This is a genomic window from Ruegeria sp. CDSC002 (assembly GCF_059610905.1).
On the sequence record NZ_JBXWOM010000011.1, the window covers coordinates 1 to 57,671 of the forward strand.

Annotated in this window: 52 protein-coding genes; 15 read left to right on the forward strand and 37 right to left on the reverse strand. The window is 58.7% G+C overall.

The features are described from left to right. Positions 1-223 precede the first annotated feature (223 nt). The 10 genes from AC2FJE_RS18395 to ybgC all read right to left on the reverse strand — a co-directional run bounded on the left by AC2FJE_RS18395 (position 224) and on the right by ybgC (position 9,700). Positions 224-799: an MOSC domain-containing protein gene (locus tag AC2FJE_RS18395; protein ID WP_282170797.1), complete on the reverse strand. Its 576-nt coding sequence runs from the start codon at positions 797-799 to the stop codon at positions 224-226. Between the two features lie 108 nt (positions 800-907). Continuing rightward, the gene (ftsH, locus tag AC2FJE_RS18400) at positions 908-2,824 is read right to left on the reverse strand and encodes an ATP-dependent zinc metalloprotease FtsH (RefSeq protein WP_496761274.1); all 1,917 of its coding nucleotides are present in this window, start codon (positions 2,822-2,824) and stop codon (positions 908-910) included. 76 nt (positions 2,825-2,900) lie between these two features. Next, complete coding sequence (gene tilS, locus AC2FJE_RS18405; RefSeq protein WP_496757517.1) at positions 2,901-4,154, reverse strand: tRNA lysidine(34) synthetase TilS; 1,254 nt, start codon at positions 4,152-4,154, stop codon at positions 2,901-2,903. Continuing rightward, positions 4,151-4,984, reverse strand: coding sequence for a tol-pal system protein YbgF (gene ybgF, locus AC2FJE_RS18410; protein WP_282170795.1), 834 nt, complete (start codon positions 4,982-4,984; stop codon positions 4,151-4,153). Before ybgF ends, tilS begins: the two co-directional genes overlap by 4 nt. Positions 4,985-4,988: 4 nt before the next feature. Further along, a complete protein-coding gene (gene pal, locus AC2FJE_RS18415) occupies positions 4,989-5,492 on the reverse strand; it encodes a peptidoglycan-associated lipoprotein Pal (protein ID WP_108861019.1) in 504 nt (167 codons plus the stop codon). A gap of 89 nt (positions 5,493-5,581) precedes the next feature. Continuing rightward, a complete protein-coding gene (tolB, locus tag AC2FJE_RS18420) occupies positions 5,582-6,901 on the reverse strand; it encodes a Tol-Pal system beta propeller repeat protein TolB (protein WP_282120665.1) in 1,320 nt (439 codons plus the stop codon). Then, complete coding sequence (gene tolA / locus AC2FJE_RS18425; protein WP_282152576.1) at positions 6,898-7,998, reverse strand: cell envelope integrity protein TolA; 1,101 nt, start codon at positions 7,996-7,998, stop codon at positions 6,898-6,900. The genes tolB and tolA overlap by 4 nt, the downstream gene beginning before the upstream one ends. A gap of 9 nt (positions 7,999-8,007) precedes the next feature. Beyond that, positions 8,008-8,484: a protein TolR gene (gene tolR, locus AC2FJE_RS18430; RefSeq protein ID WP_058273222.1), complete on the reverse strand. Its 477-nt coding sequence runs from the start codon at positions 8,482-8,484 to the stop codon at positions 8,008-8,010. Between the two features lies 1 nt (position 8,485). Beyond that, positions 8,486-9,181 carry a protein TolQ gene (gene tolQ / locus AC2FJE_RS18435; protein ID WP_058279518.1) on the reverse strand — a complete coding sequence of 232 codons (696 nt, stop codon included), beginning with the start codon at positions 9,179-9,181 and terminating at the stop codon, positions 8,486-8,488. 111 nt (positions 9,182-9,292) lie between these two features. Continuing rightward, positions 9,293-9,700 carry a tol-pal system-associated acyl-CoA thioesterase gene (gene ybgC, locus AC2FJE_RS18440; protein WP_058273220.1) on the reverse strand — a complete coding sequence of 136 codons (408 nt, stop codon included), beginning with the start codon at positions 9,698-9,700 and terminating at the stop codon, positions 9,293-9,295. A 190-nt stretch (positions 9,701-9,890) separates the two neighbouring features. Here ybgC and AC2FJE_RS18445 point away from each other — a divergent pair, with 190 nt between their 5' ends. Beyond that, positions 9,891-11,597 (forward strand): SulP family inorganic anion transporter, encoded by a 1,707-nt coding sequence (locus tag AC2FJE_RS18445; RefSeq protein WP_496757530.1) that lies wholly within the window; start codon positions 9,891-9,893, stop codon positions 11,595-11,597. A 22-nt stretch (positions 11,598-11,619) separates the two neighbouring features. Here the strand turns inward: AC2FJE_RS18445 and AC2FJE_RS18450 are convergent, their stop codons facing one another. From AC2FJE_RS18450 to ruvC, 4 genes are all read right to left on the reverse strand, one after another. Beyond that, the gene (locus AC2FJE_RS18450) at positions 11,620-12,237 is read right to left on the reverse strand and encodes a hypothetical protein (protein ID WP_472724244.1); all 618 of its coding nucleotides are present in this window, start codon (positions 12,235-12,237) and stop codon (positions 11,620-11,622) included. Between the two features lie 63 nt (positions 12,238-12,300). Continuing rightward, positions 12,301-13,320: a Holliday junction branch migration DNA helicase RuvB gene (ruvB, locus tag AC2FJE_RS18455; protein WP_109312604.1), complete on the reverse strand. Its 1,020-nt coding sequence runs from the start codon at positions 13,318-13,320 to the stop codon at positions 12,301-12,303. A gap of 4 nt (positions 13,321-13,324) precedes the next feature. Further along, on the reverse strand, positions 13,325-14,002 hold the full coding sequence (gene ruvA, locus AC2FJE_RS18460; protein ID WP_282170789.1) for a Holliday junction branch migration protein RuvA: 678 nt from the start codon (positions 14,000-14,002) through the stop codon (positions 13,325-13,327). Beyond that, a complete protein-coding gene (ruvC, locus tag AC2FJE_RS18465; RefSeq protein WP_058273216.1) occupies positions 13,999-14,496 on the reverse strand; it encodes a crossover junction endodeoxyribonuclease RuvC in 498 nt (165 codons plus the stop codon). Before ruvC ends, ruvA begins: the two co-directional genes overlap by 4 nt. 334 nt (positions 14,497-14,830) lie before the next feature. Between ruvC and AC2FJE_RS18470 the strand changes: the two genes are divergently transcribed. Beyond that, positions 14,831-15,043, forward strand: a complete 213-nt coding sequence (locus AC2FJE_RS18470) for a DUF1127 domain-containing protein (RefSeq protein ID WP_282152580.1) — start codon at positions 14,831-14,833, stop codon at positions 15,041-15,043. 100 nt (positions 15,044-15,143) lie between these two features. Here the strand turns inward: AC2FJE_RS18470 and AC2FJE_RS18475 are convergent, their stop codons facing one another. The 4 genes from AC2FJE_RS18475 to AC2FJE_RS18490 form a co-directional block, all read right to left on the reverse strand. Then, the gene (locus AC2FJE_RS18475; RefSeq protein ID WP_109312601.1) at positions 15,144-15,488 is read right to left on the reverse strand and encodes a hypothetical protein; all 345 of its coding nucleotides are present in this window, start codon (positions 15,486-15,488) and stop codon (positions 15,144-15,146) included. A 102-nt stretch (positions 15,489-15,590) separates the two neighbouring features. Beyond that, complete coding sequence (locus AC2FJE_RS18480) at positions 15,591-16,463, reverse strand: 50S ribosomal protein L11 methyltransferase (RefSeq protein ID WP_496761276.1); 873 nt, start codon at positions 16,461-16,463, stop codon at positions 15,591-15,593. A 66-nt stretch (positions 16,464-16,529) separates the two neighbouring features. Continuing rightward, positions 16,530-17,762 (reverse strand): MFS transporter, encoded by a 1,233-nt coding sequence (locus AC2FJE_RS18485; RefSeq protein ID WP_496706787.1) that lies wholly within the window; start codon positions 17,760-17,762, stop codon positions 16,530-16,532. A gap of 79 nt (positions 17,763-17,841) precedes the next feature. After that, positions 17,842-20,037 carry a primosomal protein N' gene (locus AC2FJE_RS18490; RefSeq protein WP_496761278.1) on the reverse strand — a complete coding sequence of 732 codons (2,196 nt, stop codon included), beginning with the start codon at positions 20,035-20,037 and terminating at the stop codon, positions 17,842-17,844. Between the two features lie 90 nt (positions 20,038-20,127). Between AC2FJE_RS18490 and fsa the strand changes: the two genes are divergently transcribed. The 4 genes from fsa (at position 20,128) to AC2FJE_RS18510 (ending at position 23,381) form a co-directional block, all read left to right on the forward strand. After that, a complete protein-coding gene (fsa, locus tag AC2FJE_RS18495) occupies positions 20,128-20,781 on the forward strand; it encodes a fructose-6-phosphate aldolase (RefSeq protein ID WP_496726862.1) in 654 nt (217 codons plus the stop codon). A 194-nt stretch (positions 20,782-20,975) separates the two neighbouring features. Continuing rightward, the gene (locus AC2FJE_RS18500; RefSeq protein WP_058273210.1) at positions 20,976-21,683 is read left to right on the forward strand and encodes a DUF484 family protein; all 708 of its coding nucleotides are present in this window, start codon (positions 20,976-20,978) and stop codon (positions 21,681-21,683) included. Next, positions 21,680-22,600, forward strand: a complete 921-nt coding sequence (locus AC2FJE_RS18505) for a tyrosine recombinase XerC (RefSeq protein WP_496757535.1) — start codon at positions 21,680-21,682, stop codon at positions 22,598-22,600. Before AC2FJE_RS18500 ends, AC2FJE_RS18505 begins: the two co-directional genes overlap by 4 nt. 85 nt (positions 22,601-22,685) lie before the next feature. Next, entirely contained in the window at positions 22,686-23,381 is a 696-nt protein-coding gene (locus AC2FJE_RS18510) for a CDP-alcohol phosphatidyltransferase family protein (RefSeq protein WP_058273208.1), read from the forward strand. Positions 23,382-23,384: 3 nt separating this feature from the next. On the opposite strand, the gene AC2FJE_RS18515 is transcribed toward AC2FJE_RS18510, so the two are convergent. The 8 genes from AC2FJE_RS18515 to AC2FJE_RS18550 all read right to left on the reverse strand — a co-directional run bounded on the left by AC2FJE_RS18515 (position 23,385) and on the right by AC2FJE_RS18550 (position 34,138). Next, entirely contained in the window at positions 23,385-23,852 is a 468-nt protein-coding gene (locus AC2FJE_RS18515) for a hypothetical protein (protein ID WP_058273207.1), read from the reverse strand. A gap of 76 nt (positions 23,853-23,928) precedes the next feature. After that, positions 23,929-24,384, reverse strand: coding sequence for a methylated-DNA--[protein]-cysteine S-methyltransferase (locus tag AC2FJE_RS18520; RefSeq protein ID WP_282120675.1), 456 nt, complete (start codon positions 24,382-24,384; stop codon positions 23,929-23,931). A gap of 82 nt (positions 24,385-24,466) precedes the next feature. Beyond that, positions 24,467-27,379, reverse strand: coding sequence for an isoleucine--tRNA ligase (gene ileS, locus AC2FJE_RS18525; RefSeq protein WP_496757540.1), 2,913 nt, complete (start codon positions 27,377-27,379; stop codon positions 24,467-24,469). A 163-nt stretch (positions 27,380-27,542) separates the two neighbouring features. Continuing rightward, entirely contained in the window at positions 27,543-30,242 is a 2,700-nt protein-coding gene (locus tag AC2FJE_RS18530) for a DUF2339 domain-containing protein (RefSeq protein WP_496761280.1), read from the reverse strand. Positions 30,243-30,523: 281 nt separating this feature from the next. Then, positions 30,524-31,234 carry a VIT1/CCC1 transporter family protein gene (locus tag AC2FJE_RS18535; protein WP_496761282.1) on the reverse strand — a complete coding sequence of 237 codons (711 nt, stop codon included), beginning with the start codon at positions 31,232-31,234 and terminating at the stop codon, positions 30,524-30,526. Between the two features lie 54 nt (positions 31,235-31,288). Further along, entirely contained in the window at positions 31,289-32,278 is a 990-nt protein-coding gene (locus AC2FJE_RS18540; RefSeq protein WP_496761283.1) for a YcjF family protein, read from the reverse strand. Beyond that, positions 32,271-32,726: a GNAT family N-acetyltransferase gene (locus AC2FJE_RS18545; RefSeq protein ID WP_496757545.1), complete on the reverse strand. Its 456-nt coding sequence runs from the start codon at positions 32,724-32,726 to the stop codon at positions 32,271-32,273. The genes AC2FJE_RS18540 and AC2FJE_RS18545 overlap by 8 nt, the downstream gene beginning before the upstream one ends. After that, positions 32,723-34,138 carry a YcjX family GTP-binding protein gene (locus AC2FJE_RS18550; RefSeq protein WP_058273244.1) on the reverse strand — a complete coding sequence of 472 codons (1,416 nt, stop codon included), beginning with the start codon at positions 34,136-34,138 and terminating at the stop codon, positions 32,723-32,725. Before AC2FJE_RS18550 ends, AC2FJE_RS18545 begins: the two co-directional genes overlap by 4 nt. Before the next feature lie 107 nt (positions 34,139-34,245). Between AC2FJE_RS18550 and truA the strand changes: the two genes are divergently transcribed. Further along, entirely contained in the window at positions 34,246-35,013 is a 768-nt protein-coding gene (gene truA / locus AC2FJE_RS18555; protein ID WP_472724255.1) for a tRNA pseudouridine(38-40) synthase TruA, read from the forward strand. Here truA and AC2FJE_RS18560 read toward each other — a convergent pair. From AC2FJE_RS18560 to AC2FJE_RS18575, 4 genes are all read right to left on the reverse strand, one after another. Continuing rightward, positions 35,010-35,963, reverse strand: a complete 954-nt coding sequence (locus AC2FJE_RS18560) for a nickel/cobalt transporter (RefSeq protein WP_496757548.1) — start codon at positions 35,961-35,963, stop codon at positions 35,010-35,012. The genes truA and AC2FJE_RS18560 overlap by 4 nt on opposite strands. Then, on the reverse strand, positions 35,948-36,547 hold the full coding sequence (locus tag AC2FJE_RS18565; protein ID WP_496706803.1) for a DUF1007 family protein: 600 nt from the start codon (positions 36,545-36,547) through the stop codon (positions 35,948-35,950). Before AC2FJE_RS18565 ends, AC2FJE_RS18560 begins: the two co-directional genes overlap by 16 nt. Before the next feature lie 122 nt (positions 36,548-36,669). Beyond that, positions 36,670-37,473, reverse strand: coding sequence for a thioesterase family protein (locus AC2FJE_RS18570; protein ID WP_496757552.1), 804 nt, complete (start codon positions 37,471-37,473; stop codon positions 36,670-36,672). Positions 37,474-37,484: 11 nt separating this feature from the next. Continuing rightward, positions 37,485-38,720: an acyl-CoA dehydrogenase family protein gene (locus tag AC2FJE_RS18575; RefSeq protein ID WP_282170775.1), complete on the reverse strand. Its 1,236-nt coding sequence runs from the start codon at positions 38,718-38,720 to the stop codon at positions 37,485-37,487. 127 nt (positions 38,721-38,847) lie between these two features. On the opposite strand from AC2FJE_RS18575, the gene AC2FJE_RS18580 reads away from it, so the two are divergent. After that, a complete protein-coding gene (locus tag AC2FJE_RS18580) occupies positions 38,848-39,783 on the forward strand; it encodes a 2-hydroxyacid dehydrogenase (RefSeq protein WP_496757554.1) in 936 nt (311 codons plus the stop codon). Positions 39,784-39,790: 7 nt separating this feature from the next. Here the strand turns inward: AC2FJE_RS18580 and AC2FJE_RS18585 are convergent, their stop codons facing one another. After that, positions 39,791-40,147, reverse strand: a complete 357-nt coding sequence (locus AC2FJE_RS18585) for a hypothetical protein (protein ID WP_496699689.1) — start codon at positions 40,145-40,147, stop codon at positions 39,791-39,793. A 175-nt stretch (positions 40,148-40,322) separates the two neighbouring features. Between AC2FJE_RS18585 and AC2FJE_RS18590 the strand changes: the two genes are divergently transcribed. The 3 genes from AC2FJE_RS18590 to AC2FJE_RS18600 all read left to right on the forward strand — a co-directional run bounded on the left by AC2FJE_RS18590 (position 40,323) and on the right by AC2FJE_RS18600 (position 42,610). After that, the gene (locus AC2FJE_RS18590; protein ID WP_496757557.1) at positions 40,323-41,156 is read left to right on the forward strand and encodes a bifunctional allantoicase/(S)-ureidoglycine aminohydrolase; all 834 of its coding nucleotides are present in this window, start codon (positions 40,323-40,325) and stop codon (positions 41,154-41,156) included. An 89-nt stretch (positions 41,157-41,245) separates the two neighbouring features. Further along, a complete protein-coding gene (locus tag AC2FJE_RS18595) occupies positions 41,246-41,569 on the forward strand; it encodes a hypothetical protein (protein ID WP_058273193.1) in 324 nt (107 codons plus the stop codon). A 54-nt stretch (positions 41,570-41,623) separates the two neighbouring features. Next, entirely contained in the window at positions 41,624-42,610 is a 987-nt protein-coding gene (locus AC2FJE_RS18600) for a type I glyceraldehyde-3-phosphate dehydrogenase (protein ID WP_496757560.1), read from the forward strand. Between the two features lie 94 nt (positions 42,611-42,704). On the opposite strand, the gene AC2FJE_RS18605 is transcribed toward AC2FJE_RS18600, so the two are convergent. Both AC2FJE_RS18605 and puuE read right to left on the reverse strand, forming a co-directional pair. Then, complete coding sequence (locus tag AC2FJE_RS18605) at positions 42,705-43,193, reverse strand: ureidoglycolate lyase (protein WP_496757562.1); 489 nt, start codon at positions 43,191-43,193, stop codon at positions 42,705-42,707. Further along, on the reverse strand, positions 43,190-44,608 hold the full coding sequence (gene puuE, locus AC2FJE_RS18610) for an allantoinase PuuE (RefSeq protein ID WP_496757564.1): 1,419 nt from the start codon (positions 44,606-44,608) through the stop codon (positions 43,190-43,192). The genes AC2FJE_RS18605 and puuE overlap by 4 nt, the downstream gene beginning before the upstream one ends. A 161-nt stretch (positions 44,609-44,769) precedes the next feature. Here puuE and uraH point away from each other — a divergent pair, with 161 nt between their 5' ends. Continuing rightward, entirely contained in the window at positions 44,770-45,126 is a 357-nt protein-coding gene (gene uraH / locus AC2FJE_RS18615; protein ID WP_058273190.1) for a hydroxyisourate hydrolase, read from the forward strand. Positions 45,127-45,159: 33 nt separating this feature from the next. Here the strand turns inward: uraH and AC2FJE_RS18620 are convergent, their stop codons facing one another. Continuing rightward, positions 45,160-46,083: a LysR family transcriptional regulator gene (locus tag AC2FJE_RS18620; RefSeq protein WP_058273241.1), complete on the reverse strand. Its 924-nt coding sequence runs from the start codon at positions 46,081-46,083 to the stop codon at positions 45,160-45,162. Positions 46,084-46,179: 96 nt separating this feature from the next. On the opposite strand from AC2FJE_RS18620, the gene AC2FJE_RS18625 reads away from it, so the two are divergent. The 3 genes from AC2FJE_RS18625 (at position 46,180) to AC2FJE_RS18635 (ending at position 53,443) form a co-directional block, all read left to right on the forward strand. Beyond that, positions 46,180-47,403 (forward strand): urate hydroxylase PuuD, encoded by a 1,224-nt coding sequence (locus tag AC2FJE_RS18625; RefSeq protein ID WP_113791601.1) that lies wholly within the window; start codon positions 46,180-46,182, stop codon positions 47,401-47,403. Positions 47,404-47,618: 215 nt separating this feature from the next. Then, the gene (locus AC2FJE_RS18630) at positions 47,619-49,367 is read left to right on the forward strand and encodes an autotransporter assembly complex protein TamA (protein WP_496761284.1); all 1,749 of its coding nucleotides are present in this window, start codon (positions 47,619-47,621) and stop codon (positions 49,365-49,367) included. Beyond that, positions 49,364-53,443 (forward strand): translocation/assembly module TamB domain-containing protein, encoded by a 4,080-nt coding sequence (locus AC2FJE_RS18635; protein ID WP_496761285.1) that lies wholly within the window; start codon positions 49,364-49,366, stop codon positions 53,441-53,443. The genes AC2FJE_RS18630 and AC2FJE_RS18635 overlap by 4 nt, the downstream gene beginning before the upstream one ends. Positions 53,444-53,455: 12 nt before the next feature. Here AC2FJE_RS18635 and AC2FJE_RS18640 read toward each other — a convergent pair whose 3' ends face one another. From AC2FJE_RS18640 to fdhF, 3 genes are all read right to left on the reverse strand, one after another. Further along, positions 53,456-53,977 (reverse strand): thioesterase family protein, encoded by a 522-nt coding sequence (locus AC2FJE_RS18640; RefSeq protein ID WP_496706820.1) that lies wholly within the window; start codon positions 53,975-53,977, stop codon positions 53,456-53,458. Beyond that, on the reverse strand, positions 53,961-54,767 hold the full coding sequence (locus AC2FJE_RS18645) for a cyclase family protein (RefSeq protein ID WP_472724266.1): 807 nt from the start codon (positions 54,765-54,767) through the stop codon (positions 53,961-53,963). Before AC2FJE_RS18645 ends, AC2FJE_RS18640 begins: the two co-directional genes overlap by 17 nt. A gap of 111 nt (positions 54,768-54,878) precedes the next feature. Next, complete coding sequence (gene fdhF / locus AC2FJE_RS18650; RefSeq protein ID WP_496757572.1) at positions 54,879-57,662, reverse strand: formate dehydrogenase subunit alpha; 2,784 nt, start codon at positions 57,660-57,662, stop codon at positions 54,879-54,881. Between the last annotated feature and the right edge of the window lie 9 nt (positions 57,663-57,671).

The following is a 57,671-nucleotide window of genomic DNA, read 5'->3' on the forward strand; positions in this document are numbered from 1 at the left end:
CCTGAATAGGCTTCTTCTGCGCCTCGCGCGCAATTTCAATGTCCGATTTATAGCTCATTGGGCAAAACCCCCGGTTGAATTCCCTGCAAACCGGCGCAGCTGGGCCGGTGCTGGTCAATCCATACCGTTGTGTACAATCCCGATGGATAGAGATTCCGACATATTCAAGCCATGAAACGGCGTAGCGTCATTTCACCGGTTTCAAATCGAAAACGCTTGACGTTTAGGGCGCCCACGCCCGCTGATCTGGCACGAACAGGCTCATCTGGTCCCCCAACCGCAGCTGTCCGGGTCGTTCCACCCACGCAGTCACACCCCTTCGGCCCTGTGCTGCGGGCTTGAAGGACGCCCCGTACCCGGGTTGATCGGCTTCGATCTCACGACCGGGAATGACGCAGGGGCGGTTTTCCATATCCACGGTTATCGTGACACCGTCGCGGCCTTGCAAACGCGAGGATGGCGGAAGATGTGTAAAGTCCGGAATGCCGCGCAACAAGATGCTGACGCCCAGAAACGAAGGATCCAGCCGATCCAGCCCCATCTCTTTGGCTGTGGCGTCCATTTCCTCGGCGGATAGAACAGACAATTGGCGCACGTTCCGGATTTCGGTGCCTTGCGGATACAGATTCTTGACCCTGACACAAGAGGCCCGGTTGAGACCCTCGTGCCGTTCGCCTTTGTCCCCTGAGAATTCCAGCTTCAAAGCATCGACCGCTTTGGCCCGGATCGAGCCACCCGCGGGCACGTGACCCAGCCAAACAACTTCACCCGTGAACTCTGTTTCTCGCAATACCGGCATTTGAAATCCCCTTCGGCTGCGGGCCGTCAAAATCGTACTAAAAGTCAAACCAGTCCATTTGAAAAGCTGAAAAGAAAAGACCCGGGACTTGGCCCGGGTCTGATTTCTTTATGCCGATGGTTCTGGCTCCATCCCACCGTCGGGCGGGGTCTTTTTGACCTTGGTCTTGGGAATGGCGGTAACGCTGGGCGCGCTGCCTTCATCCGGTTTGTCACCCTCGTCATCACCATCGGTCGGCGATTCGCCATTCATGACGCGCTTGATCTCATCCCCGGTCAGGGTTTCGTATTCCAGCAAGCCTTGCGCCAGACGTTCCCATTCCTCGTTCTTGTCGGACAGGATCTTGCGCGCGCGCTCATAACCCTGCTGGATCAGGCGTTTCACCTCTTCCTCGATCAGCTCTTTGGTATGCGCTGAAACCGAGAAGCCAGCAGTGTTGCCCGAATAGCCGTCATGCGCCTCGGCATAATCAATGTTGCCGACCTTGTCAGACATACCCCAGCGCATCACCATGGCACGCGCCAACTGGCTGGCCTGCATGATGTCTCCGGCGGGGCCATTCGAGACGTGATCTTCACCGTATTTGATCACCTCGGCGGCTTTGCCTGCCATGGTCATGGCCAGCTTTTGCTCACATTCGTCGCGGTGATAGTTCAGACGGTCCATTTCCGGCAACGACACCACCATACCCAACGCGCCACCGCGCGGAATGATGGTCGCCTTGTAGACCGGATCGCACAGCGGCAGCGACAGTCCGACGACCGCGTGACCAGATTCGTGATAGGCGGTCTTTTCCTTCTGGTCTTGCGTCAGCACCATCGAACGGCGCTCGGCACCCATCATCACCTTGTCCTTGGCGTTCTCGAAGTCTTCCATTGTGACAAAGCGACGGCCAACGCGCGCCGCCATCAATGCGGCCTCGTTCACGAGGTTCGCCAGATCAGCGCCCGAGAAGCCCGGAGTACCACGCGCGATGATGCGCAGGTCGACATCGGGACCCAGAGGTGTCTTGCGCGCGTGCACGCCCAGGATCTTCTCACGGCCTTTGATGTCGGGGTTGCCGACGGTCACGTTGCGGTCAAAACGACCGGGGCGCAGCAGCGCAGGGTCCAGAACGTCCTTACGGTTGGTGGCCGCCAGAATGATCACACCCTCATTGGCTTCGAACCCGTCCATCTCAACCAGCAACTGGTTGAGGGTTTGTTCGCGTTCATCATTCCCGCCGCCGTAACCGGCACCACGATGGCGACCGACGGCGTCGATTTCGTCGATGAAGACAATACAGGGCGCATTCTTTTTAGCCTGTTCGAACATGTCACGCACACGGGATGCACCGACACCAACAAACATCTCAACAAAGTCAGAACCTGAGATGGTGAAGAACGGCACACCTGCCTCACCCGCAATCGCACGCGCCAGCAGCGTCTTACCGGTGCCCGGAGGGCCAACCAGCAGCGCGCCTTTCGGGATCTTACCGCCAAGGCGGCTGAACTTCTGCGGGTTACGCAGGAATTCCACGATCTCTTCCAGCTCTTCCTTGGCTTCATCGATGCCTGCGACATCGTCAAATGTCACGCGGCCATGCTTTTCGGTCAGCATCTTGGCCTTGGACTTGCCAAAGCCCATCGCGCCGCCTTTTCCACCGCCTTGCATCCGGTTCATGAAATAGACCCAGACACCAATAAGCAGCAGGAACGGCAGCAGCGTGATCAGGAACGACTGGAAACCGGATTGCTGCTGTTTCTCGGCGCGAACCGGAATGTTCTCGTCGATCAGCAGTTTGGTGACCTCGGCATCGCCGGGTTTGATGGTGACATAGTTGGCACCGCTTTGCGTGGTATAGCGAATCTGTTCGCCATCCAAGGTCACATTCTTGACTTCGTCGGCTTGAACGGCGGTTACGAAATCAGAATAAGTTCTTTCATTGCTCTGAAGTGTCCCGCCTGGTCCGCTGAACAAATTGAACAGTGCAAGGATCAGCAAAAACAGAACGACCCAGAAGGCGATGTTACGAGCGTTGCCCAAGGAAAGTCTCCCAAAAGATTTCGGCAGATGGGGGTCTGCCGGGTTGCTCTATAAAATAGAGATGATTCAAGGAGGTTCAATGCGATAAAAAAGAAGAATGAAACTCGGGCGTTCCGGGGGCCAATTCAGCCGTCCATCCATTCAACAATCTGGCGGTTGGAGCTGACACCAGTTCATCCCCCAGCCAAACAGCGGGTGAAGCCAACAAGACCTGACGTGGTTTACCCAAGTCCCGCCAATCTGGAACCCTAGGCAGGCCTTGCTCGCCTAATGGTCGGATTTGTACACCAGCGGTCGAAGGTCCTGACAGAATCCAGCGTTTGTCCCACGGCTCGCCGGGGCGCGCGATTTCGCCCTGAACGGCGTTTAGCTCTCTGCAAATCCACGTTTTATTGACCTTTGGGACAAACAAACAGCCATTGACCGACGTAGCGATACCCTCTTTAACAGCCTTCACAGCCTGATCCACCGACGTTTGGCGTGGTGGATACCCCGCTCCGGCAATCCATGCGATGCAGCCGATCACAAGCCGGCGCTGGATTTCCTGAGGCAAAGACTGAAAGGCGGTGCGATCCAAGCAAACATCACCGGTTTCCACCACGGCGATTTTTCGGGCGGATTCCTGCGTAAAACGCTCCAACGCCTCACGCGCCTGCGCAAGGTTTTCTGCGACTCGGGTCAAAGAACTGGCCGTGATCCCCAAATCCTTGAGGTCAGACAAGGCCTGCCGTGCCTTGATCCGGTCAAACCGGAGGTCCTGATTCGAGGGATCTTCGATCCAGCCAACTCCCTCACCAGACAGATAGCCACGCAATGCTTGCCTTGTTATACCAAGCATCGGCCGCAACATCGTCACGCCATCCAAAATCCGTTCAACCGGCATGCCCGACAGACCCGTAACACCAGCTGCGCGGCCCAGTCGCATCAGGAAGGTTTCGGCCTGATCATCCGCGGTGTGGCCTAACGCAATCGCGCTGATCGCATTGCGTGTGGCCCATTCGGTCAACATCCGATAACGCGCTTGTCTGGCCTGATCCTGAAGGTTCCCCTGACCGGCCCACTCTGTCCATTTCAACGTTTGATGCGTGATACCCATACGCGCGGCAAGCTCGCTTACTTCCTGCGCTTCGACTGCGGACTCGGGGCGCAAACAGTGGTCAACGGTCGCTGCGAACAGCTTAACCTGCTCGTTTTGGGCAATATCATTCAACAGCAAAAGCAGAGCGACAGAATCGCCCCCGCCAGAGACAGCCACACCCAGACGCGAAGGAAGGGTCTTGGGTAAACGCGCCCGAATCTCGGCCCGCAGTTCTTCAGCGTTTTCGGTCAAGAACAGCCCAGGCTTGCCATTTCCTGTGTGGCATTGGTGGCCGAGGCCGAAGACGGGAAGCGCACGCCCACCTCGCCCAGAGTGATGCAAGCCTGATCGGTCTGACCCAGACGCCCCAGCGCCGAACCCAACTCAAACAGCGCCTCGGGTGCGAATGCACCTTCGGAATCGCCGGTAAAGCTGGCCAGAAAGGCCCGCGCGGCCTCACGCGTGTCACCCATTCCAACAAGCGCGCGCCCCCGCTTCAGGTTGGCTTCGGGGGCCAGCGGACTGCCGGGATACGAGGTTTCGAATGTGGCGAACTGATCCGCTGCGGCCTGATAGTTGCCATCCGCCAGCGCCTGTGATGCCGCATCAAAGTCCGCGCGCTCACCCACTGCAAGTTCACCTTGATCGGTCGGTGCCGGTGCCGTCGGGTTTGCTGGTGTTGCGGGTGCAGCAGCGGTGATTTCGGTTTCGCCACCCAGGGTCGAGGTCTCGCCAAGCGTGCTGAGATCGCCACCTTCCAACTCAACCAAGCGGAATTCCAGATCGCCGATCCGGTTGGTTCCGTCGGTGACGATGTTTTGCACACGCTGGTTCAACTGCTCGGTCTGACGGGTAAGGCGCTGCAATTCAGCCTCAATGGCGTCAACACGTTCCAGAACGGAACTGCCAGCCAGATTGGGTGCCGGAGATCCGGTGGTTGAAAACTCGCGCTTGAGGCGCTGAACCTCGACGTGCAGCACCGTAAGCTCCTGACGGATATCCGCCAGGGTTTGCTGATCCTGTGCACTTGCCACGCCCGCAGTCGCCACGACCGCAGCCAGAACCCATCCTGCAATTCGCATCATCTTACCCCAAAGTTGAACCGGTCAGGACCGTCACCGAACGACGGTTTTTGGAATAGCATTCCTCGGTGCTGCAAATCTCGATCGGGCGTTCCTTGCCGAAACTGACGGTCGTCAATCGGTTGCCTGCAACCCCACGTGAAATCAGGTATTCACGCGCCGCATTCGCGCGACGTGCGCCCAGGGCCAAGTTATACTCGCGAGTACCCTGTTCGTCCGCGTGACCCTCGATCGTGGCGACGAAATCCGTATTGGCCAGTAGCCAGTCTGCCTGTCCTTGCAATATCGTCTGTGCCTGCCCGGTCAGGGTCGACTGATCGACTTCAAACAACACGCGGTCACCAACAGTTTGCTGGAAATAGGCCGGTGACTGGGGGTCGCTGGGCGAACCCGGCAGGATCGAACCGTTACCGCCCGCGCCACCGCCCAGTGCTGAAGGATCGTTATTGGTACAGGCGGCCAGTACACTTAGCACGCCCAATGCTATGACTTTGCTCAATACATTCATTTCAGGTGCCTCGTCGTTTTATTGCTTTATTGCTGTCTCTGTTATCACAGTGCAGGAATTTTGTGAACTTTTCCAACCCCCTGCCCCGATCACTTCTGTAGTGGCCCCCAAGATGGATCGCTGCCGCCATCCGGTGTACGCACCGGGCGCAGATTCCGACCCGAGATATCCACCGAATACAGTGTCGCCCGTCCGCTTGCGCCCTGCGATTCACGGGTGAACATGATGACACGCCCGTTCGGCGACCATGTTGGCCCCTCATCCAGAAAGGACGAGGTCAGCAGGCGTTCCTCGCTGCCGTCTGTCCGCATGACGCCGATATGGAACCGACCCTTGTTCTGTTTGGTAAAGGCGATCAGGTCACCACGCGGCGACCAGACCGGTGTACCATAACGCCCCTGTTTAAAGCTGATGCGGGTCGCCTCTCCGCCATTTGCGGGCATGATGTACAGTTGAGGTGTGCCAGAGCGGTCGCTTTCGAACACGATCTGCGACCCGTCCGGGGAATAGCTGGGCGCGGTCTCAATGGCAGGTGTGTTCGTTAGGCGCACGCTTTGGCCCGAGGCCAGATCCATTTTCCAAAGGTCCGTGTTGCCGCCCTGAATCAGCGAATAGACGATGGAGCGGCCATCCGGCGAAAAGCGCGGCGAAAAGCTCATGGTGCCGTCTTGTGTCTTCAGTTCGGTCCGTTTGACGCGATCAACGTCCAAAACATAAATGCGCGGCTGACCGGTTTCATAGCTGGTGTACAACAGCCGATCGCCCGAGGGCGAAAAGCGTGGCGCCAGAACAATCGCAGCGCTGTCGGTGAGGTACTGAACGTTCGCGCCGTCGTAGTCCATGATTGCCAGACGCTTCAGACGCTGGTTCTTTGGGCCGCTTTCGGACACAAACGCGACGCGGCTGTCAAAGTAACCGCTCTCGCCGGTCACTCGGGTATAAACCTGATCGGCCACTTTGTGTGCCATGCGCCGCCAGCCATCTGTGGTGCCGGAAAACTGCAGACCATTGCCCAATTCCTGACCCGAGAACACGTCCCAAACGCGAAATCGCACAGTCAGGCGCTTGCCAGAGACGTTGACTGCACCTGTCACCAAGGCCTCGGCATTGATGGCCTTCCAATCGGCAAATTGCACAGGGGCTTCGAAACTGCTGACCCGGCTGATGAATGCGTCTGAAGAAATTTCACGGAACAGCCCGGTTCCGGTCAGATCCGCCGCTACGACGCGCGATAAGTCGTTTGCGTATTGTGTGGCTGCTGGCCCGTCGGGCACGAAATTTGGCACCGCAAAAGGCAAGGGTTCAATAATCCCCTGATCCAGCTCAAGACGCAGGGGTCCGCTTTGCGCATACACTGGCGCTGCCAAAACTGTCAGGCCAAGCAAAAGGCTGGTCAGAAATCTCATCATTTGATCCGCATCCTCTCGGGATTGAATGTAATCTCAATATCCCGCCATTGATCGTATTTGTCAGTAGGCAGGGTGTATCCTTTGGCCCCGCAGCGCAAAATCGCTCGCCGGGCGGCCTCGTAGGCTTGTCTTGCAGACGCGTCAGTCCCGCCGGAACTGTCGATCATTTGCAGTGTACCGCCGAGCACCTTGCCATCCGGTGTCAGCGAGAACCCGACCACAACGACCGTTTGCAGTGCGTCCGTGGACAGAGAACCAACGTTCCAGCACTTCGACACAGCCAGTCGCATAGCATCCTTCTCACCCGCAGTCAGGGGTGGGCCAGACGGTTCGCTGCTCTGCCCCAGCGCCTCGGCCAGTGCGTCGTTGATCGCGGTTTCATCACTTGGCGCGGGCTCTGGTTCGGTCGGTTCTTCGGTCTCGGCCACTTCAGGCTCTGCCGGGGGCGTCGGTCGGTTCGGTCGCACCAGCGGACGCGGAGAGCTGCGCGGCGCATATTCCTTGGCTTCTTCCGCCTCGGTCACGATTTCATCCGTGGCCTCTTCGGGTGCCGTTTGATCCTGCTGTTCTTGCTGAGTTTCAGCTCCCTCGTCCAGCGATACAGCCGGGGATTCAATATCATCTGGTGCGGCTTCAGGCGGCGGCGGCGCGACAGGTTCAGGCGCTACTTTATCCGCAGGCCGCGGCTGTGCCTCGGGCCCTGGCGGGGTGGGCAAAACGACGGCCTCGGGTTCTGGGGGGGCCAATTCGGGGGGCTGTTCGATCACGACCGGTTCGGGTGGGGGGGCCAGTGGTTCTGGTTCCAGCTCTGGCTCTGGTTCATTTGGCTCAGACACTTCAGGTGTCGGAGGTTCCTGCTCCACCGGTTCAGGGGTGGGGATTTCCTCTTCGGGCGCATCGGGCTGTTGCAGGGCAGTTGGCGTAGGCAGCTCAGGCGCCTCACTCTGAGCCGTCATTGCTGCGAACTGTTCAGCCGAGATCACCGAGATATCCTGAACAGGCATAGGCAATGGTTCGGACCGAAAGGTGCCGCCAAACAAAGCCCACGAAATCAAACTGACATGGGCAATTGCCGAGATCTTGGTGCCGGTATCCACCGCGCGGCCTCACTCTCCACCTTCGTCCAGCGCGGGGCCGCCGGTGTCGGTCACCAGCCCCACATTGGAAAACCCACCTGCATTCAGCGCACCCATAACCTGCATAACCTGCGCATAAGGGATCGCACCATCCGCGCGCAGGAACACCCGGTCACTGCTGCGTTCTGCCGCAATGGCGCGCAGCTTGCCAATCAACTCTTCGCGGGCAACATCGGTGGTTTGAATCTGAATGCGCCCTTCTGCAGTCATCGTGACTGTCAGCGGTTCTTCGTTATCGCCCGGCAATGCGCTTGCCGCCGTCTTGGGTAAGTCCACCGGCACGCCAACGGTTAGCAGCGGTGCCGCAACCATAAAGATAATCAGCAACACCAACATAACGTCTACAAAAGGCGTCACGTTGATCTCGGCCATCGGCTGCGCCCGCCCGCGACGACGGCCGCGTCTGCGCCCGTTCCCGCCTCCGTTCTGCTGAACCGCCGCACCCATCTTAGCTGTCCAACTGACGCGACAGAATGGTGGCGAACTCGTCGGCAAAAGCCTCGTAGCCAGCCACGATCCGATCACTGTCTGAACTGAGCTTGTTGTAGAAAATTACCGCCGGGATCGCAGCCAACAGACCCAGGCCCGTGGCCAAAAGCGCTTCGGCAATGCCGGGTGCCACAACGGCCAGGTTGGTGTTTTGCTGCTCGGCAATCTCAATAAACGCGTTCATGATGCCCCAAACGGTCCCGAACAGGCCAATGAACGGCGCGGTCGAGCCCACCGTCGCCAAAATGGGCAAACCTTTTTGCAGTGTCTCGGACTCTTTGGCGATTGCCACGTCCATCGAGCGGTCAATCCGCGCAGTGGCCCCCGCGATCAGCCCGCCATCCGTTCGGTGCGACCTGCGCCATTCGATCATGCCAGCGGCAAAAATCTTCTCGGAACTGCCGTCGGGCTGCGATCCGATATGCTCGAACAGCTCGTCCAGCGGGTTGCCGGACCAGAAGGCCTCGTCAAACACCTGCGCCTCGCGGCGGGCCGCGCGATAGTTGATCAATTTCTGAATGATAATCGCCCAAGACCAGATGGATGCAGCGATCAGCATCAACATCACCAGTTTGACGACAAAGGTCGCGCGGGCATACAGCCCCCACATGGAGAAATCGATCTCCTGCGCCAGCGCCAGCGTTTCAGCTTCCATGAACCTGCTCTTTGTTTTCTGCCTGACGGCCGTTCGTTTGGCCTTGTTTTTCCAAACGCTATCGCAGTTGGTTACGAAAAGCCAACATAACCACCCCAGACCGACAAATTGTTACATCAATGCGCGAATCTCTGCCGGAAGGCGGACCGGCTTGCCCTGCGCATTCATGCAAACAGCAGTCACCGAGGCGCGGAAGATCTCGGTCTCCCCCCTCTTGACCAACTGGCCCATGGTCAGCCGCACACCAGAGATTGACGACAGCCAAGTTTCAACGATCAGCTCATCATCGAACTTCGCGGGCGCGACGTAATCGGCTTCGATCCGGCGCACGACCCAGACGATTCCGCCATCGCGCATCGCGTTCTGATCATTGCCTAGACGGCGCACATAGTCTGACCGCGCGCGTTCAATAAACTTGAGGTAATTCGCGTGGTATACGACCCCGCCCATATCGGTGTCTTCATAGTAAACCCGGATCGGAAAGATATGCTTGTGGGGCGCATCAGCTTCATTGGCCATGATATCAGGTCCGGTCTCTCAAATATGTAACGCGCGGGGCAAATCCTGCTTTGAAACAGATGCATGGTTGCCGCGGTTCCTGCAATCCCTTGTGGGAACAAAGTTCCCACCTTCCCAAGTCCGCTATCGAAATTCGAAGATTTGCCCTCTAGGCTTTCATACATACCAAGTGAATCCGACAGGAGTTTCAATGGCTAAAGGACCAAAAGAAGAGAGGATGTTCTTTCTTCCAGTCCTTCAGGGCATCTTGCCGTTCGACCGCGCGAACTTGCCTGCGGAAGTTTTGGCAGGCCTGACCTTTGCCTGCCTCGCGATCCCCGAGGTCATGGGCTATACCAAAATCGCAGGCACGCCGGTTGTGACTGGGTTGTACACCATCCTTGTCCCAATGGCGCTTTTCGCGCTGTTCGGTTCGTCCCGCCATCTTGTGGTGGGTGCGGATTCTGCCACGGCGGCGATTACGGCCTCAGCCCTGGCTGGCATGGCAGTGTCGGGTTCGTCCGAGTATCTGGCGCTGGCGTCCCTGTTGGCGCTGATGGCAGCTGTTCTTCTGATTGCCGCACGCCTCATCAGCTTGGGGTTTTTGGCTGATTTCCTATCCCGGACAGTTCTTGTCGGGTTCCTGACAGGCGTGGGCATTCAGGTCGCAACCGGTGAAATCCCGGGGCTTTTGGGGATCGAAAGCGACGGTCACGGGACCATTGCCAAGCTACAGGCAGTCTTTCAGAGCATTGGTCAGACAAGCTGGCCCACATTGGCGGTTTCAGCAGCAGTTCTGCTGATCGTTGTCGGATGCCGTCGTCTATCCCCAAAACTGCCCGGCCCGCTGTTTGCCATACTCGGGGTGATACTATGCAGCTGGGCCTTTCAATTTTCGGCGTCCGGCATCGCAGTACTGGGCTCGGTTCCCAGCGGCCTGCCAGCGCTGTCGATCCCAAACGTGGATTGGAGCTGGACGCTGTTCAAACAACTGCTGCCAACCGCGCTGTCCATTTTCGTTGTGATACTGGCCCAAAGCGCCGCGACCTCGCGGGCCTACGCGGCACGTTACGAAGAAAATTTCAGCGAGAACACGGACCTTGTTGGGCTGGGTCTAGCCAATCTTGGGGCAGCCTTCACGGGCACATTCGTTGTAAATGGCAGCCCGACAAAAACCGAGATGGTGGCTAGCGCCGGTGGCCGCAGTCAGGTGGCACAACTGACGACCGTCTTGATCGTCTTGGTGGTCATCCTCTTCTTGACGGGCCCACTTGCCTACTTGCCCAATGCGGCGCTGTCTGCCGTCGTGTTTCTGATCGGTGTGAAACTTATCGACCTGAAAGGCCTGATTGCAATCTACAGGCAAGCCCGGTCCGAATTCTGGATTACTGTCGCCACGGCTGCAGTTGTCGTTATCGTTGGGGTCGAACAAGGCATCATCTTTGCAATGGTGCTGTCATTGATCGACCATACCCGCCGTGGGTACCGCCCCAAAAATTCAGTGATCGTCAAAACCAAAGACGGTGGTTGGCATTCGAAACCCATTACTGCACCGAACCAATTCGAACCCGGGCTTGTAATCTATCGCTTCTCTCACAGCCTGTATTACGCGAATGCACAGCGGCTTTCGGATGAGATTGCGACAATCACCCGTGATTCAGATAACAAAGTACGTTGGTTCTGTATCGAGGCTTCGGCCATTGATGACGTGGATTTCACGGCAGGCTATACGCTGCGCAATGTTCTAAAGATCCTGCAGGCAAAGAACATCAAGATGGTTTTCCTACTGGTCGACCCCCACGTGCGGTCAGAGCTGGACAGATACGGGGTTACGGATTTGGTGGGTAGTGATGCCTTTTACGACGCGGGAAGCGACCTATTGACTGCCTTTCAACACCGAAACGACTCCAAATCGTAGATAGCCTCTATCGGTCTTAAGACTACGCCTGCAACCGCGCGAACAGTCGCAAAGCGTGCGCCGGATCCTGCGAAGCTCCCGGCAATACCGGATCGTATGCTGCGCGGATCAACCCGGCGATCTCCGGGCGCAAGATCGTCGCCTCGCCCGCGACCGCCAGCGGCGACTGCGTTCGAAAAGCGGTGTCGGACCACAACAGGATGGTCTGTACTACCTGACTAAGTGCCAGAGTCTCAGCCGGAACCTTGGACAGCTCTTCGTCCATTCGCAGAAAAACAAACGCGGCCCGGATCGCACCGTCTTCCTCAAAGCGGAACACCCGGTATTGATTTGCATCCGCCGCGATCAGTCGGTCGACTAACGGCGCAAGATCGGGAACCAGCCGATCCAGATCGGGAACTTCCAGCAGTTCCTTCCAGTCGCGGAAAAAGAACACCATGCAATTCGCACCAAGTTCTGGATCCGTTTCGGCCATCTTATGATCGGCCAAGCTGACTACGGCCTCGAATGCGCCCTTGATGGTGGTCAGAGTTTCCTCCTCGACCCCAAAGACGATAGGCACGATGGGCCGACCCCAACGCGCGAACAGAAACTCTCCGTTTTCACGGGTGAACAACGACTGAATGTCTTCGGGGGTCACGCCCAATCCTTCATCTTTTCGAAAGTACTCTTGCCGAAGGCATAAAATCTAAAGGCCTCAGCTTCAACCAAACAGATCGCTCTGGCCCTTTGGTGCCGCCATTCCCAGATGCGTCCAAGCCTTCTGCGCCAACATCCGACCGCGTGGCGTGCGCTGGATCAGACCTTGCTGCAACAAATAGGGCTCGATCACGTCCTCCAGCGAATCGCGACTTTCCGACAACGCAGCCGACAGGGTCTCAATCCCGACCGGACCACCGGCATAGTTCTCAGCGATCAGCTTGAGGTATCGCCGGTCGGCACCATCCAAGCCCAGATTATCCACACCCAACCGCGTCAGCGCGCCATCCGCCAGATCCAGGGTGATACGTCCATCGCCCTCGACGATGGCGAAATCCACCACCCGTCGCAGCAATCGCCCCGCGATCCGCGGGGTCCCGCGCGATCGGCGCGCAATCTCTCGGGCACCAGCATCATCAGCAGGCGCGCCCAGTTTGCGGGCGTTGCGCGTAACGATCTCGTGCAACTCGTCCACCGTGTAGAACTGCAACCGCGTCGGAATGCCAAATCGGTCACGCAATGGGGTGGTTAGCAAGCCCATCCGCGTCGTTGCTCCGACCAAAGTAAACGGCTGCAGCTCAATCCGCACAGTCCGCGCTGCCGGGCCTTCGCCGATCACCAGATCCAGCTCGAAATCCTCCATCGCCGGATACAGAACCTCTTCGACGGCCGGGTTCAGACGGTGGATTTCGTCGATGAACAACACATCGCGGGATTCCAGATTGGTCAGGATTGCCGCCAGATCACCGGCTTTGGCCAGAACCGGCCCCGATGTCATGCGGAAATTCACCCCCAGCTCGCGCGCCATGATTTGCGCCAGCGTTGTTTTACCCAGACCCGGAGGGCCATGAAACAGCGTGTGATCCATCGCCTCGCTCCGCATACGCGCGGATTGGATAAAGATGCGCAGATTGGCCCGCGCCTCGGCCTGACCGATGAATTCGTCCAGCCCCTGCGGGCGCAGGGCGCGGTCGTTATCCTCGGGCAAGGGATCGGGGCGCAATGTGGGATCGGCGTCTACCATTCAGTTACCCTTTCGGAGCCAGCAACTTGAGCGCCGCCCGGATCAATTCAGCCTCGCCTGCATCCGGCAGGCTGGCGGCCGCTTCGGCCACGGCCGAGGCCGCCTCGGATGGTCCGTACCCTAAATTGCCAAGGGCTGACAGTGCCCCCGCCGAAGCTGCGGCAGACCCCGAGGCAGGTTTGGTCGCCCGCTTGGTCGCAGGTGCCGGTTCAGACAGCTCTACGACTTCCAATCCGGGGCCGTCCATCGCTTCGGTCACGGTCCCGCCCATCGCCATCACACCCGGCGCTTTGTCTTTTAGATCCAGCACGATCCGCTGCGCCGTCTTTGGGCCCACGCCTTTCGCCGCTTTGACGGCACCCCAATCCCCAAGCGCAATGGCCCGGCTGACCCCATCCGGACCCAACGCGGACAGAATGGCGAGCGAGACCTTGGCCCCAACGCCCTGAACCGAACACAGCAGGCGATGCCATTCCTTTTCGACAAGGGACAAAAACCCAAAAAGCTGCATCAGGTCCTCGCGCACCACCATATCGGTATAAATCGAGACAGCCTCGCCAACACCAGGCAGCGCGGCCATAGTCCGGTCCGAGCAGTAAACGAGGTATCCGACCCCACGCACGTCAATCAACACGTGATCCGCTGCGCGATAGTCCAATCGTCCGGTTAGTTTCCCGATCATGCCCGCACCTCTTTCACGCGCGCCTGCGGCGCTGCGCCGTAATATGAATGACAGATGGCAATCGCCAGCGCATCCGCGGCATCCGCCCCTTTGGGCTTACAGCCCGGCAGTTGCAATTTGACCATATGAAGAACCTGCTCTTTCTCGGCATGCCCAACGCCCACAACCGTTTTCTTAACCCGGTTGGGCGCGTATTCACCCACGGGCAGCCCTGCTTGCGCCAGCGTCAACAACGCCACACCACGCGCCTGACCCAGCTTCAGCGTACCAGCCCCATCCTTGTTGACGAAGGTCTGTTCGATGGCCGCCTGATCGGGCTGATGTTCTGCAATGACTTCGACGATTTGATTGTAGAGAGACAGCAAACGCTCGCCCAAATCGTCCCCGTCAGACTTGCACAGTCCATTGGCGACGTGGCTCAGGCGGCTGCCATGCGATTCGATGACGCCCCATCCCAGGGTCCTAAGCCCCGGATCAATGCCCAAAATCCGCATATTTCGCCTCGGCCTGCTCGAGTTTTTGTGATCTTTTTTACGGATTAGCACGAAGCGTGAACATTTTCCAAGCGAATTGACAGAGAGTACAAAAACGACAGACCTGCTTCACACGCGACAAAACGGCCAATTTGCGACAGGCAAAAGTCTGAAATCGACACGTTTCATGAAGCAAAAATGGCCAATAAATTAAGGGGTTCTAATGAATCTTGAGCTCTGCAAAAAACGCATAGGACAGTTGCAATTTCCGCACTTGCACAGCCGATTTGGCGGCACTAGATGCCGCTCAGATCGAACGATCAAAACGTAAACTTAAACCAGAAGGAAACAGGATATGGCTGCACTGGACACCACCCGCACCACCACCGGCTCATTCGGCCTCGTCGGCCGTATCGGCGCATATTTCGCATCGGTCGTGAACGCCGTTGTCGAATGGAATGACGCCCGCGTGACGCGTAACACGCTGAGCGGTCTGACAGATCGCGAGCTGGAAGATATCGGACTGTGCCGTGGCGATATTGACGTCGTGGCCGATGGTCGTAGTTAAGATTTAACACACCCACTCATGTGCCCCTTCCCTCCCTCGGGGGCAAAGCAGAACGCCGCGCATGCAGAATGCGCGGCGTTTCTGATTCTTTGGCCGGATGTCAGGGCAGCAGCCGTGCCAGCTGTTCCGAAAGCATCAGCGATACCGGGTCGATTTGCATCACCCAGGCACCGGCTTGTTCAACCGAGGTGCCCTCGTTCAATGCGTCAACCCTGTATTGATAGCCCGAAGGCCCAAGGCTGGTGAGCAAGAACGTCTTGAATGCAAACAACCCAAGCAGACACATCAGAAGAACCTTAAGGGGTAAAGCCGACTTCACCCTCTGCGGTTTCATCACAACCAACCCGTCCTTGCGCATCGTCGCGCGATAGCCACGGCTTAGTTTTGCGTGCTTCTTACTCAGGCGATTCACGCGCTGATCAAATTCCAGTTGTTTTCCCGTCATGGCAGCCTCCAAACCGCCCCCCGATTCCAGGTTAAGACGGTAGAAACAGAATGCGACAAAATCGAGGCAAAACTCCAGAAAGCTCCAGCAAATGGCCCAGATTTAGCCCTGTTTGCTTAATATTAGCGTCGCCCACTCACCAATTTGGTCATTTTCCTCTAAATTGAACCCGTTTTGTAGATAAACGGAGACCACGTCATCGGCTTGTTCGTTAAGGATTCCGGACAGAATTGCGTACCCACCGACGCGCAGATTCGCTGCGATTTCGGGGGCCAGAGCAACCAGTGGCCCCTTAAGGATATTTGCGAAAATCAGATCGTAGGGTGCGAATGCGCCCAAATCGGGATGGTCAAAGCCCGCCGCTTCCACGCAGCGGACCTTGCCTGCCATGCCATTGGCCTTCAGGTTGGCTTCGGCGACATCAACAGCCACTTCGTCGATATCACTGGCGATGATCTCACCTTCCCAGACCCGCGCGGCCGCCATGGCCAGCACGGCAGTGCCGCAGCCGATATCGGCCACTTTGGTCGCCGTGAACCCTTGGCTCAGAAGATGGTCCAGCGCCTTTAGGCATCCCAACGTGGTGCCGTGGTGACCGGTGCCAAAGGCCATTGCAGCCTCGATCAGCAGTGGGATACGTCCCTCGGGCAGTTTGTCAGCGTCATGGCTGCCATAGACGAAGAAGCGTCCAGCATCGACCGGTGCCAGTTCCCGGCGCACATGGGCCACCCAATCCGTATCGGGCAGTTCTGACACAACAAAAGGCTTGGCCTCAAACGCGGCGGCTAGAACGGCCAGAGCGGTTTCGTCCGGAGTTTCCGTGAAATACCCACCAACTTCCCAAAGGCCCGAGCCATCCTCGACCTCGAATACACCAACGCCGGTTGGTTCCGGATCCAGACGCTCCATCGCTTCGCCCAGCCCTTCGGCAGCTTTTTTACCGGTCAGTGTAGTCAGCGCAGTGAATGTGGGCATGGGGGCCTCCTGTATCGATTGACACAGCGCCTATGGCGATGGCCCGCCAAGGTCAAGTATTGGCGCTTATTCGGCAGGTGCAGGCGCGTATTTCGACAAGATCGTTTCATTTCCCGGTTCCGGGTGCCGCGGGATCAGCAAGGACAAACCCAACGAGATCATCGCCATCGCAGCGGCCAGTGCAAAGACTGCACCGGGCGAGATGACCCACAGCAGGCCCAGAAGCGCAGGAAGGAACACGGCGGCGATATGGTTGATCGTGAACGCAACGGCCGCAGTCGGTGCAATATCCGCAGGATCGGCGATTTTCTGAAAGTAGGTCTTCAGGGCAAGCGCCAAAGCGAACAGAACATGGTCGATCACATAAAGAGTTGCAGCCAGCACCACGCCCCACCCGAACCAGTAGATACCGCCATAGGCCGCAAAAACGATCGCCAAGCCGGTGTATTCAAAGATTAGCGTGCGGCGCTCACCGAACAACGATACAGCCTTACCCAACATCGGAGCCGCCGCCATGTTGATCATCAGATTGATCAGATAGAGGCTGGTCAGCTCGTGTACTTCAAACCCAAACTTCTCGACCATCATGAAGCCCGCGAAGACAACAAAAATCTGCCGCCGCGCGCCGGCCATGAACTGTAGTGCGTAATACAGCCAGTAGCGACGACGCAGGACCAGTTTTTTGGTCTGTGGAGTTGGCGAGTCAAATTGCGGAAAGGCGAAAAGACAGAACAGCGCCAGCAGGGCGGTCACACCACCAGCGGCCATGAATACAATGTTGTAGGACAGATCAAACCGGTCCCAGGTCAGAACGATCAGGCCATAGACTACTGCCGTCGCGGCTGACCCCATGGCAACAAGCCAGCCCAATACCTGTGGCGCGCGGTCCTTGGGCAGCCATTGCAACTGCAGCGACTGATTTACTGTCTCGTAATAGTGAAACCCGATCGAACTGAAGAGGGTGACAAACAGCAACCCACCAAGGCTGGGAAACCATGCTGTCAACGCAGTTGCCACGCCCAGCATCATCAGCGAGATCATCGCCAATACCTGCTCGCGCACGAAAATGATCACCGCGATCACGCCAACAGCAAGAAATCCAGGGATCTCCCGCACAGTGTGCAGTAACCCAATGTCGGCCCCGTCAAAATTCGCCACTTCGATGACGAAATTGTTCAACAGCGCGCTCCACGCGTTGAAGGCAATCGGCATCGTCAACGCCATGACGAACAAGAGCGTCACAGGGCGGCGCCAGAACGGAAGGCTCTGCGCCTCGGACAGGGGCATCGGTTTCAACATGGGACTCCTCTACGCCCATTTTCAGATTTTGGCGAGGGCGAAGCAGCGGGCGCACAATCGGTCTGCGCTGATGCAGAGGTCAGTAGAAACTCTGCGGGTCGATATCTACGGTCAAACGCAGGTCGCCCTTAAGGCGCAAGGGCGCGATCCAGCGGGCAATCGCGTCCTGAATCGGTGCGCCCTTGGGTGCCTTGACCAGCAATCGCACGCGGTGTCTGCCGCGAATCCGCGCAATAGGCGCCGGAGTCGGGCCAAAGACTTGTGCCCCGATATCGCGCAGCGGCGCATCGTTGCGGGCCATTGCATTTCCGATATCAAAAACTGATCCAACCTCAGGTCCGGACAGGACGATCCCTGCCATACGGCCGTATGGAGGCACACCCGCCGCCTGTCGTCCTGCAGCCTCGGCCTTCCAAAATCCTTCTTCATCACCTGAAAGAATGGCACGGATTACAGGATGCTCGGGCTGGAATGTCTGCAACAGGGCCTGCCCTGGCTTGTCCGCCCGGCCTGCCCGACCCGCGACTTGCCGCATCAACTGGAATGTCCGCTCAGCGGCGCGCAGGTCCGCCCCGTGCAGACTGAGGTCGGCATCAATTACCCCGACCAAAGTCAAATTGGGAAAGTTGTGCCCTTTGGCAACCAACTGCGTACCGATGACGATATCGGCATCGCCCTCGGCAATCTCTTCGATCTTAGCCTTCAGAGCGCGGGCCGAGCCGAACAAATCGGAACTCAGCATCGCGATCTTGGCATCGGGAAACGTCGCCTCAGCCTCTTCGGCCAGCCGCTCGATCCCCGGGCCGACCGGGGCCAACTTGCCCTCGACGCCGCATGAGGGACATTCCTCAGGCATCGGCTTGGTCTCACCGCATTGGTGACACATCAGCCGTTTCAGAAACCGGTGCTCGACCATCCGCGCGTCGCAATGATCGCAGGCAATCTGCTCCCCGCAAGCGCGGCACAGGGTCACCGGCGCATACCCACGGCGGTTGATGAACAGCAGCGATTGCTCACCCTTCTCGATCCGCTGCATCACCGCCTGCCGCAAAGACGGAGAAATCCACGTCCCCGGTTGCATCTGTTCGGCGCGCATGTCGATGGGCTTCATCTCCGGCAACACCGCCGCCCCGAACCGCGAGGTCAGATCGACCCGGTCGTATTTTCCCGCCTCGGCGTTGGCCCAGCTTTCCAGCGAAGGTGTTGCGCTGGCCAGAATCACCCGCCCGCCACAAATTGCAGACCGCAGAACAGCCATGTCCCGCGCGCTGTAATGCACGCCGTCCTCTTGTTTGTACGAGGTGTCGTGTTCCTCATCGACCACCACCAAGCCAAGGTTGCGAAACGGCAGGAACAAAGCTGACCGCGCACCAATCACCATTTGCGCATCTCCCTGCCCGACCATCCGCCAGACCCGGCGGCGTTCCGTCATGGTCGCACCGGAATGCCATTCGGCTGGGCGTGCACCGAACCGCGCCTCAACCCGCGTCAGGAATTCCGCTGTCAGAGCGATCTCGGGCAGCAGAACCAAGGCTTGCCGGCCCATCCGCAGCGCCTCGGCTACAGCCTCCAAATACACTTCGGTCTTGCCCGAACCCGTCACGCCCTTAAGCAGCGTGGTTCCATATTCCCCGGACCGCTGGCCCTGCTGCAACTTCTCAACCGCCGCAGCCTGATCGTCGGTTAGCGCCTTGCCCGGCAAATCCGGATCCAGATGCGGATAGGGCAAATCGCGCGGGCTGTCTTCTTCCCGTACAGCGCCCTGCTTGACCAACCCTTTGACGACCGAAGACGTCACGCCCGCCTGTTCGGCGAGTTCTTTCAGGGTGAATGCAAGCCCGCCATAGTCGCGCAGAACCTCCAGCACACGGGTGCGTGCGTCGGTCATCCGGTCCGGCTCGCCATTACCCAGCCGATAAACCTTACGCATCGACGGCGGATCACCCAAACCCGGCGCTCGGGTTGCCAGCCGCAACATCGCGGACATCGGTGTCAGGGTGTAATCGGCAACCTTCCCCAGAAACAGCCGCATTTCTTCGCGCATTGGCGCGACCTCAAGCACCCGGATCACGGATCGCGCCTTGTTCAGGTCGAACCCGCCCTGTCCCGGCCCCCAGACGACACCCAGAACTTTACGAGGCCCCAGCGGGACCTCTACGAACGCCCCCAGAAAACAGCCCCCCTCGGGCGCCTTGTAATCCAGCGTCCGGTCCAGCGGCTGTGCGGTCAGAACCGCAACCAGCTCTCCGTGGTCGAAATACTCCTGAGTGCTCAACGCATATCCTTGGGCTCGGGGGTTCCAGCATGGGTCTCTTTGAGGTAAAGCCATCCGCGACCAAGGCCAACCCATCAAAGGACTGCCCGCATGAAATTCTTCGTAGACACAGCCGAAATCGACGCCATTGCCGAACTGAACGATCTGGGCATGGTGGACGGCGTGACCACCAACCCCTCGCTGATCCTGAAATCAGGTCGTGACATTCTGGAAGTGACCAAGGAAATCTGTGATCTGGTGGACGGACCGGTTTCAGCCGAAGTTGTCGCAACCGAAGCTGACGACATGATCGCCGAGGGCCGCAAGCTGGCCAAGATCGCTCCGAATATCGCCGTGAAAGTTCCGCTGACATGGGCCGGTCTGAAAACCTGCAAGACGCTCAGCGACGAAGGCCAGATGGTCAACGTCACACTCTGCTTCTCGACCAACCAGGCGCTTCTGGCCGCAAAGGCGGGTGCAACCTTCATCTCGCCCTTCATTGGTCGTCTGGATGACATCAACCTCGATGGCATGGATCTGATCGGGGATATCCGTCAGGTCTATGACAATTACGGTTTTGAAACCGAAATTCTGGCCGCTTCAATCCGCACCGTGAATCACGTGACCGACAGCGCCCGCATCGGTGCTGACGTGATCACCGCACCGCCTGCCGTGATCAAGAAACTGGCCGATCACCCGTTGACAGACAAAGGTCTGGAAACCTTCCTGGCCGACTGGGCCAAGACCGGTCAGAAAATCCTCTGACCCTTTGCGCGACCGCGTGGCACCGTCAGGTGCCGCGCCCGGCCCAACTGCCAAGCCTTGATCTTTGATCAAGGTTTCGCAGGCGGGAGCCGTAGGTCACAGTGGGAATGAAATGCACCGCCAATGCATTTTTTCCAAGGAAACCGCCATAACTCATGTTATAAGCCCCTCAACAAAAAAAGACCGAGCGGGACATGAGCAGTAACACCAAACTCCAGGACAACTTGCGCGCCGCGATTCTGGCCAAACCAGACGCTGTGCTGGACGACAAGGACCTGATGCAGGCACTTGTGACGGCCAACGAACAGGCGCGCGGCGACAACGTCATCGACCTGCGCGGCATCGCCATGCAACGGCTCGAGGAACGGCTGGACAGGCTGGAAGACACCCACCGGTCCGTCATCGCCGCAGCATATGAAAACCTTGCGGGCACAAATCAGGTGCATCGTGCTGTTATCCGCATGCTGGAACCGGCCGAGTTCGAAGATTTCCTGCGCACGCTCGGCTCGGATGTGGTCGAAATCCTGCGCGTTGATCGCATCAAGCTGATTCTGGAATCTACAGCCACACAGGAAGACCCCGCCATCGACACTCTGGGCGGCGTTCTGTCTGTGGTCGAACCCGGTTTCGTGGACAATTACCTGACCTTCGACCGCGGCGGCCCCGCCCGCGACGTGGTTCTGCGCGAGATCCTCCACCCGACGCACAGAATTTTTGGGCCCAACGCAGATCACCTGCGGTCCGAGGCTTGCCTGCGGTTGGATCTGGGTGAGGGCCGGTTGCCGGGCATGATCGTGATGAGCGCAAGGGACCGCAATCATTTTTCGCCGCAGCTCGGCACTGATCTTCTGTCGTTCTTTGCTGGCGTCTTCGAACGCTCGATGCGCCACTGGTTGTCGTGAGCCTGATCTCACCCGCCTGCCGCGACGCGTTACAGTATTGGCTGGACAGCCTGAGCGCGCTGGCGGGGCGATCGGAAAACACCCAGGCCGCCTATCGCGGTGATGTCACCGAGTTCCTGTCTTTCATGACACTACATCACAGTGAACAGCAGGGATTGGCAGCGCTGGCCCGGATCACCGTGTCCGACATGCGCGCCTGGATGGCGGATCAGCGCAGCGCAGGTGTTGGTGCGCGATCTCTGGCGCGCAAGCTGTCGGCGGTCAAAAGCTTTTATCGATGGCTGGCTGAACGTGAAGGGTTCGAACCCACTGCCGTTCTGTCCACACGCGCGCCAAAGTTTACCCAAAAACTCCCGCGCCCGCTGGCCGAAGACGCGGCCCGCGCGATGATCGACACGGTCGAACTTCAGTCGTCAAACGACTGGATCTCGGCGCGGGACGTTGCTGTCGTTACATTGCTCTATGGCTGCGGTTTGCGCATATCTGAGGCGCTGTCCCTGACAGGAAGCGACGCGCCCTTGCCGAATAACTTGCGTATTGTGGGAAAGGGCGGAAAGGAACGCATCGTTCCAGTGATCCCGGCCGCCTGCACCGCCGTTGACCGTTACCTGCAGCTTTGTCCGCATCCACAATCCCAGGAAAAGGCTTTGTTCCGCGGGGTGCGTGGTGGTGCGCTCAATCCGCGCGCAATTCAGGGCGTGATGGCCAAGGCGCGCATGCAGCTTGGCCTGCCCGCAACCGCCACACCGCACGCTTTAAGGCACAGTTTTGCCACCCATCTATTGTCCGCTGGGGGTGATCTGCGCGCCATTCAGGAATTGCTGGGCCATGCCTCACTGTCCACCACGCAGGCCTATACGGCCGTAGATACGGCCCGACTGATGGAAGTCTACAACCGCGCCCACCCCAAGGCCTGATCCCGAGTCCCTCGATGACGTCTGGGCTGTATCCTTACCCGGCTTTTAGTTTGCATCTGCAGCGCGCATCGTCCAAGAGACACAAATGACAATAAAACTCAAAGCCCTTTCCGTACATCTGTTCACTGCGACCGGTGCCGTCTTTGCAATGTTAGCCATGCTGGCCGCGGTCGAGGAAAAGTGGAGCCTTATGTATCTGTGGCTAGTGATCTCGTTCATCGTGGACGGAATCGACGGCCCGCTTGCGCGCCACTACCATGTCAAAAAGAACGCACCGGAATTTGACGGTGTTCTTCTGGACCTGATCATCGACTATCTGACCTACGTGTTCATCCCGGCCTTTGCGCTGTTCAAATCGGGGCTGATGGACGGTTGGACAGGCTGGTTTGCGATCATCGTGATCACCTTTGCCAGCGCCATGTATTTCGCGGACACGCGGATGAAGACCAAGGACAATTCGTTCTCTGGGTTTCCGGGTTGCTGGAATATGTTTGTCATCGTGATCTTCGCGCTGGAGCCCAATTTCTGGGTGATCCTGCTGCTGGTTTCACTGTTGTCGCTGGCGATGTTCCTACCGTTGAAGTTCATTCACCCGGTGCGGACGGAACGCTGGCGTAATGTATCACTGCCGATCGCGTTCGCCTGGACATTTTTCGCCGGTTGGGCAGCTTGGGTCGACTTCCACCCCGAAAGCTGGGCGCATTGGGGGTTGGTAATTACAAGCCTCTACCTGGTTTCAGCTGGCATTGCGCAGCAACTTGTCCCGCTGCGCAACAACTGAACGTTACAGGATTTCCTCAACCTCGAACTCGGTGCCGTTATGGGTGAACACATCACCCTCTTGCAGACCGGTCATGGTCAGGTAGATCGGGCTTTGGGTTGAGATGCCCATATAGGTCTTACCGTCGACCTCAAAGCGGGTCGTTGAGACACAGACCACGAAACGGCGGTTGTTGAACTTGACAACAGCGCCCGGTTGAACCCGGTCCGTCAGGCTGAAATCCGTGTTCTCGATCACATCAATCTTGGCGTGGTGCGCATGAACGGGTGCATCGAACGCCGCCGCCAGATCCGCATTTTCGCGCGAGGCGGCGATGTCATCCTTGTCATGCCCTTCGCGGTCGTCCAGCTGCGAGTCCTTGAGAAATGCGTCGTAATGCGCCTGCGCAGTTGCCAGTTCCTGCTCTTCCAGCGACATCAGGCGGTCTATGATGGCCTTTTTGCGAGCGGCCGGGTCTGTATGGGCGGTCATGCAATACGGTCCTTCAAATTCAGTAACTGATATAGGTTGGGCCGCGAACTCTGGGATTGCAACTGATTTTCGCGCCTCAGATCAGCAGGCCCGCCGCGCGTTCATGGCGCAGAAGGGCCACTTTGGTCTCGACCCCACCATCGCCCGAGAACCCGCCCAGACCATTGGCGGACAGCACCCGATGGCAAGGTATAATCACCGGTATGGGGTTCGCACCGCAGGCCTGCCCCACCGGTTGGGGTGGCTGCCCAAGCTCTTTCGCGATGTCCCCGTACGTTCGGGTCTCGCCCAGCGGAATGGCATACATCAGGTCGCAGACATTGCGCTGAAAGTCTGACCCGGCAACACGATACGGCAAATCGAACCGCTCGAGACGCCCCTCGTTATACGCGGTTAACTGTGCGGCGGCTTCCTGCAACAGGGGTGTGTCCGGCCCGTCGTCCTGCCCATCCCACACAAGGCGTGTGATGGCGCCATCTGTTTCTTCAATGCCAAGGCGGCCAAACTGCGTATCAACGGAAATCATCGGCATGAACACAGCGTTTCAGATCGCCGGGGCCGGCGCAAGCGATGAAAGAAAAACCCCCGACGGGTGACGCCGGGGGTTCAATTGTTCAGCCCAGCGCTTCGTCGCACCGCCCACACACACCCGCGTGGGAATGCCGACCGACGTCCGGCAGGATTTTCCAGCATCGTTGGCATTTCTCGCCATCTGCTTTTTCGAAGACAACACCTACCCCTTCGATTTCGGGCACGCGGAATGCCTCGGCAGGGGCCGGGTCGCCCGAAACGGTCAGGCCAGACGTGATGCACATGTCGTCCACGTCAAAGGTTGCAAGCAGGTCGCGGGTGTCACTGTCTTCGACATGCACGATCGGCGCGGCCTCAAGGCTGGACCCGATGACCTTGTCCTGACGCTGGATTTCCAACGCAGCGGTCACGGCACGACGCACGCGACGGATTTTAGACATACCGGCCTCTAGTTCAGCGTTGCGCCAATCGGCGGGTGTATCCGGGAAATCCACCAGATGGACCGAGCTGTCATCGCCTGGGAAACGCTCCAACCAGACCTCTTCCATGGTGAAGACCAGAACCGGGGCCAGCCAAGTGGTGAGGCGGTGGAACAGGATATCCAGAACGGTTCTGGCCGAGCGGCGGCGCAGGGTGTCGCCGTCACAGTATAGCGCATCCTTACGGACGTCGAAATAGAACGATGACAGGTCGACGGTGGCAAAGGTAAATACGGCACTGAACACGCCCTGGAAGTCGAAAGACGCGTAGCCTTTGCGCACCTGCTCATCCAGATCGGCCAGACGGCTGAGAACCCAGCGTTCCAGACGCGGCATATCTTCAGGCGCGACGCGATCCGCTTCGGTGAAGTCGGCCAGCGAGCCCAGCATGAACCGCATGGTGTTGCGCAGGCGGCGATAGCTGTCGGCGGTGCCTTTCAGAATCTCCGGCCCGATCCGCTGGTCGGCGGTGTAGTCGGTCTGAGCCACCCACAGGCGCAGGATATCGGCACCATATTGCTCGATCACCTTTTCCGGCACGATGGTGTTGCCCAGCGATTTGGACATCTTGTTGCCCTTGGCATCCAGCGTGAAGCCATGGGTTACAACGTTGCGATACGGCGCACGCCCCTTGGTGCCGCAAGCCTGCAGCATCGACGAATGGAACCATCCGCGGTGCTGGTCGGTGCCCTCCATGTAAACGTCCGCGATACCGTCCTCGGTTCCGTCTTCACGGTCACGCAGGACAAAGGCATGTGTCGAACCAGAGTCGAACCACACGTCCAGAACGTCAAATACCTGATCGTAGTCATCCGGGTTGGCGATACCGTCGAGGATCTTCTCTTTAAAGCCGTCCGTGTACCAGACATCCGCGCCGTCCTTCTCGAACGCCGCCTTGATGCGGGCGTTGAGCTCTTCATTGCGCAGCAGGTAATCCGCGTCGGTGGGCAAGGCCCCTTTCTTGGTGAAACAGGTGAGCGGCACACCCCAGGCGCGCTGGCGCGACAGAACCCAGTCCGGGCGCGCTTCGATCATCGAATACAGACGGTTGCGGCCGGTCTGCGGCGTCCATTTTACCAACTCGTCGATCGAGCGCAGGGCCCGTTCGCGGATGGAGTCGCCCATCTCGCCCATGCCATCGTCCAGCTTGCGGTCAACGGACGCAAACCACTGCGGCGTGTTGCGATAGATGATCGGAGCCTTCGAGCGCCACGAATGCGGATAGCTGTGTTTGATCTTGCCCCGCGCCAGCAGCCCTCCAACCTCGACCAGCTTGTCGATGACCGCCTTGTTCGCGTCACCCTCGCCACCCTTGCGGGACAGGATGTACTTGCCGCCAAAGAACGGCAGATCGGCGCGGAACGAGCCATCGTCCATCACGTTATAGGTGATGACCTGCTCTAGCATGCCCAGATCGCGGTAGAGCTCAAATTCTTCCATACCGTGCGAAGGCGCACAGTGGACGAAACCGGTGCCTTCGGTATCGGTCACGAACTCAGCCGCGCGGAAGTCGCGGATGTCGTCCCATTCGCCATTGCCACCTTCGGCTCCAGCTAGCGGGTGGGTCAGTTGGACACCTACCAGTTCATCGGCTGTCACATCGCGGACACGAGTCCACTGGTCGTCGTTCAGACGGGCGCGGCCTAGCACGTCGGCGGCCAGATTGTCCGCCAGCAGGAACTTGTCTCCGACGCTGGCCCAGCATTCCTCAGGTGCGCCGGTGACTTCGTAGAGGCCGTAAGAGATGTCCTTACCGTAGACGACCGCCTTGTTCGACGGCATGGTCCATGGCGTCGTTGTCCAGATCACAACAAACGCGTCATCCAGATCGCCCGCGTTCACGACTTTGAACTTCACCCAGATGGTGAAGCTTTCCTTGTCGTGGTACTCGACCTCGGCCTCGGCCAGAGCGGTTTTTTCGATGGGCGACCACATCACGGGCTTGGAACCCTGATACAGCGTGCCGTTCATCAGGAACTTCATGAACTCGTCCGCGATCACGGCCTCGGCGTGATAGTCCATTGTGATGTAGGGATCGGGCCAGTTGCCGGTGATACCAAGGCGCTTGAATTCTTCGCGCTGGACGTCGATCCAGCCTTCGGCGAATTTGCGGCATTCCTGACGGAAGTCGACGATGTTCACCTCGTCCTTGTTCTTGCCCTTCTTGCGGTACTGTTCCTCGATCTTCCATTCGATCGGCAGGCCGTGGCAGTCCCATCCCGGCACATAACGCGCGTCATGACCCATCATCTGATGGCTGCGTACAATCATGTCCTTGATGGTCTTGTTCAGCGCGTGGCCGATATGCAGGTGACCGTTGGCGTAGGGGGGGCCGTCATGCAGGGTAAAGGGCGTGCGGCCTTCTTTTTCGCGCAGGCGATCATACACGCCGATCTCTTCCCAGCGATCCAGCCATGCGGGTTCGCGCTTGGGCAGACCAGCGCGCATGGGGAAATCGGTTTTTGGCAGGTTCAGCGTGTCTTTGTAGTCAGGTGTTTGGGTCGTGTCGGCGCACATTTGGGGCGTCCTCAGGATGATCTTGTCGTGTGTGGATCGAAGCGGTCAGTGCGAATTCTCAAGCACCTTTGCCCGGCGTCTCGCGATATCAGAGCGCCGGGGATATAATTCGAATAATGATGGCCATCCGGTCATACATGCCGGGCTTATAGGACGCCCACGCCTAATGGTCCAGAGGTTCCGCCCCATGCGGCGAATGGCGCAGCATGGCCCACCGGTTCAGCCACGCCAAACCGGCCAGCGCGAGGCCCAGCGCCAGCAGTGAGAACACCCGGATAAGCCCCCCCAAACCAGCGATATCGACCAGGAACACCTTGGCCACGGCAAGCCCAATAACGACCAACCCCGCCTTGCGCATCATGTCCGACCGGCGGGCGAGTGACTGATAAAACAGCCCCGCACCGATCAGCAGTAGGGCCATGGTGTAAGAATAAAGTTCAGGTTGGGTCACGCCGTTGCCTTCATACATACCGCTGGCCCCCTGCCAGACATGGCGAACGGCCAGGCCCAGCCAGATCGCACCTAATGCCGCCGCCAGACCGAAGCACCCCTGCTTCCATCGCGGATGCAGTGCTGGAAGCCAAGCAGCCGACAGGGCCAAAACAATGGCGGGCAACAGGTAAGCCACGGCGAGAGTATTCAATATTGGCACCCCAAGAACCGGATCAGCTTGGGCATTCAGCAATGGGTTCGCCTCAGTCAGCGCCTGCGCCAAGCGAACAACACCATGTGCCGCAAAGAACAACGCCAGCCCGTAGCGCGCATAATTCAGTTTTCCGCCCAGTTCGAACCGCCGCACCTGCGCGCAGGCCAGCAGCAGCCAGATCAAGGACAAAAGCCCCAGCCCCCAGTGGCTGTCATGGGCACCGCCGTTGCCAAACCCTTCGAGCCAGCGCAGCAACAGCAAGGACAGCAAGATACCAGCGGTCGCCCAGGCGGCGCTTTCCAGAAGCAGCGCGATGACCGGACGGTTCAATGGGCGCAGGATGGCCCAGGCCGCCAGAAACCCAACAGCAGCTGTGGCATAGACAAGCGCCATTTCTGCGACCGGTGCCGAGTTTGCCCAATCCAGACCGGGATTCAGTACAAGTCTGAGCGTGACAGTGAACACGCCAGCCCAGATGAACCAACCCATCGGTGGAAGATCAAAGCGCCGATCCAGCACCGCCGCGGCCACGATCACGGCCACAAAAGCAATTGTCAGGGCAGCCGAACTTAGGACAATCACGCAGGCAAAGGTCAGGCAAGACAAAGCCGACAAGGTCACCAAAGCCGCCCGCAGCCGGTTTTCGCCGTCGACGCGCGCGAAACGCCCGGCCAGAACAACCATCATCACCGCCAATGCAACCGCATGCAGCGCCCACGGATAGGCTCCGATAACTTCATCGGGATGCCATCCAAGCTCCAGCGCGATTGCCAACAACGGTGCAAATACTGCGGCACCGCCCGCCCATACAGCCTGGTACTCGGTTGCGCGAAACGATCGCCAAGCTGAAAGGCCTGAGATCAATGCACCCAGTGCCACCAACAGGGTAACCGCCCACGGGAAATCCGCCTCGGCGGTTTCGGTATAGGTCTCAGCGAAGCGGCGCGCGACAGAGCCGTTGTCCCACCCTTGGATCAGTACGAACCAAGTTAGACCAGCGGCTGGCAGTATGGTCAGGTCTTGCAGGGCCCGCGCCTGGCTTGCCCAGGTCATTAGTCCCAGCGTCAGGCCCGCCAACAGCATGACACCCAGCCAGAATTCTGCCGCCGAGTCCGGCCAGTGTATCGCCAGGATTACTGCGCTGACGATCACCGCGCCAAAGGCAAGGCGAGTCGGAAACTCCGGCCACTGAAGGCCTTTTTGAATGGCAATGATCTCACTGATCATACGCCCCTCGTGATCTGGCCAGATCCGCCGCACGGGGATCGCGATCGCGATAACCGCCAATGCGGTTACGCCGACGAGATAACCCGGCTCGGTCGCCGGTGCCGAAAGCACCAAAAGCAGGCACGCGGTATAAGCCCCGACTAGCGTCAGAACGGATATCCACCCCCAGCGCCGCACAGTGTCGATCCCCAACCCAAGGACGGCGATCACAAAGAAATAGCCGTACAACCAGCCGGGGTCGGTCGAGGTCCCGCCCACCACGAAGGGTGACGCAAACGCACCAATCAAACCGACGGCCGCCAGCAAGGGGCCGTGGAACCAGCCCAAAACAAGCCCCACAAGCGCAACAGCAATCATGGCAATCAAGGCCGCTTCGGGACCAAGCAGATCGTACAACTGCCTTGCAGCCAGCAAGCCACCGAACAGCGTCACCAGCCCGGCCCCAGAAAAGACCGATGGCAGGTAAGCTGTGGCTGAAGACTCGTCATCGCCATACTTCCGGCGGATCACCTCACCCGCGCCGATCAGCGTCGCGCCGAACATCAGGGCCGCAATGACGCGCATCGTTGGCGACAACAACCCGCTTTCGACCCCGTATTGGACCAGAAAAACACCAGCCAGCGCCAAAGACAGGGCGGATACCGCATAGAACCAGTTCTCGCGCAGCCAAGCGCTCAGTGCGGCGATTCGATCGTCCTTCATCGTTTCGGGAAGGGGTATCTTTTGTGGCTCAGGTGCTGAGGTGCCTTCTTTCGTTTCGACCTCGGGTGGTTCTGTTTTGATTGCCGGCCACGGAGAGCTCTTTTTATCCCTCGCTTGCATCGATTCAGGTACTATTTCTGGCGCAGGCAGGTCGCCACCAAGTGTGCGGATCTGCTGTTCAAGCTGCTCCACCCGGCGGCGCAGTCGAACCTGGGATACCAACAGAACAAGGATGGCCACCGGGACGGCCAGAACGATCAATCCAACGAGTACGAGCAGCGATTCCAACAGAGGCCTCCGGGCAAATGTGCCGTCAACCTAGCCGGGTGTCGATTTGCGCAACAGTCCGAAAAACCGTGTTTTTGCGGGCTACGCAGTTCAGAACGCCTTATCCCCAGCCAAGGGACAGTCTGGCCATCATCAACCAGATAATGGCCAACACAGCGGCAATCGAACCAGATGCGAAACAGGCGTCGACAAGTTTTACCATCGCCGGATCAGATCAGGGTCCATCATCGGCTTTACAAAATTAACCATCTACACCGCGCGCCCAGCGACACTTCTGGTCACTAGGGATGGAACAACGAGCCAACAAAATACGCCATCAGTGCGGCCGCGCCGCCGATCGCAAAAGTCTCTAGACCCGACCGCCACCACGGAGCCAGTGACCACCTGCTTTTCAAAGCTCCTATGATAAAGAAGACCGCCATGGTCATGATAACCGAGAGCTGAAAGGCCCGATCAAACGACAGCAGAAACGGCAGCAGCGGGACCATGCCGGCCACAAGAAACGCTAAAAACGTTGCCATCGCGGCTTTGAACGGGTTCGGATCAACGCTGCCCAATCCGTATTCACCCTCGATCATCAGATTGATCCAATTCTCGCGGTTGGCTGTGATGGCGTCCGTGGCCTCATCCAGCACGCGCCCCGACAGGCCCTTTTGCGACAAGATCGCATGCACTTCATCCCGCTCGCCTTCCGGGTATAGTCTGATGTGACGTTCTTCGATGGACCGGATGCGGCGGATATTGTCCAGCTCGGCCTTGGTGCCCGAGTAATTACCCGCCGCCATGGAAAACCCGTCCGCCAATACATTGGCCAGTCCCAGCGCAACGATAATAAAGGGTGACAGGCCCGCCCCGGCTACACCCGCCACAATGGCAAAGGTGGTTACGGACCCATCGATCCCACCATAGACCACATCCCGCAAAACACCGCGCCCCGGTGGCGCGTTGATGCGTTTTGCAATCTCTTGCTGGCTGTGTCCGTGATCGGTCATGGCTGGCTCTGACACTGTTATGCACGACAGCCAACCACTGTACCTTGCGTCAGGTCAAGTTTTGGAAAACAAGCCAGCCAGAGCACGTTTGATGATGCCGCGGGTCGATGGCTTGTGCCGATCCGAGAAGGGCAGCGGACGGCAGACCTCCATCGCGGCGACCCCGACCCGCGCACTTAGCGCGCCGTTGACAAGCCCCTCGCCAAACCGGCGCGACAGCTTGCTAAGGATAGATCCCCCAAGCACAGGTTCCAGCAGGTCGTCCCCGACGGCCACGGCCCCGGTGGCCACAAGGTGCACGAACACGGCCCGCGTCAGTCGCCAACTGCCCAAAAATCCTGCGCGCCCGCCATAGATTTCAGCGATGCGCCGGATCATCCGCAACGAAGCGGCCAGCGCTGTTGCAACATCCGCAAGCGCCAAAGGCACCAACGCCGTCACCGTTGCAACCTGACGCGCGGCAGCCTCGACTTCGCGACTGGCAGCGACATCCAGCGGGGCCAGCAGCTCGTCCTCGGCCAGGGTCAGCAGACCAGACGCGTCAAATTGTTCGTCGATCCGTTCGGACAGCCGATCGCGCCCCCAACGGGTTTCTTCGCGCCCTTTGTAGAACGAGATCAATCGGTTCGTGACTGCGCGTGCCTGCGCCAGATCATCTTCGGCCAAGGCAGTATCTGCCGCACGCCGCATCCCGTCCACACGGGACAACCGCCCGATTGCGGCCAGCTCGCGCACAGCGATGATCAACGCGACCAGCACCAGTGCTGCAAACAAACCCGTAATCACCCATCCAATGATCGGCGCGCGGAGAATCAGGGAATTCACAAAGTCCCAAGCCGCCACTGAAACAACAGCCCCAAGCGCGGCAAGCGCCAAACCCCAGAACCACCGCGACAGGGCCGAAGGTTTGCGCGCCGCCAAACGCGCCGCACCTTGCATCGCCTGACCCTGAGGCTGTGCGATATCCGGGACCGGAGGTGCTTGCGACACATCAGCCGCGGGTTCATCGCCCTCCAGATCAATCAGAACCGGCCCCTTAGCCATTGGCTGCTCCTTCACTGTTCCAGACATACTTTATGTCGGGAAGGTTCTCGTCATTGTCAGCGCCGCTGCTGCGTGCAACCTCAGCAAAGCCGTTGCATTCATAGAACCGGCGCGCTGGATGGTTTGCCTGAAACGCAAACAATGACAATTCGGATCGGCGGGACTTGGCAAGCTCAAGAAATTGCCGACCGATCCCTTGCCCCCGTGCGCCAGGCGCCAGGTACAGTGAGTGGATTTCGGCACTGTTGAGCGCCAAAAACCCGATCACACCGTCACCGGTTTCGGCCACGGTCACCCAATCCAATTCAATCATACGGCCACAAAACGCGATGGTTTCCGCCTGCGAGTGCAGTTCCGGCATCCAATCGTTTTCACGGGCGAAGCCATGCAAAATCTCTCCGGTGGCACCGGCATCCGTGCTGCGGGCGGGGCGAAGAATGACATTCATAGCCGGTCTCCGACCAGGAACTGGGCTGCGCGGTCCAGCCGAATGTGTGGCGGGCCATCCCCGGGCCGCAGTGTCAGGTGTGCCGGCGCGAATGCCATGAACTCATAATCCTCACCCAGCCAGCCTTCGGACCCGTTGCGCGCCGGGCCAAGCAAATGCGTCGGGTCTTCCGGCAGATCACCGGGATAGAAAGCGGCCTGCTTGCCGCTGCCCAGCAAGGTTCCACGCACGCAGGGCAGCTCGGCTCCGTTATGGGTGCGGATTTCCTCGGTCGTTGCCCTTAACGAGGCCAGCGACAGCGCCGCCGTCTCGGCCCCGGCGAAGCTGGCGCGATCGCGCGCCTCGCGGGTCAGGGCCTCCATGATATTGGTCAGGCGGTGGTGTTGAAGATGGTGCAAATGGTCCGCCTTGGAGGCCGCAAACAGGATGCGCTCGACCCGTTTGCCGAGCAACAACTGGCTAAGCCACGCATTTCGTCCGGGCCGAAACGCCGACAGGATATCGGCCATCGCGCGACGCATATCCTCGACCGCCTGTGGCCCGTTATGGATCGCGCCCAGCGCGTCCACCAAAACCACCTGACGGTCGATCCGGGAAAAATGATCGCGGAAAAACGGTTTCACGACCTGAGATTTATAGGCCTCGTATCGCCGGGCCATCTCGCGGTGCAGACTGCGTCGCGAGCCGTGACCCTCGACTGGCAAGGGTGCAAATGTTAGCACCGGCGAGCCTGCCAGATCGCCCGGCAGCAAGAACCGCCCTGGCGTGCAGTCGTAAAACCCGGCGTCGCGGGCTGCGTTCAGATAAGAGGCGAATTCTTTGGCCAGTGATTGGGCCATTGGTTCGTCGTGGCTGTCAGAAGGGTCAACCGCCTTTGCCTGCGCCAGAAAGGTCGTCGCCTCATTGCGATTGGCGATGCGCTCCAGTGTTTCCTGCGACCAGACCTCATAGGTTTTGTCCAGCAACGCCAGATCCAGCAGCCATTCGCCGGGGTAATCCACGATATCCAGATGGATAGTGCGTGGTCCCTGCAACCCTGACAAAAGCCCCGCGGGACGGGCTTTGAACGACAAACGCAGTTCTGACACTGCGCGCGTACTTTCGGGCCAGTGCGGCTGAGGCCCGGTCAGCGCCGCCAGGTGATTTTCGTAGTCGAACCGGGGCACGGTGTCGTCTGGTTGCGGCTGCAGGTAAGCCGCGTTGATCCGCCCTTCTTGCTGCGCCACGAGGCCCGGCATCCGCCCTCGGTCCAGCAAGTTCGCGACCAGAGACGTGATGAATACTGTCTTTCCTGAACGCGCCAGCCCGGTGACACCCAGTCGGATCACCGGCTCAAACAATGCCTCAGACACGCGGTCACCCACGGATTCGACGCCGCGCGTCAGACTGTCTGCCAGAGATGAGATGACCAAACCGTCGCCCCGCTTTTTTCGTTTTTCCCAAGATAGGTAGCGGCTGTCGGACATACCAGCGCTTTCCCACTCTTGCCCGTTGCAGCACGGCGCGTTACCAGCAGCCCATGCCTAGATACGCGCTGAAAGTCGAATACCAGGGGGAACCGTTTGCCGGATGGCAGCGGCAAAAGGAATTGCCGTCTGTTCAAGGGGCAATCGAACAGGCCTTGTCATGTATTCAACCCGGCGATCACACAATTGCCGCGGCCGGGCGTACAGACGCGGGTGTGCACGCACTGGGACAGGTTGCGCATTGTGATCTGATCAAGGACTGGGATCCGTTCCGCCTGTCTGAGGCGCTGAACTATCACCTTAAACCGCAGCCTGTTGCCATCGTTAAAGCAGCACGGGTAGACGATGACTGGCATGCGCGGTTTTCAGCGCTCGAACGGCAATACCTGTTCCGCATCCTGATGCGCCGCGCACCTGCTACGCATGACGCTGGGCAGGTCTGGCGGATCAACCATCAACTGGACGTAGACGCGATGCAGGCGGGCGCGGACATGCTGATCGGGCGGCATGATTTTACCACGTTCCGGTCTTCGATTTGTCAGGCTGCAAGCCCGGTCAAAACCTTGGATGAGCTGCGGGTCGAACAGGTTGAAGGCTTTTCCGGACCAGAGGTTCATTTTCACGTTCGCGCCCGGTCTTTCCTGCACAATCAAGTGCGCAGCTTTGTTGGAACGCTTGAACGTGTTGGTGCCGGAACATGGTCGCCCGAAGATGTACGGGATGCGTTGGAGGCCACCGACCGCGCCGCTTGCGGGCCGGTATGTCCGCCGCAAGGGCTGTATCTGGCGCGGGTCAGGTACCCGGAGTCCGTGTTCGGTTAAATCGCGCGCAACAGCAGACCGCTTGCAATCACGGCGATCAGCAGCCCTGCCACCAGTTCAATCGTCGGAGCCAGAACCGAGGCAAATCGCGTCGCCGAGGCTGAGGCCAGCAGCCCTCCGCGCAAACCAAATGAGGTCCAACCGACAAGCGTTGTGACAGTCGCTGTCCCCAACGCCATGGCAAAAGCTCCGGCAATGCCGACCATTGCGATGCCCATCTGCCAGGTCAGGATCAGAACAAAGAGGGCTCCGGTACAGGGGCGCGCGGCAATCCCAGCGATCAGTACCGCGGCTTCTCGCACGCTGCCGACTTGGGCCACTTCGTCGGCGGTGGGACCGTGGCGATGCCCGCAATCTGCGCAGACGCCATGGTCATGGTCGTGATGTTTGTGGTCCTCGTCGTGCGGGTGGTGATGGTCGTGCGTGTGCTCATGATGGTGCGCTTTTTCACTACGATGACGTCGCGCAAAACTGCGAATGGACCGAAAGATCAGCCACAATCCAATCGCTGCGATAGCACCATAGCTGATCGGGGCCATGACCCGTTCAGTGGTATCGACAAGGCTTGCCCGGGACATCTGGAACACCAGTACCCCGGCATAGACCAGAACAATCGCGGTGACTGCCTGCCCCAGGCTGGACAACAGGCTGATTGCAGACAAGCGCAGGAACGCCACGTTGCGACCCAACCCATAGCCCCCAATCAAAACCTTGCCGTGACCGGGGCCGATGGCGTGAAAAAAGCCGTAGGCAAAACAGACCGTCAGCAGCGTCGCTACAGCCTCGGGCTGTTCCGCGCGGGCTGCGCGTAGGGAACGCGCGATCTGATTTTGGAACTCGCGCTGCTCACCCGCAGCCCATGCGGCCAAGTGGTCAAAGCCACCACTGCCCCAGAACCACAGCAGCAAACCAATGGAGATGGCGACAGGAATAATCAGGTACTTGGACATGAAAGGCGGATCTCGGACGCAAAGTTTTCCCCAACCAGCGGGATATCGTTTTCTTCAAGGTCATAGTCGGCATCCAGGGTCTGCAGGAACGCCTGCATCTGCGCCAGTTGCCCGTCAATATCCGCGTCAATCCGGCTGATCTGACAAGCGGCGGGCCCGGACACCGTCACCGGGCGGGTCACTTCATAAGCCGTGTAATAGGATTCATCATATGCTTTGGCGACGACGGCGGTTGCCGGCACTCCGCCGCCTTCCACCGCGCGCAGGTGGGTTGTCACGATACGGCCATCCTCGGTGGTCGCTTTGGCCTCCATCGGCCCTGACAAATCGACCGGCGCGCCATCGGCGAACACCACGATATCGCCATTATATCCTTCGACCCACTGGGCATCAAAGCCGGACAGAAACTTTTCTTCGCTCTCGGTCAGAATGCCATCAGAATCCTGATCCAGTTTCATGTCTTCCAACTGAAACAAAGAGAAAAGCTCATCATACGCCCAGGTTACCCTGACATGGGTCAACTGGCCGCTGTCGTCCACAATGAATTCCAGCCCGGTGTCGATAAAGACATGCGGGTGGGCCAATGCCGGAACCGGCAGGCAACAGGAGAAAAGGGTAATGAGCCATCGCATAGGCGAAAGATAGGGGCTTGGCCCGTGCCCGGCAACGTGTTTCGGCGGGCCTATGCAGGAACTGGCCAAACCAATCACTTCGGCGGGAACAAAACCAGTGTCTGCAACGCTGTTCCAACCGGGCCTTCGGTGTCGAACAGAACCGATTGCGACATCCCTATTCCTGACGGTTGCCAATGAGATACGGACTGCGAGGCCAACCAGTCCGATTTGGGTTCACGATGAATCTGCACCGTCAGGTCGGTGTTCATGAACCCCATCTCAGACGTCGGTGCATTCCACGAGATCCCGTTGCCACAATCCGCCAGCGGGCATAGCGCCTGAATCGGCGATTGCGCCTCGCCCTCCAACAGCTTCGGGGTGCGCATCCAGATCGTCTTTGGACCGGCTTTCTGGTTGCCACCCTTGGGGTAGAGAATGTCCGAATGGTTTGCGAACCCCGGCAAGTCGTGACGCGTTTCGCCAATCGGAAACGGGCCCGTCACCGCGTCCTCAAAGCCGGGTGTCGCAAGCGAGACGTTGGGAACCGCCCCCAAATCGCGACGCACCATATGCATCGTGGTGGCCGTAGCGCATAGTGTATCGTCCAGATCGTGCACAGTGACGCGGGTTGTGGCTAGCGTCTTGGTGTGTCGCGTCGTCTCCGCCGCCACACGCAGACCTGTCAGCGGCAGAGGGCGCAGCAAGTCCACGGTCAGCCGTGTCAGCATCTTTTCCGGCCCAACCTCTGTTTCAGCTGAACGAACGATCAGCCCCGCGACCGGGCCCGCATGACAATGATCCGCAGACCACGGCCCGCGTGCGGGATCATTGCCGACAAAAGCGCCGTCAGCCCGAACGTGGAAATAGGTCTGTTCCTTCAGATCCGGTTTCAACACCACCTAAAACCTCAGACTTTTTCCTGCGTGTGCTTTTTCAACTCGGCCCGCGCCACCTGACGGCGGTGTACCGCATCAGGCCCATCGGCCAACCGCAAAGTACGCACATGGGTCCAGGCCGTCGCCAGCGGCGTGTCCTGACTGACCCCCTGCCCGCCGAACATCTGAACGGCCTCATCGATGACTTTGAGTGCGACACGCGGGGCGACGACCTTGATCTGGCTGATCCAGGGTGCCGCTGCACGGGCATCGCCTTGATCCATGTACCAGGCAGCCTTCAGGCACAGCAAGCGCGCCATTTCAATCTCCATCCGGCATTCGGCAATGATATCGAAATTGGCCCCGAGTTGCGCCAGTTTCTTGCCGAAGGCTTCGCGCTGCAGCGACCGTTTGCACATCTGTTCCAGCGCCGATTCAGCCTGCCCAATTGCGCGCATACAATGGTGGATACGACCGGGCCCGAGACGGCCTTGCGCGATCTCGAACCCGCGGCCTTCGCCCAACAGGATGCTCTCAGCTGGCACCCGGACGTTGGTAAAGCGGATATGCATGTGGCCGTGCGGGGCATCATCGTGGCCGTAAACCTGCATTGGGCGCAGAACCTCGATCCCCGGCGCATCAGCAGGCACAACAATCATCGACTGCCGCTTGTGTTTGGGTTGCTCGTCGCCTGCCGTCTTGACCATGACTATATAGACCTTGCACCGTGGATCACCCGCCCCCGATGACCACCATTTTTCTCCGTTCAGAACAAAATCATCCCCATCTTGCAAACAGGACATCGACACGTTCGTGGCATCCGATGACGCCACATCCGGTTCCGTCATTAAATACGCGGACCGGATATCGCCGTTCAGCAGGGGTTTCAGCCACTGCTCTTTCATCTGGTCCGTGCCGTAGCGCTCGAACACTTCCATATTACCGGTATCGGGGGCCGAGCAGTTGAACACCTCGGCCCCAAGAGGCGTTTTGCCCATCTCTTCGGCGAAGTAAGCATACTCGACCGTGGTCAAACCGAAGCCCTTGTCGCTGTCGGTCAGCCAGAAGTTCCATAATCCGGCAGCCTTGGCCTTGGTTTTCAGCCCTTCCAGGATTTCAGCCTGACGTTCGGTGTATTGCCAGCGGTCGCCTTTATCGATTTCGGCCTGATATTCTTCTTCCAGCGGCATGATCTCATCCCGGATCATATCTGCCACACGTTGCAGCAGCGCGCGGTTTTCTTCGCGCAGACCGAATGACATGTTCATGAGCTTTCCTCCTCAGGCCCAAAGAGCGGGCTTTACCTTTGAACAGAGAATGACTTAGCTGCCGATAGAATGTCTAGCTGTGTGACGGAACGTCAACTCAATCAAAATGAAATTGCGAGGGTGATTCATGGCGCTACTGATCGAAACCGGTCTAACCGACTGGATAAGCGATGATGACATCGCCAAGACGATCCGAAACATAAACCCCGGTGCGGATGTGCGCACCCGGGAAACGATTAGAGATGCAAGCGAAATCACCATGGTCGCTGTTGTCGGCCTGAACAACGACCACCCCAAACGGCTGCCGAACCTGCAACTGGTCCAGAAACTGGGCGCGGGCGTTGAAACGATTGTTGGCAACCCGAGCCTGCCCGATCACGTCCGTATCGCACGACTCAAGCCCGATGCGCCGGCGCAAGGTATTGCCGAGTGGTTCGTCGCCTATGTCCTTCACCACCAACGGAATATGGCCTTTCACGAAGCCGCCCAGCGCAAGGCAGAATGGGTACCCAAAGCGCCGGTATTCACGCCGGACACCGTAGTGGGCGTTCTGGGTCTGGGCCATATCGGCGCCCGCAGCGCCAGAATGCTGCGCGCCATCGGTTTTCAGGTCATGGGATGGAGCCGATCCCCGAAAGAGATCGAGGGCGTGACCTGCCTGCATGGCGAGGATGCGCTGCCGACGTTGCTAGGCCAATGCGACCACGTTTGCGCCATTCTGCCGTCCACGCCGCAAACACTCGGCTTGTTCGATATGCAGATGCTGGCCGCCATGAAACCCGGCAGTCAGTTGTTGAACGCCGGGCGTGGCGATCTGATCGATGAAAGCGCTCTGGTCGACGCACTGGACCGCGGCGCGCCCGGCCACGCCGTTCTGGATGTGACAAGCAAAGAGCCTCTGCCCTCAGACAGCCCGTTGTGGTCCCATCCCGGGGTAACGATCACCCCACATGTCTCGGGCTGGCATTTGGGTGAAGCGCTGGCTGACGTGGCCGAGAACTTCCAGCGCCTGACCGAAGGAAAGCCCTTGTTGCATGAGGTCGACCGGACGCGCGGCTACTAGACCTAAATCAAGGAGTCAGAATCCAGTTCCCGCTGGCATCCCGGCAGTTGCGGGTTCTGACTTCACGTGATTGTTCGGCCCCGGCGGGCACGATGAAATGCTGGAGATGCACGCAATTGTCCCGGACCTCGCGCACTCGGACAGTGCCTTTTGATCCGGTGTCGTCGTTCGACCAGTTGCGTTCGGTTCCAACCTGAGGCGTTCCATCTGCCAACATCGCATTGGTCGTGGCGTTGACGACACTATAGTCTTCGGGGCTCAATCCCATTTCAGCGATGATTCTCGAAAGTGGCTTGGCCTGTGCCAGTGAAACTGCGCCGATCACAACGGCTGCTGCAAAAAAGGGTGAAATCCAGGCTTTCATGATCTTCTCGCCTTGCTGAAATAAGTTTGGTCACAAGACTATACCGCCGGGGAACGGGGGCCAAGCCCCGCTGGCCGACCTTCAAATAATACCGAACAAACCTATCGCGACTCGGGTGCTAGGACCGCCGCGCCAATCGCCTCATAGTGCCTCAAACACGAACCAGAGGCATGAAATGGCACAGCCCACCTATTACGCGCCCACAGGCGGACACCCCGGACAAGACCAACTGTTGACCGACCGCGCCATGTTTACCGACGCCTATGCGGTTATCCCCAAAGGCACCATGCGCGACATCGTAACCAGCAACCTGCCGTTCTGGGAAGGCACCCGGCTTTGGGTCCTGTCCCGCCCCCTCAGCGGATTTGCCGAGACGTTTTCGCAATACATCATGGAGGTCCAGCCCGGTGGCGGCAGCGACCACCCAGAAACAGACGCCAAGGCGCAGGGTGTTCTCTTTGTGGTCGAAGGCGAGGTGACCCTGACATTAGGTGGTTCTGTTCATGTTCTCGAAACCGGCGGATACGCCTATATCCCGCCCGGATCAGATTGGACCTTGCACAACCGCGCCGAAAAAACCGCCCGATTCCACTGGGTTCGCAAAGCCTATGAAGCCGTTCCCGGCCTGCCTGCACCAGATCCGATCATCACCAACGAACGTGATGTATCCCCCGTCGAGATGCCCGGCACCGAGGGGCGCTGGTCCACATCTCGCTTCACAGATCCGCAAGATCTGCGTCATGACATGCATGTCAATATCGTCAATTTCGAACCCGGCGGCGTGATTCCCTTTGCCGAAACCCATGTCATGGAACACGGTTTGTACGTGCTGGAAGGCAAGGCGGTCTATCGGCTCAACCAGGATTGGGTCGAGGTAGAGGCGGGCGATTACATGTGGTTGCGCGCCTTCTGCCCGCAGGCCTGCTATGCGGGTGGGCCGGGGCGCTTTCGCTATCTGCTTTACAAGGATGTGAACCGGCACATGCCGTTGACACTGTCCAAACGCTAGGCTTTTAAACGCTTTATTTCGGTCAGGGGTTCACAGAAGCCTGTGAATCTGGTGAAATAACAGCAGTTTTTAGCACTGGAGATTGTTCAATGGTACTGCGTGTAACGATGCTGGCACTGGCAGCTGCAATTGGTTTGACGGCATTTGATGCAACACCTGTCGCCGCGAAGGAAGAAACAAAACAGGTTTCTGTCATGAGCCGTACCTGGGCGGTGACACAGGTTTCGGACGCTCCGGTCGTGTACCGTGCGACGCGCGACAACAACAACCTGAACCCCTTTGGCCCGCCGCCGCGCTTGCGCACCATTCAGGCCATAGCCGCCTTTCAGCAAGCAACTGGGTGCAGACCGATCGTGGCCAGCATGTACCAGAACATTTCGGGTCAGTTCTTTTCGCAGGTCAGCTGCAACTGACCATAGGTCACAACGGGCATTGAGCTATTGGCAGCGCGCTGCCATAGCTTGCGCATGAAACTTGCAATCAACGGATTCGGCCGTATTGGCCGCACAATCCTGCGGCAGCTGCTGGCTTTGCCGCAGGATACAGATATTGAGCTGGTTCTGATCAACGACATCGCCCCGCTTGAGACCTGCGCCTACCTGTTCAAATATGACAGCACCTTTGGCCCCTACGCCGGAGCAGTAGAACAGGGCGACGCGGCGATCGTCGTCGATGGGCACACAATCCCTATGACACACAGCCCCAATCTGGCACATGTCGATCTGTCGGATGTCGACGTTCTTATGGATTGCACTGGCGTTGCTCGTACCTCGGATGTGGCCAGTCAGGGACTGACCGCCGGGGCCCGCAAGGTGCTGATCTCTGGTCCCTCGCCCGCGACCGAAATCACTATTGTTCTGGGTGCCAACGAAGATCAGTTGGGCAATGCTCGCATCGTGTCCAACGCGTCTTGCACAACCAACGGGCTTGCGCCCTTGGTCAAAGTGCTGGACCAGATTGGCGGGATTGCGTCAGCCCATATGACAACAATTCACTGCTATACGAACAGCCAGCCTATGGTGGACGCGCCACGCGGCGATTTGGCCCGTTCGCGCGCGGGCGCGCTGTCTATGGTGCCGACCACGTCAAGCGCCACTCATCTGATCGACGAAGTCATGCCGCATTTGGCCGGCCGCATCTCGGGCGCTGCTGTTCGGGTCCCGACGGCCAGTGTATCCGCCATTGATCTGGTGGTGACGCTGGATCGCGGAATGTCGCCTGGGTTGTTCGAAGCCGAACTGCGCGCGGCCGTCCAGACATCGCCTGTGCTGGGCTGGACCGATTCCCCTCTGGTCTCGTCAGACCTGCGTACACGCCCAGAGTCGCTGGTTATAGCGGGACCCGAAACACGCATGGTCGGCGAACATCAGGTCCGTGTTTTCGGCTGGTATGACAATGAATGGGGATTTTCGGCACGCATGTTGGATGTTGCCCGCCTTATGACAGATGGCTGAATTTGCGCGGGCGCAGCGGGCGGGCTTGCCTGCGCGCTGCTTGGCCCAACGGTTCACAAGCATCTTTGATGCGCATTGAACGAGCGGGAGTTCCCTATCCGCCTATGATCTGAAACGGAGTGTCAAACCAAAACTCCTTTAGATTAGCCCCCTCACCAATCCGATCAATCACAGCGAATAAGCCGGGCCCGTGCAATGGGGTCAGCACCCCATGCCATGTGCCGCGAAAATAGTTCACACCCTGTCCGGGCCTGGTTACGAACGCCTGTGGAAGCCCGGGCTTCCCGCCCTCATCCGGGGCCACGACAACCAGAAAAGGCTGATGTGTCATTGGGATGAACGCCTGACTGCCCTCGGGGTGACGCTCAACCATATCCAGTTGATAGGGCAAGGATCGCGAATTGGCGTTGAACAGGCTGATCCCGGCGCGTCCGTCTGTGAAATCCAGTCGTGCCAGATCATGGTACCGGCCACATTGCCCCTGATTGATGATCTTGTCCGGATCACCGGTCACTTCGATGACATCGCCAAACGGGGCAAATGCCTTGGCCGTCAATGGCGCAGTCCTGACTTGCGCGCTCATGAGGGTAAAACGTCCCGCAACCGGAATTCGGCGATCCGCTCGACCTGACGGCAAGCCTCGGCGAATTCGGTGTCCTTATCCTGATCGATGCGCCGTTGAAACGCCTTAAGGATAGACGTTTTGTCGTGATCACGTACGGCGATGATAAACGGAAAACCGAATTTCTCGGTGTATTTCTGGTTCAAACCGGTGAACATCGAACGCTCTTCATCTGTCAGGGCATCCAACCCGGCCGAAGCCTGCTCGGACGTGCTTTCCTGCGTCAGCCGTTTGGCCTGCGCCAGCTTTCCGGCAAGATCCGGGTGCGCGGTCAGGACACCCATCCTTTCGTCCGCAGAGGCGGAACGGAACATGCGGGTCAGTGCATTGTGCAGCCCACCTGCCGTGTCATTGGCCGGTCCCAATTCCAGCTCATACGCCCGTTCGGCAATCCAGGCGGAATGCTCGAAGATGCCGCCATACGTCGCGACAAACGCGTCCCGATCCATCTGAGCAGGCTTCGGATGCGGCACCGCCGGATGGTGTTCCGCCCAGTGTTCGGCGATCTGCAACCGTGTCGCAAACCAGACATCGGAAAAGCCGCGCGCGTATTCCAGGAAACGTTTCAACGCCATCACCCGGCCAGGTCGTCCGATCAGGCGGCAGTGCAAGCCGATCGACAGCATCTTGGGCGCTCCGCCCTCGCCCTCGGCGTATAGCGCATCAAAGCTGTCTTTCAGGTAGGAATAGAACTGGTCACCCGCATTGAATCCCTGCGGCGTGGCAAAGCGCATATCGTTGCAATCCAACGTGTAGGGTACGATCAACTGATCCCGCCCACCCGCTTGCACCCAATAGGGCAAGTCGTCCGCATATGTATCGGCCACATAGGCAAATCCGCCCTCTTCTGCCACCAACTGAACAGTATTCTCGGAACAGCGCCCTGTGTACCAACCACGCGGGCGTTCTCCGACGACCTCGGTGTGAAGACGGATAGCCTCGGCAATTTGTGCGCGCTCTTCATCTGCGGGCATGTCTTTATGTTCGACCCATTTCAGACCATGGCTGGCAATCTCCCACCCCGCTGCCTTCATCGCAGCCACCTGATCCGGCGAGCGGGCCAGAGCAGTCGCGACACCGTAGACCGTGATCGGCAGATCCTGCATCAACCGGTGCAACCTCCAGAATCCGGCGCGCGCGCCGTACTCATAGATAGATTCCATGTTCCAATGGCGCTGGGCCGGCCATTGGGCGGCCCCCACGATTTCGGACAGAAACGCCTCGGACGCGGCATCGCCGTGCAGCACGCAATTTTCACCGCCCTCTTCGTAGTTCAGTACGATCTGAACGGCCAGCTTCGCGCCGCCCGGCCATTTGGCATCTGGCGGGTTGGCACCATATCCGATCATGTCACGAGGATAGCGAGAGGGCTGCATGGCATCTTCCATTCTTGATCTTTTGAATAGCCTTACCCCAGAAACACACCGATGATTATCAAATCAATCCGAACGCTGTTTCCGGTTCTTTCGGCATTTCCACTGTTTCAAACTTTGCGTCAGACTGTGACAAAGCAAAAGACAAATCAAAGGAGAGACCCGTGGCTGGCTATCTGACGACCCATGTTCTGGACACTGCACGCGGCTGCCCGGCTGAAGGATTGAAAATCGCACTCTATCGGGTGTCGGGGAACTCGCATCGCAAAATCGCCGAGATGGAGACCAATTCGGACGGGCGCACTGACAGCCCAATCTTGCCACAAGACTCTTTCAAAACTGGTACTTACGAGCTGGTTTTCTTCGCAGGAGACTATCTGCGCGCATCGGGCCAGGCAGCTGATGACCCGCTGTTTCTGGATCAGGTGCCGCTCCGGTTTGGCATGTCTGATGCCGAGGCACATTACCATGTACCTCTGCTGCTGTCCCCTTACGGCTATTCGACCTACCGGGGCAGTTGAACCACGGGATGGGGTTGCCGTTAAGCGGCAGCTCTATGTGTCAGCAGATTCCGACCCACGCACGACCTTGCCGATCCGCGCAATCATGAAATCCATGAACAAACGCGCCTTGGGGTCCTGATGGCGGCGATGTGTGTATAGGCAGGCCATTTGAACAGATACCGGCGGCGTTTCGACCGCTACGGGGACCAGACGCCCCGAACTGAGGTGTTCGGCCACTTCAAAAACCGGTTTCATCGCGATCCCCTGCCCCGACAGCGCCCAGTCAGTCAGCACGTCACCGTCGTCACATTCGAACCGGCCAGAGACTGCGAACCGCTTGGGACCGTCAGGCGTTTCCAATTGCCACTGAAACTCGGTCGCGCCGGGAAACCTCAGATTCAGGCATTCATGGCGCTGCGACACCAGGTCCGCGCCCGTTGCTGGCATGCCCCTGCGTTCAACATAGGCCGGAGCGGCACAAAGCACGCGCTGGCAGTCAGCGATCTTTCGAATACGCAGGGTACTGTCTTCAGGTTGGCCGATGAAAAAGGCTAGATCCAAACCTTCGGTCGTCAGATCAACGGATCTGTCGGTCAACCGCAGGCGCACGTCGATCTCGGGATATTCCGCAAGAAAATCGGGCACATGCGGTGCCAAAACCCTGCGCCCCACCCCTAGTGGAGCAGCCACAAACAACGATCCCCGCGGGGCCTCGGTCAGATGGACGACCTGCGCTTCGGCATCGTCCACCGCATCCAGAACGGCCACAGCACCGGGATAGAATGCCCGCCCCTGCTCTGTCGGGCTGAGGTTGCGCGTCGTTCTTTGAAACAGGCGCACGCCCAGATGATCTTCAAGCTGAGATATCCGCGCCGACGTCACCGCAGGCGAGATTCGCAGGTCTCGCCCAGCAGCGGACATGCTGCCAAGGTCATAAACCCTGACAAAGGTACGGATGTTGTCTAGATAGGACATCTTTTCGTTTTTTTTGATACAGTTTGACAATATCAGGGAATACCGAAGAAAGTGCCCTTTGCCTAGTGTGACGGCAACCAATCGGAGAGCTTTCTCATGTACGACTTCGCCGTGTTCTGGGACTGGATGGCTTTTGCCGTGCGCTGGCTGCACGTTATTACCGCCATTGCCTGGATCGGATCCTCATTTTATTTCATCGCACTGGACCTTGGTCTGAACCGCGACATCCCCGGCCCGGCGGATGGCGAGGAATGGCAAGTACATGGCGGCGGCTTTTACCACATTCAGAAATACCTAGTTGCGCCCGAACGGATGCCGGAACACCTGGTTTGGTTCAAATGGGAAAGCTACGCGACCTGGCTCAGCGGGGCCGGGTTGCTGATGATCGTGTACTGGGTGGGCGGAGAGCTTTATCTGATCGACGCACAAAAAGCCGATCTGGCGCTGTGGCAAGGCATTCTGATCTCGGCCGCCTCGCTGACAGTTGGTTGGCTGATCTATGACTTCTTGTGCAAATCGGGTTTGGGCGAACGTCCGACCCTGCTGATGGTGCTGCTGTTCGTCCTACTGGTGGTGATGGGCTGGGGGTACAATCAGGTTTTCACCGGTCGCGCCATGATGCTGCATCTGGGTGCGTTCACGGCCACGATCATGACAGCCAACGTGTTCTTCATCATCATGCCGAACCAACGCATTGTGGTTGACGATCTGAAGAACGGCCGCACACCTGACCCAAAATACGGCAAGATCGCCAAGCTGCGATCGACGCATAACAACTACCTGACGTTGCCGGTGGTGTTCCTGATGCTGTCGAACCACTACCCGCTGGCCTTTGCGACGGAATACAATTGGATCATTGCGGCTCTGGTCTTCCTGATGGGCGTGACCATCCGACACTACTTCAACACGCGCCACGCACGGGCAGGCGATCCGACCTGGACATGGCTGGTCACCGCGTTGCTGTTCATCGCAATCATGTGGTTGTCTACCGCCCCCATGTACAAACCCCTGGAAGAGGCCGAAGCACAGCCACTGACACCGTTTGAACAGAAATATGCTGCCGCGGATGGCTTTGAAGAGGCCCATGACGTCGTTCTTGGACGCTGTTCGATGTGCCACGCACGCGAACCGGTGTGGGAGGGCATTTTGTGGGCGCCAAAGGGCGTATTGCTGGAAACTGAAGGCGACATTGCCCGCAACGCCCAGCAAATCTATCTGCAGGCTGGGGTCAGCCATGCGATGCCCCCCGCAAACGTCACCTACATGGAGCCCGAGGACCGAGAGGCAATCATCCGCTGGTTTCGCAACGCAGGTTCCTGATCCCGAGACCGATCAATCACACAGGTCGCAAAATTCAGGCGACGCTGGATTTAGTCTTTTCCTGCAAGGACTCTGATGCTCTAACATGAATGTAATCAGCCGTTGCTTTGCAAAAAACGGCAAATGTGATTTCGAGTTGGGGCAGTTGGAGCTATCAGATGCCGGGGAGCAGGCCGCGCGCCTTTTTAAAGAGATGCCTTCTCGGCGCGATTGCAATGACCCTGCCGACCGCATTGGCCGCGCTGGAAACCACCTTAACAGCTCCGGGTGCTTCAAAAGAGCTTGTCGAGCGGATGGAGGAAACCTCCTCGGTTACGACGGCCGAATCTCGCGGGCTGGACACGCCGCTTGAGATCTTGTCGGCGGCGCTTTCGGATTATCGCACTCTAGTCCAAATTCTTTATGACGAAGGGTATTTCAGCCCAGTCGTAAGCATCAAACTGGACGGAAAAGAAGCAGCTGAGATCAGCTCGCTCAGCGTACCAGCGCAGATCAATAGCGCGGTAATCACGGTCAACACCGGCCCCAAGTTCACCTTTGGCGAAGCCATCGTACAACCGATAACGCCCGAAACAGTTCTGCCCGAGCAGTTTGCGGTCGGCAAACTCGCGACCACCGGCGCGATCCAACAAGCCGCGTCAGCTGGCGTGCAGGGTTGGCGCAACGCGGGTCATGCCAAGGCCGAAGTTGAAGGCCAGAAAGTCATTGCCCGCCATGCCGAGGCCAAGCTGGATGCCGAGATCGACCTAACCCCCGGTCCGCGCCTGAGATTTGGCAAAATGATCATCAAGGGCGACACCGATGTGCGCCACCGGTCAATCGAAAAGATCGCCGGTTTTCCGGCGGGTGAGGTGTATTCGCCCGAGAAAATCCAGAAAGTCGGCACACGGTTACGGCGGACCGGGACCTTCAACGTTGTTTCGATTGAAGAGAGGGACACTCCGAACCCGGACGGCACATTGGATTTCGACGCGACGTTTGAAGATTTACCCAAGCGCCGACTGACCTTTGGCGCCGAGATCGCGTCGCGCGACGGGGTAGACGTGACCGCGACCTGGACGCATCGCAACGTATTCCGGCGTGCCGAACGCCTGCGGTTCGAGGCGGCAGTCCGTAATATCGGTGGTGCTGAGGATATCGACGGCCGGATCGGCTTGCGTCTGGATCAGCCCGACCGGCTTGGTCCCGATGACAACACTTTCTGGAACGCGCTTCTGGAACGGCGCAACACAGAAAACTACAACGTCACCGTTGCGTCGCTGGCCTACGGTGCCCGGCGCACGTTCTCTGATCGGCTATATGCCGAAGCCTCAGCTGGGTTTCAGTGGTCCAGCGCGGACGACGCCTATGGCGATGACCGCAGGTTCCGATATTTCATCCTTCCCTTGCGTTCGGAATGGGACGAGCGCGACAGTAAGGTCAGCGCAACGCGCGGCTTTTATCTGGACGCGCAGATCACGCCCTTTGCTGGTCTGTCTGAAACCGAAAGCGGCATACGCATGTTTTTTGATGGACGCGGCTATACCAGCCTCGGCACCGGCGGACGGCTGGTTCTGGCCGGTCGCGTACAGCTGGGATCAGTGCTCGGGCCGTCGCCGGACGGTGTAACACCAGACTTCCTGTTTTTCTCGGGCGGTGCCGGAACGGTTCGGGGCCAACCCTACGAGAGTCTTGGCATCCCTGTCGGCACCGGGATCGCAGGCGGCAAATCTTTCCTTGGTCTTTCCGCGGAGGTGCGCGGCAAAGTCACCGAAGCCATATCTCTGGTCGGGTTTTATGACTACGGTACGGTGGACACATCCTCATTCATCGGCAGCGGCGCAGAATATCACGCGGGTGCCGGGCTTGGGGTCCGGTATGATCTGGGCGGATTTGGTCCGTTGCGGCTGGATCTGGCCGTTCCAGTGCAGGGTGACACCGGCGACGGCTTGCAGTTTTATATCGGGATCGGACAGGCATTTTGATTGGACGTCGCGCATATCCGTTATTGTTTTCGGGGCTGATGCTGTCTGCCCCTCTGCCACTTGCCGCGCAGGAGGAAGGCGGCAGCATGCTGGAGAACTTCCTGCAGGATACGCTCTCTGGCGACGACCAAAACGTGACCGTTAAGGGCCTGCAAGGCGCGCTGAGCGCGCGCGCGACGATTGAAGAGATCACAGTTGCCGATGATGAAGGTGTTTGGCTGACCATCAAGGACGCCGAACTCGACTGGAACCGTCTGGCGCTGATCCGCGGCCGATTTTCGGTCAACTCACTGACCGCGCAGGAAATCGATATTTCCCGTGCGCCGGGCACAACGACCAAGGAAGAACCACCTGCTTCGGCGGAAACGCAACCTTTTCAACTGCCCGAACTGCCAGTTTCCGTCGAAATCGGTGAAATTCGAGTGGATGAACTGTCTCTTGGTGAGCCATTGATCGGTGTCGCCGCTGATCTGAGCGTGACAGGCAACCTGTCGCTGGCAGATGGGGCGCTGGACACCAATCTGGACGTGATCCGACTGGACCGCGCAGGGGATGAGATCAAGCTGGCCGCAGGTTTCCAGAACTCTACAAGTGAGATCAATCTGGATTTGCAAGTGAACGAAGCCTCTGGTGGTCTGATTTCAACCGCATTGAAAATCCCTGACAGCCCGCCGATCGGCCTGACGGCCAAAGGCGCGGGCCCGCTGTCGGATTTCACCGCTGATATCGGGCTGAGCAGCGACAACCAGATGCGCGTTACCGGGCAGGTTCAGCTGCAGGCGGCCGAGGGTGGCGCAGCGGACAGTATTGCGTTCACCGCTGATCTGAACGGCGATCTGACACCCTTTCTGGGGGAGGACATCGATCCGTTCTTCGGCCCAAAATCACGGCTTTATGTCGATGGCCAGACCAAGCCCGAGGGCGCGCTGGACATCTCGGATTTGGAACTCACCACGCAGGCACTGGATCTGAAGGGTGAGCTTCAATTGGCCGAAGGTGGTGAATTGCAACTGGCGGCCCTGCAAGGGCGCATCACTCCGCCGGATGGCGAAGCCGTCGTTCTTCCGGTCGCGGGGGGCGATACTTCTATCAAGGCGGCGCAGGTGTCGGCACTGTTTGACCGCCAGAACGGCAACCTTTGGGATCTGAGCCTGACGGCAAACGAATTCGCGTCCCCGCAGGCCAAGCTGGGTGATGCCCGGATCACCGCACAAGGCACCCTGGACCAGGGCGAGGTTCTGACCGTCGATGGCGACGTTCAAATCGCGGTCGGCGGAATAGAGATGGCCGATGACGCGCTTACCACGGCTTTGGGCGATCGCATCACGCTTGATGGCCAGTTCGACTATAGCAGCGACCAGTCACTGAACCTTTCGGGGTTCGAGCTTGTGGGCTCTGACTACACGCTGGCGCTGGACGCGCTGATCTCAGGTCTGACCAGCGGCTTGACGGTCGACGGTACGGCCAAGCTGGACGCAACTGACCTGTCGCGTTTTTCGGACCTTGCCAAGCTGGACCTTGGCGGGCAGGTCTCGGCCAGCGTGACCGGAAAAGGTTCACCGCTGGAACGCAGCTTTGACGGCAAAGTCATGGTTCAGGGCCGCGACTTGTCTACTGGCCGTGACGATATCGACCCGGTTATCACCGGAGAGACCACGATCACTCTGGACGCAAGCCGCGGCACAGACGGCATAACTATCCGTGAATTCGATCTGGACAGTGAGGCCGCCAAAGCCGTGGCCAGCGGAGTTGTGACGACGCCCGGCGGCAACCTGACCATTGATGGGCAGGCCCGGGTCAACGCATCGGATTTGTCGGTCTTCTCTGGCTTGGCAAAACGCGACCTTGGCGGTTCCCTACAGGCGACCGTGAACGGTACAGGCACGGTACAAACGCTGGAATTTGACGGCACGGCCAGCGTGATAGGTCAGAACATCAAGACTGGTATGGCCGATATCGACCCTCTGCTGACCGGCAGAACCGAGATCGAATGGGACGGTGCAAGAACCGAAGACAGTATCGATATCCGCAGCGCTTCGGTGAATGGGCGCGCCCTCACTGCGCAAGTACAAGCGGTTGTAGACGATCCCACCGGAGATCTGTCGGCAGATGGCCAAGCGCAATTGAATGTGCCGGACCTGTCCCTGTTTTCCGGGTTGGCCGGGCGTGATCTTGCCGGTTCGGTCGCAGCAAACGTGCAAGGCAACGGTACCCTGTCCACCCGGGCATTCGATGTTCAGGGCAACCTCGATGCCAACAACATCCAAACCGGCATTGAGGCCGTGGACAAACTGATTCAGGGCCAGACGACCCTGTCCGTAGACGCACAGAATGGGGAAGATGGCCTTAGCATTCAAACGTTCCGCCTGAACGGAACGGCCATAACCGCGACGGCTTCGGGCAAGCTGGACCGTCAAGCGGGCGGGCTGGATTTCTCGGTCAAATTGGACGATCTGGCGCGGGTGTTGAACACGATGTCCGGTCCACTGACGTTGGATGGAAACATTGCCCCGACATCCAAGGGCGTGGAAGGCACGGTCAACCTGAATGGCCCCGACAGCTCATACGCCAAGCTTGCCGGGACGGTGGACAGCGATGGGTCAGCAGATCTGGACTTTGACGCCAAATTCAACCGGATCGAGCGTTTTGTACCTGAGTTTCCGGGTACAGTGGCCGCCAAAGGCAGCGCCAAACGCAACAAGGGTGTCTGGACAATCGACGCCCAGGCCGACGGACCTGCGGAGATTAGCGGCAAAGTCTCTGGTGCCTTCGACGAAAGCACCGGAGAAGCGGACATGAAAGCCGTTGGTGGCGTCAATCTTGGCATTGCCAATATCTTTATCACGCCCAACAAGATTGACGGCAGCGCTCGCTATGACCTGACCCTGTCGGGCAAACCCGCACTGGAATCCTTGTCCGGATCAATCACCACGTCAGGTACGTCGCTGGCAATCCCCGGCGCGGGACAGACGATCACCGGCATCAGCGGATCGGTCCAACTTGCAAATAGCCGCGCCACGATTTCCCTGAGCGGCGGCCCACGGGCCGGCGGTAATTTTACCGTCAGCGGGCCTGTAGACCTTTCACCACCGTTCAATGCCAATATCACGACTGCCCTCAACAGCCTCGTACTGACCGATCAGTTGCTGTATGAAACCACGCTGAACGGGCAAATTGCGATGACCGGGGCGCTGGCGGGTAACAGCTCGATCGCTGGACAGATCACGTTTGGCGAAACCAATATCAACCTCGCGGCCGCGTCAGGTGCCGTGGGGGCGGCCCCTATCCCAGACATCGTGCACGTGAATGAAAGCGGGTCAGGATATGTGACCCGTGAACGCGCGGGCCTCGTCCAAAAGGAAGACGGCAATAAAAGCAATTCTCGTATCGCCCTGGATGTCAGTCTTTTGGCACCCAAGGCCGTGTTTGTCCGCGGGCGTGGCGTCAACGCAGAGCTGGGGGGAAGAATAAACATCGGCGGCACCACGTCCTCGGTCATCCCATCGGGTCAGATCGAACTGATCCGTGGTAACTTTGACATTCTGGGGCGCAGGCTGGCCCTGACCAAGGGCATTGTGACGCTGCAAGGGGACCTGACGCCCTATATCGAGTTCGAATCCTCGACCAGCACCTCTGATGGCACCGCAACGATCGAGATCGCCGGGCCACTGGACTCTCCTGAGGTTAATGTCTTTTCCGACCCTGAGCGTCCGGCCGAGGAAGCGCTGGCAATGCTGTTGTTCGGTAATCGCTTCTCAGAGTTGTCACCGTTCGTAATCGCTCAGATGGCGGCCTCGCTGGCACAACTCAGCGGCGCTGGCGGAGACGCGACCAAAGGCCTGCGCGAGTCTACGGGCGTCGACACCGTGGACATCGGCGTGTCCGACGGTGGCGCGGGCCGGCTCGGCGCCGGGGCGTATCTGAGCGACAACCTCTACACCGATTTCACCGTCAACACAGAAGGCGACACCGAGGTGAACCTGAACCTGGACGTTACCGACAGTTTCACCGTGAAAGGCACTGTAGATGGACGGGGTGAGACCGGTGTTGGGGTCTTCTTTTCGCGCGACTACTAAGCAGGCCTCAGTTCACTTTCTGCGGATGCCTATCGGGTGGCCGACCTCTGGGGCCGGGTCGATCGCCGCATGATCCCTCACCATGCTCCGAAGACGCGCGACGGCCCAGTCCGGATAGGGAACCGACCGGCCGGTCGTATGGCTGACATTCATGAACAACGCTTCCTGAGTGGCGCAGATAGCACCGTCTTTTTCAGACACCATCTGCGCAAAATAGTGGCCACGTTTGTGATCTGCGTCCAGCATCCGAAACCGGATGCTGAAGGCCTCACCTTCCAGTACTTCGCGTAGAAAATTCATGTGGGATTGCAAAATGTAAGGTCCCTGCCCCATCGCATTGACCTGCGCCTCACCCAGCCCAAGGTGATCCACCATCAATAGCTCCAGCGCATTGTCGAAGGCGACGCCGTAATAGCCCACGTTCATGTGACCGTTATAGTCGATCCACTCGGCGCGCGCCTTGAACCCGCGGAATACAAGCGGGGCATCATAGGGTCCGTCATGTCCGGCCAGCGCTTCAGGCGTCAATTGCATCAAGTGCTCCTTCTTGGGTCTCAAAGATCGCAACCGCGCGGATGAATCCAGCTGAAGCCCCTTTGATCTTGAACGGGAAACAGGAAATCTCGAACCCAGTCGGCGGCAAGGTTTCAAGGTTCGTCAGTTTTTCCATGTGACAATAGCCAACCTCCATCGAGGCCCGGTGCCCTTCCCATATAATCGATGCATCTTGCGTTTCAGCATATTCCTGCGCGGTCAATGGAAACGGTGCGTCCCAGCTCCAGGCGTCAGTTCCTGTCACGCGAACCCCGCGTTTGGTCAAATACAGCGTTGCTTCGCGCCCTATGCCGCATCCTTTGGCCAGATAGTCCGGATGCCCATAACGCGTGCCAGCCGAGGTATTCACGACGACGATATCCAGCGGCTGCAATTCGTGACCAATCCGTTTCAATTCGGCTTCGACATCGGCAGCGGTCGCCACATAACCATCGTCGAAATGGCGAAAATCCAGTTTCACGCCGGGGTTCATGCACCATTCCAGCGGCACCTCGTCGATGGTGATCGCCCTCTCACCTTTGTTCATGGTCGAATGGTGATGGTAAGGCGCGTCCAGATGGGTGCCATTGTGCGTGGCGATCTGAAGGCGTTCGATGGCCCAGCCCTCACCGCCGGGCAGGTCATCTTTCTGCAGGCCCGGAAAAAAGGACATGACTTGTTCGGCGGTCTGGTCATGGGCCAGATATTCGATTTCGGGTAACATGATCGGCGGATCCGACACGATGCCGGTTTCCAACGGAACTGACAGATCGACGAAGCGGCGCGCCATGTAAAACTCCTCCACCAAGAACGGTGACAGGGTTGGCCGCAGGTAAGCTGCTGTCAAGGAAAGAAAAAGGCGACCCAATGGGCCGCCTTTCCAAGACTGTATGTGACGGATTCACTCGGCCGCGATGGCGTCTTCGATCTTTTCGACGCGAATGGCCGAGAACTTGAACTCGGGGATCTTGCCGTAAGGGTCGATGGCCGAGTTGGTCAGAATGTTCGCCGCCGCCTCGACATAGGCGAACGGGATGAACACCATATCTTCGGCGATCGCCCGGTCGGCTCGAACCATGATCTCGATCGAGCCACGACGGGTGGTGAGACGGATCATTTCGCCCGGCTCGATCCCCATCAGCTTCAGCTGGCGCGGGTTCATCGAACAGTTTGCTTCCGGTTCCACAGCATCCAGAACGTTGGACCGGCGAGTCATCGACCCGGTGTGCCAGTGTTCCAGCTGACGGCCGGTTGTTGCAATCATCGGGTATTCCTCATCCGGCGCTTCATCCGGCGGGATGACACTGGCCGGGGTGAACTTGGCCCGTCCGTCTGTCCGCGGGAAGCCATCACCGAACACGATCGCCTGTCCCGGATCGGTTTCACTGAGCGACGGATAGGTGATCGTCTCGGTCTCAAGCCGCTCCCAGGTGATGTTGTCGAGTGACGCCATGGTCAGTTTCATCTCATCAAACACCTGGCTTACATCGGTGTAATCCCAGTTCAGCCCGATGCGCTGCGCAAGCTCAACGGTGATTTTCCAGTCCTCACGCGCCTCACCCGGAGGTGCCACAGCCGGACGCACACGCTGAACCTGACGGTTGGTGTTCGACACGGTGCCGTTCTTTTCATACAACGCCGAGGCAGGCAGGATGATGTCGGCATAGTTGGCCGTTTCGGTCAGGAAAATATCCTGCACGATCATCAGCTCCAACTTTGCCAAAGCTTCCCGTGCGTGACCAACATCAGGGTCGGACATAGCCGGGTTTTCACCCTGAATATACATGCCCTTGATGTTACCCGCGTAGGCCTGATCAATGATCTCGGTGACGGTCAGGCCCTTCTCGTTAGAGAAGTCGTCCGAGTTCCAGACGTTGTTGAATTTGGCCCGAATGCCGTCATCCATTACCGACTGATAATCTGGCAGGAACATCGGGATCAGACCCGCGTCAGACGCGCCCTGCACGTTGTTCTGGCCACGCAGCGGGTGCAGACCCGCGCCGGGTTTACCAACATTGCCGGTCATCAATGCCAGCGAGATCAGGCATCGCGAGTTATCGGTGCCGTGAATGTGCTGACTGACGCCCATACCCCAGAAGATCAGACCAGCCTTAGCCTGCGCGAAGGTACGCGCGACACGGCGCAGCTGTTCTGGCTCAATGCCACAAATGGGCGCCATTGCCTCGGGCGTGAAGGCGCGCAGATGCTCTTTTTCGGCTTCCCAGTTCTCGGTCCAGCGGTGGATGTACTGGCTGTCGTACAGTTCCTCTTCGACGATCACGTTCATGATCGCGTTGAGCATCGAAACATCGGCACCGGGGCGGAACTGCAGCATTTCGTCTGCGAACTTGCGCATACCGACGCCGCGCGGGTCCATCACGATCAGCTTGCCACCGCGCTTGGTGAACTGCTTGAAGTAGGTTGCCGCCACGGGGTGGTTTTCGATTGGGTTGGCCCCGATGATGATAACCACATCCGAGTTCTCGACCTCGTTAAAGGTGGCCGTCACCGCGCCTGAGCCCACGTTCTCGATCAGCGCCGCCACGGACGAGGCATGGCACAGACGGGTGCAGTGGTCGACGTTGTTGTGCTTGAAGCCCTGACGAATGAACTTCTGGAAAAGATAAGCTTCTTCGTTGGTGCATTTGGCCGAACCAAAGCCAGCAACGTTGCGCGGATCTTCATCACGCAGCGCCTTCAGCTTGGTGGCCGCCAGATCCATTGCCTCTTCCCAAGTCGTCTCGCGGAAATGAGTGCCCAGATTGCCCGGATCGACATTCAACCCTTTTGCAGGCGCATCCTCACGCCGGATCAGCGGTTTGGTCAGGCGGTGTGGGTGGTGGATATAGTCGAAACCAAAGCGGCCTTTGACGCATAAGCGGCCTTCGTTGGCCGGGCCGTTGATGCCCTCGACGTACTTGACCTTGCCGTCCTTGACCTTCAGCGAGACTTTGCAGCCGACGCCGCAGAACGGGCAGACGCTTTCGGTCTCGGAATCGTAGTCTTTGCTGTCGCCCTGCTGCTTTTCGTCCAACACAGTGGCTGGCATCAACGCACCGGTCGGGCAGGCTTGAACACATTCACCACAGGCGACACAGGTCGAATCCCCCATCGGGTCGTTCTGGTCAAACACCACCTGCGCGGTGTGTCCGCGACCGGCCATGCCGATCACGTCATTCACCTGCACGTCGCGACAAGCACGGACACAGAGGTTGCAGTTGATGCAAGCGTCCAGATTGACGCGCATCGCAACGTGGCTGTCATCCAGCAGAGGGATCTTCTCGGCCTCTTTCGCCGGGAAGCGACTGTCGCTGACATCGTTCAGCTTGGCCATATCCCAGAAGTGGCTAGATTTATCGTGCGCCTCCTCGGGTTGGTCGGCGACCAGCAATTCCATGACTATTGCGCGCGATTTCTCGGCCCGATCACTATCGGTTTTTACCACCATTCCGTCCGCAGCCGGACGGATGCACGAGGCGACCAGAGTGCGCTCGCCCTCCACCTCGACCATACAGGCGCGACAGTTGCCATCCGGTTTATAGCCGGGTTGAGGCTTGTGACATAAGTGCGGGATCGTGAACCCCTGCCCCTTGGCGGCTTCCCAGATGGTCCAGCCCTCGGGCACGGTGACATCATCGCCGTTCAGGTTGAAGGTGACGGTCTTGGTTGGGCTTGCATCAAGCATGGCTCTGTC

Bases quoted from the DNA above. Each gene is read 5' to 3' on its own strand.
- AC2FJE_RS18395 (WP_282170797.1), bottom strand. From the start codon at position 799: ATGCCGGTATTGCGAGAAACAGAGTTCACGGGTGAAGTTGTTTGGCTG.
- ybgF (WP_282170795.1), bottom strand. From the start codon at position 4,984: ATGCGAATTGCAGGATGGGTTCTGGCTGCGGTCGTGGCGACTGCGGGC.
- pal (WP_108861019.1), bottom strand. From the start codon at position 5,492: ATGAATGTATTGAGCAAAGTCATAGCATTGGGCGTGCTAAGTGTACTG.
- tolB (WP_282120665.1), bottom strand. From the start codon at position 6,901: ATGATGAGATTTCTGACCAGCCTTTTGCTTGGCCTGACAGTTTTGGCA.
- tolR (WP_058273222.1), bottom strand. From the start codon at position 8,484: ATGGGTGCGGCGGTTCAGCAGAACGGAGGCGGGAACGGGCGCAGACGC.
- tolQ (WP_058279518.1), bottom strand. From the start codon at position 9,181: ATGGAAGCTGAAACGCTGGCGCTGGCGCAGGAGATCGATTTCTCCATG.
- ybgC (WP_058273220.1), bottom strand. From the start codon at position 9,700: ATGGCCAATGAAGCTGATGCGCCCCACAAGCATATCTTTCCGATCCGG.
- AC2FJE_RS18445 (WP_496757530.1), top strand. From the start codon at position 9,891: ATGGCTAAAGGACCAAAAGAAGAGAGGATGTTCTTTCTTCCAGTCCTT.
- ruvB (WP_109312604.1), bottom strand. From the start codon at position 13,320: ATGGTAGACGCCGATCCCACATTGCGCCCCGATCCCTTGCCCGAGGAT.
- ruvA (WP_282170789.1), bottom strand. From the start codon at position 14,002: ATGATCGGGAAACTAACCGGACGATTGGACTATCGCGCAGCGGATCAC.
- ruvC (WP_058273216.1), bottom strand. From the start codon at position 14,496: ATGCGGATTTTGGGCATTGATCCGGGGCTTAGGACCCTGGGATGGGGC.
- AC2FJE_RS18470 (WP_282152580.1), top strand. From the start codon at position 14,831: ATGGCTGCACTGGACACCACCCGCACCACCACCGGCTCATTCGGCCTC.
- AC2FJE_RS18475 (WP_109312601.1), bottom strand. From the start codon at position 15,488: ATGACGGGAAAACAACTGGAATTTGATCAGCGCGTGAATCGCCTGAGT.
- AC2FJE_RS18480 (WP_496761276.1), bottom strand. From the start codon at position 16,463: ATGCCCACATTCACTGCGCTGACTACACTGACCGGTAAAAAAGCTGCC.
- AC2FJE_RS18485 (WP_496706787.1), bottom strand. From the start codon at position 17,762: ATGTTGAAACCGATGCCCCTGTCCGAGGCGCAGAGCCTTCCGTTCTGG.
- fsa (WP_496726862.1), top strand. From the start codon at position 20,128: ATGAAATTCTTCGTAGACACAGCCGAAATCGACGCCATTGCCGAACTG.
- AC2FJE_RS18500 (WP_058273210.1), top strand. From the start codon at position 20,976: ATGAGCAGTAACACCAAACTCCAGGACAACTTGCGCGCCGCGATTCTG.
- AC2FJE_RS18510 (WP_058273208.1), top strand. From the start codon at position 22,686: ATGACAATAAAACTCAAAGCCCTTTCCGTACATCTGTTCACTGCGACC.
- AC2FJE_RS18515 (WP_058273207.1), bottom strand. From the start codon at position 23,852: ATGACCGCCCATACAGACCCGGCCGCTCGCAAAAAGGCCATCATAGAC.
- AC2FJE_RS18520 (WP_282120675.1), bottom strand. From the start codon at position 24,384: ATGCCGATGATTTCCGTTGATACGCAGTTTGGCCGCCTTGGCATTGAA.
- ileS (WP_496757540.1), bottom strand. From the start codon at position 27,379: ATGTGCGCCGACACGACCCAAACACCTGACTACAAAGACACGCTGAAC.
- AC2FJE_RS18535 (WP_496761282.1), bottom strand. From the start codon at position 31,234: ATGACCGATCACGGACACAGCCAGCAAGAGATTGCAAAACGCATCAAC.
- AC2FJE_RS18540 (WP_496761283.1), bottom strand. From the start codon at position 32,278: ATGGCTAAGGGGCCGGTTCTGATTGATCTGGAGGGCGATGAACCCGCG.
- AC2FJE_RS18545 (WP_496757545.1), bottom strand. From the start codon at position 32,726: ATGAATGTCATTCTTCGCCCCGCCCGCAGCACGGATGCCGGTGCCACC.
- truA (WP_472724255.1), top strand. From the start codon at position 34,246: ATGCCTAGATACGCGCTGAAAGTCGAATACCAGGGGGAACCGTTTGCC.
- AC2FJE_RS18560 (WP_496757548.1), bottom strand. From the start codon at position 35,963: ATGTCCAAGTACCTGATTATTCCTGTCGCCATCTCCATTGGTTTGCTG.
- AC2FJE_RS18575 (WP_282170775.1), bottom strand. From the start codon at position 38,720: ATGAACATGTCATTCGGTCTGCGCGAAGAAAACCGCGCGCTGCTGCAA.
- AC2FJE_RS18580 (WP_496757554.1), top strand. From the start codon at position 38,848: ATGGCGCTACTGATCGAAACCGGTCTAACCGACTGGATAAGCGATGAT.
- AC2FJE_RS18585 (WP_496699689.1), bottom strand. From the start codon at position 40,147: ATGAAAGCCTGGATTTCACCCTTTTTTGCAGCAGCCGTTGTGATCGGC.
- AC2FJE_RS18590 (WP_496757557.1), top strand. From the start codon at position 40,323: ATGGCACAGCCCACCTATTACGCGCCCACAGGCGGACACCCCGGACAA.
- AC2FJE_RS18595 (WP_058273193.1), top strand. From the start codon at position 41,246: ATGGTACTGCGTGTAACGATGCTGGCACTGGCAGCTGCAATTGGTTTG.
- AC2FJE_RS18600 (WP_496757560.1), top strand. From the start codon at position 41,624: ATGAAACTTGCAATCAACGGATTCGGCCGTATTGGCCGCACAATCCTG.
- AC2FJE_RS18605 (WP_496757562.1), bottom strand. From the start codon at position 43,193: ATGAGCGCGCAAGTCAGGACTGCGCCATTGACGGCCAAGGCATTTGCC.
- puuE (WP_496757564.1), bottom strand. From the start codon at position 44,608: ATGCAGCCCTCTCGCTATCCTCGTGACATGATCGGATATGGTGCCAAC.
- AC2FJE_RS18620 (WP_058273241.1), bottom strand. From the start codon at position 46,083: ATGTCCTATCTAGACAACATCCGTACCTTTGTCAGGGTTTATGACCTT.
- AC2FJE_RS18625 (WP_113791601.1), top strand. From the start codon at position 46,180: ATGTACGACTTCGCCGTGTTCTGGGACTGGATGGCTTTTGCCGTGCGC.
- AC2FJE_RS18630 (WP_496761284.1), top strand. From the start codon at position 47,619: ATGACCCTGCCGACCGCATTGGCCGCGCTGGAAACCACCTTAACAGCT.
- AC2FJE_RS18640 (WP_496706820.1), bottom strand. From the start codon at position 53,977: ATGCAATTGACGCCTGAAGCGCTGGCCGGACATGACGGACCCTATGAT.
- AC2FJE_RS18645 (WP_472724266.1), bottom strand. From the start codon at position 54,767: ATGGCGCGCCGCTTCGTCGATCTGTCAGTTCCGTTGGAAACCGGCATC.
- fdhF (WP_496757572.1), bottom strand. From the start codon at position 57,662: ATGCTTGATGCAAGCCCAACCAAGACCGTCACCTTCAACCTGAACGGC.